The organism is Chryseobacterium sp. Chry.R1 (assembly GCF_039645525.1).
GTDB lineage: Bacteria > Bacteroidota > Bacteroidia > Flavobacteriales > Weeksellaceae > Chryseobacterium > Chryseobacterium proteolyticum.
Genome location: NZ_CP151793.1, coordinates 1441790 through 1499460 on the forward strand (window position 1 = coordinate 1441790; position 57671 = coordinate 1499460).

35 protein-coding genes, 4 tRNA genes and 6 rRNA genes (2 of these 45 running past the window's edge) are annotated in these 57671 nt (G+C 38.4%); 26 read left to right on the forward strand and 19 right to left on the reverse strand.

What is annotated here, in order from left to right:
• The 12 genes from rfbD to rrf (AAEU33_RS06780) all read left to right on the forward strand — a co-directional run.
• On the forward strand, positions 1–528 hold the 3' portion of the coding sequence (gene rfbD, locus AAEU33_RS06725) for a dTDP-4-dehydrorhamnose reductase (RefSeq protein ID WP_345991592.1). 336 nt of this gene lie to the left of the window's left edge; only the last 528 of its 864 coding nucleotides appear in the window; its start codon lies beyond the left edge, outside the window; the stop codon is at positions 526–528.
• A 66-nt stretch (positions 529–594) separates the two neighbouring features.
• Positions 595–1218, forward strand: a complete 624-nt coding sequence (locus tag AAEU33_RS06730) for a hypothetical protein (protein ID WP_345991594.1) — start codon at positions 595–597, stop codon at positions 1216–1218.
• 714 nt (positions 1219–1932) lie between these two features.
• A 16S ribosomal RNA gene (locus AAEU33_RS06735) occupies positions 1933–3448 on the forward strand.
• A gap of 214 nt (positions 3449–3662) precedes the next feature.
• Positions 3663–3736, forward strand: a tRNA-Ile gene (locus AAEU33_RS06740).
• Positions 3737–3821: 85 nt separating this feature from the next.
• Positions 3822–3897: transfer RNA gene (locus AAEU33_RS06745), tRNA-Ala, on the forward strand.
• Positions 3898–4051: 154 nt separating this feature from the next.
• Positions 4052–6802 (forward strand): 23S ribosomal RNA (locus AAEU33_RS06750).
• 216 nt (positions 6803–7018) lie between these two features.
• A 5S ribosomal RNA gene (rrf, locus tag AAEU33_RS06755) occupies positions 7019–7127 on the forward strand.
• Positions 7128–8586: 1459 nt separating this feature from the next.
• Positions 8587–10101, forward strand: a 16S ribosomal RNA gene (locus tag AAEU33_RS06760).
• Between the two features lie 214 nt (positions 10102–10315).
• Positions 10316–10389: transfer RNA gene (locus AAEU33_RS06765), tRNA-Ile, on the forward strand.
• 85 nt (positions 10390–10474) lie between these two features.
• Positions 10475–10551, forward strand: a tRNA-Ala gene (locus tag AAEU33_RS06770).
• A 154-nt stretch (positions 10552–10705) separates the two neighbouring features.
• Positions 10706–13455 (forward strand): 23S ribosomal RNA (locus AAEU33_RS06775).
• Between the two features lie 216 nt (positions 13456–13671).
• Positions 13672–13780 (forward strand): 5S ribosomal RNA (rrf, locus tag AAEU33_RS06780).
• The 16S, 23S and 5S rRNA genes sit together here with 4 tRNA genes alongside, the layout of an rRNA operon.
• 177 nt (positions 13781–13957) lie before the next feature.
• On the opposite strand, the gene AAEU33_RS06785 is transcribed toward rrf (AAEU33_RS06780), so the two are convergent.
• The 5 genes from AAEU33_RS06785 to AAEU33_RS06805 form a co-directional block, all read right to left on the reverse strand.
• Positions 13958–14629: a hypothetical protein gene (locus tag AAEU33_RS06785; RefSeq protein ID WP_345991596.1), complete on the reverse strand. Its 672-nt coding sequence runs from the start codon at positions 14627–14629 to the stop codon at positions 13958–13960.
• A gap of 62 nt (positions 14630–14691) precedes the next feature.
• The gene (locus AAEU33_RS06790; protein WP_345991598.1) at positions 14692–15984 is read right to left on the reverse strand and encodes an MFS transporter; all 1293 of its coding nucleotides are present in this window, start codon (positions 15982–15984) and stop codon (positions 14692–14694) included.
• 35 nt (positions 15985–16019) lie between these two features.
• Positions 16020–16523 (reverse strand): DinB family protein, encoded by a 504-nt coding sequence (locus AAEU33_RS06795; RefSeq protein WP_345991600.1) that lies wholly within the window; start codon positions 16521–16523, stop codon positions 16020–16022.
• 23 nt (positions 16524–16546) lie between these two features.
• Positions 16547–17434 (reverse strand): fumarylacetoacetate hydrolase family protein, encoded by an 888-nt coding sequence (locus tag AAEU33_RS06800; protein ID WP_345991602.1) that lies wholly within the window; start codon positions 17432–17434, stop codon positions 16547–16549.
• Positions 17435–17470: 36 nt separating this feature from the next.
• The gene (locus AAEU33_RS06805; protein ID WP_345991604.1) at positions 17471–18553 is read right to left on the reverse strand and encodes a cupin domain-containing protein; all 1083 of its coding nucleotides are present in this window, start codon (positions 18551–18553) and stop codon (positions 17471–17473) included.
• Between the two features lie 251 nt (positions 18554–18804).
• On the opposite strand from AAEU33_RS06805, the gene AAEU33_RS06810 reads away from it, so the two are divergent.
• The 3 genes from AAEU33_RS06810 to AAEU33_RS06820 all read left to right on the forward strand — a co-directional run bounded on the left by AAEU33_RS06810 (position 18805) and on the right by AAEU33_RS06820 (position 24435).
• Positions 18805–19398: a PadR family transcriptional regulator gene (locus AAEU33_RS06810; RefSeq protein ID WP_345991606.1), complete on the forward strand. Its 594-nt coding sequence runs from the start codon at positions 18805–18807 to the stop codon at positions 19396–19398.
• A gap of 224 nt (positions 19399–19622) precedes the next feature.
• Entirely contained in the window at positions 19623–22523 is a 2901-nt protein-coding gene (locus tag AAEU33_RS06815) for a SusC/RagA family TonB-linked outer membrane protein (RefSeq protein WP_345991608.1), read from the forward strand.
• 10 nt (positions 22524–22533) lie between these two features.
• The gene (locus AAEU33_RS06820; RefSeq protein WP_345991610.1) at positions 22534–24435 is read left to right on the forward strand and encodes a SusD/RagB family nutrient-binding outer membrane lipoprotein; all 1902 of its coding nucleotides are present in this window, start codon (positions 22534–22536) and stop codon (positions 24433–24435) included.
• Between the two features lie 55 nt (positions 24436–24490).
• On the opposite strand, the gene AAEU33_RS06825 is transcribed toward AAEU33_RS06820, so the two are convergent.
• The 10 genes from AAEU33_RS06825 to AAEU33_RS06870 form a co-directional block, all read right to left on the reverse strand.
• A complete protein-coding gene (locus AAEU33_RS06825) occupies positions 24491–25006 on the reverse strand; it encodes a hypothetical protein (RefSeq protein ID WP_228457001.1) in 516 nt (171 codons plus the stop codon).
• Positions 25007–25027: 21 nt separating this feature from the next.
• A complete protein-coding gene (locus tag AAEU33_RS06830) occupies positions 25028–25558 on the reverse strand; it encodes a hypothetical protein (RefSeq protein ID WP_345991612.1) in 531 nt (176 codons plus the stop codon).
• Positions 25555–28311: a hypothetical protein gene (locus AAEU33_RS06835; protein WP_345991614.1), complete on the reverse strand. Its 2757-nt coding sequence runs from the start codon at positions 28309–28311 to the stop codon at positions 25555–25557. The genes AAEU33_RS06830 and AAEU33_RS06835 overlap by 4 nt, the downstream gene beginning before the upstream one ends.
• Positions 28304–29104: a DUF3324 domain-containing protein gene (locus AAEU33_RS06840; protein WP_273649844.1), complete on the reverse strand. Its 801-nt coding sequence runs from the start codon at positions 29102–29104 to the stop codon at positions 28304–28306. Before AAEU33_RS06840 ends, AAEU33_RS06835 begins: the two co-directional genes overlap by 8 nt.
• Before the next feature lie 96 nt (positions 29105–29200).
• Entirely contained in the window at positions 29201–29779 is a 579-nt protein-coding gene (locus AAEU33_RS06845) for a hypothetical protein (RefSeq protein WP_172280963.1), read from the reverse strand.
• 281 nt (positions 29780–30060) lie between these two features.
• Positions 30061–32409 (reverse strand): phospholipase C, phosphocholine-specific, encoded by a 2349-nt coding sequence (locus AAEU33_RS06850; protein WP_345991617.1) that lies wholly within the window; start codon positions 32407–32409, stop codon positions 30061–30063.
• Between the two features lie 81 nt (positions 32410–32490).
• Positions 32491–33966, reverse strand: coding sequence for a SusD/RagB family nutrient-binding outer membrane lipoprotein (locus AAEU33_RS06855; RefSeq protein ID WP_345991619.1), 1476 nt, complete (start codon positions 33964–33966; stop codon positions 32491–32493).
• Between the two features lie 21 nt (positions 33967–33987).
• Positions 33988–37128: a SusC/RagA family TonB-linked outer membrane protein gene (locus AAEU33_RS06860; RefSeq protein WP_306614865.1), complete on the reverse strand. Its 3141-nt coding sequence runs from the start codon at positions 37126–37128 to the stop codon at positions 33988–33990.
• A gap of 185 nt (positions 37129–37313) precedes the next feature.
• Positions 37314–38918 (reverse strand): hypothetical protein, encoded by a 1605-nt coding sequence (locus tag AAEU33_RS06865; protein ID WP_345991621.1) that lies wholly within the window; start codon positions 38916–38918, stop codon positions 37314–37316.
• Positions 38919–39042: 124 nt separating this feature from the next.
• Complete coding sequence (locus tag AAEU33_RS06870; protein WP_345991623.1) at positions 39043–39831, reverse strand: SDR family oxidoreductase; 789 nt, start codon at positions 39829–39831, stop codon at positions 39043–39045.
• A 418-nt stretch (positions 39832–40249) separates the two neighbouring features.
• On the opposite strand from AAEU33_RS06870, the gene AAEU33_RS06875 reads away from it, so the two are divergent.
• The 3 genes from AAEU33_RS06875 to AAEU33_RS06885 all read left to right on the forward strand — a co-directional run bounded on the left by AAEU33_RS06875 (position 40250) and on the right by AAEU33_RS06885 (position 46724).
• Positions 40250–43138, forward strand: coding sequence for a TonB-dependent receptor (locus AAEU33_RS06875; RefSeq protein ID WP_345991625.1), 2889 nt, complete (start codon positions 40250–40252; stop codon positions 43136–43138).
• A gap of 25 nt (positions 43139–43163) precedes the next feature.
• A complete protein-coding gene (locus AAEU33_RS06880) occupies positions 43164–44672 on the forward strand; it encodes a RagB/SusD family nutrient uptake outer membrane protein (RefSeq protein WP_345991626.1) in 1509 nt (502 codons plus the stop codon).
• A gap of 225 nt (positions 44673–44897) precedes the next feature.
• A complete protein-coding gene (locus tag AAEU33_RS06885) occupies positions 44898–46724 on the forward strand; it encodes an alkaline phosphatase (RefSeq protein ID WP_345991628.1) in 1827 nt (608 codons plus the stop codon).
• A 93-nt stretch (positions 46725–46817) separates the two neighbouring features.
• Here AAEU33_RS06885 and AAEU33_RS06890 read toward each other — a convergent pair whose 3' ends face one another.
• The 4 genes from AAEU33_RS06890 to AAEU33_RS06905 form a co-directional block, all read right to left on the reverse strand.
• The gene (locus AAEU33_RS06890; protein WP_345991630.1) at positions 46818–47819 is read right to left on the reverse strand and encodes a phosphatidylinositol-specific phospholipase C; all 1002 of its coding nucleotides are present in this window, start codon (positions 47817–47819) and stop codon (positions 46818–46820) included.
• A gap of 255 nt (positions 47820–48074) precedes the next feature.
• A complete protein-coding gene (locus tag AAEU33_RS06895; RefSeq protein ID WP_345992747.1) occupies positions 48075–49292 on the reverse strand; it encodes a 3-phosphoshikimate 1-carboxyvinyltransferase in 1218 nt (405 codons plus the stop codon).
• Positions 49293–49456: 164 nt separating this feature from the next.
• The gene (locus AAEU33_RS06900) at positions 49457–49783 is read right to left on the reverse strand and encodes a nucleotide pyrophosphohydrolase (protein ID WP_172280945.1); all 327 of its coding nucleotides are present in this window, start codon (positions 49781–49783) and stop codon (positions 49457–49459) included.
• The gene (locus AAEU33_RS06905; protein WP_345991632.1) at positions 49783–51189 is read right to left on the reverse strand and encodes a hypothetical protein; all 1407 of its coding nucleotides are present in this window, start codon (positions 51187–51189) and stop codon (positions 49783–49785) included. Before AAEU33_RS06905 ends, AAEU33_RS06900 begins: the two co-directional genes overlap by 1 nt.
• A gap of 185 nt (positions 51190–51374) precedes the next feature.
• On the opposite strand from AAEU33_RS06905, the gene AAEU33_RS06910 reads away from it, so the two are divergent.
• The 8 genes from AAEU33_RS06910 to guaB all read left to right on the forward strand — a co-directional run.
• Positions 51375–51626 carry a type B 50S ribosomal protein L31 gene (locus AAEU33_RS06910; RefSeq protein ID WP_002976190.1) on the forward strand — a complete coding sequence of 84 codons (252 nt, stop codon included), beginning with the start codon at positions 51375–51377 and terminating at the stop codon, positions 51624–51626.
• A gap of 579 nt (positions 51627–52205) precedes the next feature.
• Positions 52206–53366: a GlmU family protein gene (locus AAEU33_RS06915; RefSeq protein ID WP_345991636.1), complete on the forward strand. Its 1161-nt coding sequence runs from the start codon at positions 52206–52208 to the stop codon at positions 53364–53366.
• A 98-nt stretch (positions 53367–53464) separates the two neighbouring features.
• Entirely contained in the window at positions 53465–53974 is a 510-nt protein-coding gene (locus AAEU33_RS06920; RefSeq protein WP_172280942.1) for a sigma-70 family RNA polymerase sigma factor, read from the forward strand.
• Positions 53949–54617 (forward strand): hypothetical protein, encoded by a 669-nt coding sequence (locus AAEU33_RS06925; RefSeq protein WP_345991638.1) that lies wholly within the window; start codon positions 53949–53951, stop codon positions 54615–54617. The genes AAEU33_RS06920 and AAEU33_RS06925 overlap by 26 nt, the downstream gene beginning before the upstream one ends.
• A 62-nt stretch (positions 54618–54679) precedes the next feature.
• The gene (locus AAEU33_RS06930; protein ID WP_345991640.1) at positions 54680–55963 is read left to right on the forward strand and encodes a DUF4252 domain-containing protein; all 1284 of its coding nucleotides are present in this window, start codon (positions 54680–54682) and stop codon (positions 55961–55963) included.
• 11 nt (positions 55964–55974) lie between these two features.
• Positions 55975–56475, forward strand: coding sequence for a DUF4252 domain-containing protein (locus AAEU33_RS06935; protein WP_172280939.1), 501 nt, complete (start codon positions 55975–55977; stop codon positions 56473–56475).
• 26 nt (positions 56476–56501) lie between these two features.
• Positions 56502–57209 (forward strand): hypothetical protein, encoded by a 708-nt coding sequence (locus AAEU33_RS06940; RefSeq protein ID WP_345991643.1) that lies wholly within the window; start codon positions 56502–56504, stop codon positions 57207–57209.
• A gap of 167 nt (positions 57210–57376) precedes the next feature.
• A protein-coding gene (gene guaB, locus AAEU33_RS06945) for an IMP dehydrogenase (RefSeq protein WP_172280936.1) crosses the window boundary here: on the forward strand, positions 57377–57671 show its 5' portion. Its footprint extends 1166 nt past the window's final position; only the first 295 of its 1461 coding nucleotides appear in the window; it begins with the start codon at positions 57377–57379; its stop codon lies beyond the right edge, outside the window.

Here is a 57671-nt window from a genome sequence, read left to right on the forward strand (position 1 = left end):
AATTTATGCTATTCAGAAGATGACTTTACAAATCCGATTGGGGTATATGGAGCATCTAAATTAAGAGGAGAAGAACTTGCATTGGAAATTAACCCTCAAACAATTATCCTAAGAACCTCCTGGCTGTATTCTGAATTCAATAAGAATTTTGTAAAAACCATGCTGAACTTGTTTTCGCAAAAGGATGAGTTGGGAATTGTAGCAGACCAATTCGGACAACCGACTAACGCAAATGATCTTGCAGAGGCCATTATGGAGATTATTAAAACCTCACGTAAGAACTTTGGTGTTTTCCATTTTTCAAATTATCCTGAAACCACCTGGTATGAGTTTGCAAAAAAAATTGCTGAATTATCAGAATCTTCTGTTAAATTAAATGCACTGACTACTGAACAATATCCTACTCCGGCCAAAAGACCTAAGAGAAGTACAATGTGCTTAGACAAAATTGAAGAAGTTTATAAAATTGAACCCAAACATTGGGAGAATAGTCTTGAAGAATGTGTTAGCATTCTTTCACAACAATAAATATCTATGAAGAACCTTGCAATTGTAATTTTTGTTTTTGCCATTCATTTTTTTAATGCACAAAATGTGTATTTAACAAAAGTTGAGAAAACAAATGATAACTCAGATAAATTTTTATTTAAAATTAAAGAGGAAATAAAAGATGCGCAATATCTGGGAGAAGTTGAAGTGCGTGGTTTTTCGAAAGACGATGCTGCTGTTTTTTCTATGATATTTAAAAAAGCAAAAGAAATCGGAGCAAATGCAATTTCTTTACAGCCTTTTAACAATGTAGATGGATCTCATCAGGCTTTTAATCCTTCAAATTATAAATTGAATTTATATTATTTGCCAAAAGAAAAATTTGTTTCACAAACAGATCATATATTTTTGTTTGCATCCTCGGATAAAGATCAAAAAATTAGTGTTAATAAGAAAGACTATTTGTTATCTCCAAGATCTTTTTTTGTAATAGACGTTGTTCCGGGTGAAGTGTATACCATATCTACAAGGAAATTATTAGGCTCTACGATCAAAGTGCAGCCTAAGACAAATGAAACCAATCAGTATTTCCAGGTGTCAGCTCTCAAAGTAAAATCTGATAATACTGGAGTTGGTGGATTAAACCTTAAATCAGGTGATATTATTGGACTGGAAAAATCTTTTGCTGAATTTTTAAGTTTAATATATACCAAATTAGATTCTAAGTAAGAAGAATCTTCTTGTGTGTATAAAATAACGACCTCAAATTCATAGAGGTCGTTTTTCTTTTATATATACTATATGTAAACTTTATCTAGTATTTACCCGTCTCTTCATCTTTTATACTTTTCTTTTTGATAAAAACCCTTCTTTTCTTAGCTTTTATTTTTTTCCATTTCCCTTGTTATGGCAGTTTTCTCCTATGTTTTCGCCTTTATCATTCTAAATCCAGGAAAAAGCATTGAAATTTTTGGAGTTGCTTATCAGCGAGTTAAGATCAAATATGAACTAAATATGAATTTAAGTATAAAATGATTTGGATTGTTTGATGAATAAGATGTACTTTTGCCCCACTGAAAACGAGAGATAGTAGGTAGCGCAGAAGAGAGTAATTATAAACGAAGATTTAAAAAAATAAATAATAATTTATTTTGAAAATTGAGAAAAGTTTGTATCTTTGCAGTCCCAATTAAGGGAGCGCGGAGTAAAATTGAGATAAGTGTTTGAGAGGGATTAAGGTTACAGAAAAAACTTTAAAATTTTCTTCAAAAACATTTGGTCGGTTCAAAAACATTAATTACTTTTGCACTCGCAAATCTAAAGCAATAACGACAGAAAAAAGCTTTAGAGAAAAGCGGAAGAAAAGAGATCATTGAAATACAATATAACAACCAAGTAAGGAAAAACTAAAGCGTCAAAACTTTGAGTGAGTCAGACAAACATACAATGGAGAGTTTGATCCTGGCTCAGGATGAACGCTAGCGGGAGGCCTAACACATGCAAGCCGAGCGGTATAGATCTTTCGGGGTCTAGAGAGCGGCGCACGGGTGCGGAACACGTGTGCAACCTACCTTTATCAGGGGGATAGCCTTTCGAAAGGAAGATTAATACCCCATAATATATTAGATGGCATCATTTGATATTGAAAACTCCGGTGGATAGAGATGGGCACGCGCAAGATTAGATAGTTGGTGAGGTAACGGCTCACCAAGTCAATGATCTTTAGGGGGCCTGAGAGGGTGATCCCCCACACTGGTACTGAGACACGGACCAGACTCCTACGGGAGGCAGCAGTGAGGAATATTGGACAATGGGTGAGAGCCTGATCCAGCCATCCCGCGTGAAGGATGACGGCCCTATGGGTTGTAAACTTCTTTTGTATAGGGATAAACCTACCCTCGTGAGGGTAGCTGAAGGTACTATACGAATAAGCACCGGCTAACTCCGTGCCAGCAGCCGCGGTAATACGGAGGGTGCAAGCGTTATCCGGATTTATTGGGTTTAAAGGGTCCGTAGGCGGACTCGTAAGTCAGTGGTGAAATCTCATAGCTTAACTATGAAACTGCCATTGATACTGCGGGTCTTGAGTAAGGTAGAGGTAGCTGGAATAAGTAGTGTAGCGGTGAAATGCATAGATATTACTTAGAACACCAATTGCGAAGGCAGGTTACCATGTCTTAACTGACGCTGATGGACGAAAGCGTGGGGAGCGAACAGGATTAGATACCCTGGTAGTCCACGCCGTAAACGATGCTAACTCGTTTTTGGGTTTTCGGATTCAGAGACTAAGCGAAAGTGATAAGTTAGCCACCTGGGGAGTACGAACGCAAGTTTGAAACTCAAAGGAATTGACGGGGGCCCGCACAAGCGGTGGATTATGTGGTTTAATTCGATGATACGCGAGGAACCTTACCAAGGCTTAAATGGGAAATGACAGGCTTAGAAATAGGCTTTTCTTCGGACATTTTTCAAGGTGCTGCATGGTTGTCGTCAGCTCGTGCCGTGAGGTGTTAGGTTAAGTCCTGCAACGAGCGCAACCCTGTCACTAGTTGCCATCATTCAGTTGGGGACTCTAGTGAGACTGCCTACGCAAGTAGAGAGGAAGGTGGGGATGACGTCAAATCATCACGGCCCTTACGCCTTGGGCCACACACGTAATACAATGGCCAGTACAGAGGGCTGCTACCAGGCGACTGGATGCTAATCTCGAAAGCTGGTCTCAGTTCGGATTGGAGTCTGCAACTCGACTCTATGAAGCTGGAATCGCTAGTAATCGCGCATCAGCCATGGCGCGGTGAATACGTTCCCGGGCCTTGTACACACCGCCCGTCAAGCCATGGAAGTCTGGGGTACCTGAAGTCGGTGACCGTAACAGGAGCTGCCTAGGGTAAAACAGGTAACTAGGGCTAAGTCGTAACAAGGTAGCCGTACCGGAAGGTGCGGCTGGAACATCTCATTTTAGAGCGTTGAAGAACGTTAAACAAAATAACGGTACTTAAATGTATCATGTACTTACTTAAAGAGAAGCTTTAGTTTTTTATTTGGTTGATATATAAAAAAAATACAACACCCACTAGAAATTAGTAAAGGGAAGAGATTTAGAAAAGAAGTTAGAAATTAGAAGTTAGAGATTAGTCTAACATCTGATATCTAAAATCTAACATCTAAAACAAAGTCTCGTAGCTCAGCTGGTTAGAGCGCTACACTGATAATGTAGAGGTCGGCAGTTCGAGCCTGCCCGAGACTACTAATTATAAGACGGGAAGACATCAGATATAAGACATGAGACATTAAGTCTGAGATCTAGGATCTGATATCTGAAGTCTACTAGAGGGGAATTAGCTCAGCTGGCTAGAGCGCCTGCCTTGCACGCAGGAGGTCAAGGGTTCGACTCCTTATTCTCCACCATCATAGATGGTTTAATTTTAAAAAAGCAGATAGAGCCAAAAACAATATTTGCGAATTAGATCAGAAGTAGAAATACGATCATTGACATTAACGGTAAAGACATCACAAAGAGAAAACCGAGCACTTATAAGTGCTTGAGTAACCTAAAAATAGGAAAGAAATCGTTAAGGGCGTATGGCGGATGCCTAGGCTTTCAGAGGCGACGAAGGACGTGGTAAGCTGCGAAAAGCTGCGGGGATTGGCACACACGAATTGATCCGCAGATGTCCGAATGGGGCAACCCAATACATTGAAGATGTATTACCTCGTAAGAGGAGCAAACCCGGAGAACTGAAACATCTAAGTACCCGGAGGAAAAGAAATCGAAGAGATTCCGTAAGTAGTGGCGAGCGAAAGCGGATTAGCCCAAAAGTCTTTATATATTTAGAAGAACGTACTGGAAAGTGCGGCCATAGACGGTGATAGCCCGGTATTCGAAAGGTATATATAGATGATAAATGAGTAGGGCGGGACACGTGAAATCCTGTCTGAATATGGGGGGACCATCCTCCAAGGCTAAATACTCCTGAAAGACCGATAGTGAACAAGTACTGTGAAGGAAAGGTGAAAAGCACTTCGAATAGAAGGGTGAAATAGAACCTGAAACCGTACGCCTACAAGCGGTCGGAGCCCACAAGTTGGGTGACGGCGTGCCTTTTGCATAATGAGCCTACGAGTTAATTTTACTAGCGAGGTTAAGGACTTCAGGTCCGGAGCCGGAGCGAAAGCGAGTCTGAATAGGGCGTATAGTTAGTAGGATTAGACGCGAAACCTTGTGATCTACCCATGGGCAGGTTGAAGCTCTGGTAACACAGAGTGGAGGACCGAACCGGTTGACGTTGAAAAGTCTTCGGATGACCTGTGGGTAGGGGTGAAAGGCCAATCAAACTGGGAGATAGCTCGTACTCCCGAAATGCATTTAGGTGCAGCGTTGATTATAAGTTTATTAGAGGTAGAGCTACTGATTGGATGCGGGGTTTCACCGCCTACCAATTCCTGACAAACTCCGAATGCTAATAAATGTTGATCAGCAGTGAGGGCGTGGGTGCTAAGGTCCATGTCCGAGAGGGAAAGAACCCAGACCAACAGCTAAGGTCCCCAAATATATGTTAAGTTGAAGCAACGCGGTTGGACTGCATTGACAGCTAGGATGTTGGCTTGGAAGCAGCCATTCATTTAAAGAGTGCGTAACAGCTCACTAGTCGAGCGGTCCGGCATGGATAATAATCGGGCATAAACATATTACCGAAGCTATGGATTTGTACAATGTACATCTGGTAGGGGAGCATTCTGTTTGCGCCGAAGCAGTATCGTGAGGTATTGTGGAGCGGACAGAAAAGAAAATGTAGGCATAAGTAACGATAAAGGGGGCGAGAAACCCCTCACCGAAAGACTAAGGTTTCCTCAGCCATGCTAATCAGCTGAGGGTTAGTCGGGACCTAACGCGAACCCGAAAGGGGTAGTGGATGGACAATGGGTTAATATTCCCATACTTGCTCACACTAAAAAGGGGACGGAGTGCCGTACCTGCTGGAGACTGACGGAATAGTCAAGGCCTAGCCTTCGGGCGAAGCTGCTGCAGGGAAAGTGCTTCCAAGAAAAGCCGAAGTGAAGCAACCCGTACCAAAACCGACACAGGTAGTCGAGGAGAGAATCCTAAGGTGCTCGAGTGAGTCGTGGCTAAGGAACTAGGCAAAATAGTCTCGTAACTTCGGAAGAAGAGACGCCATCAGCAATGGTGGCCGCAGTGAAGAGGCCCAGGCGACTGTTTATCAAAAACACAGGACTCTGCTAAATCGAAAGATGCTGTATAGGGTCTGACACCTGCCCGGTGCTGGAAGGTTAAGGAAGGGCGTTAGCGTAAGCGAAGCGTTTGACTGAAGCCCCAGTAAACGGCGGCCGTAACTATAACGGTCCTAAGGTAGCGAAATTCCTTGTCGGGTAAGTTCCGACCTGCACGAATGGTGTAACGATCTGGGCACTGTCTCAGCCACGAGCTCGGTGAAATTGTAGTATCGGTGAAGATGCCGATTACCCGCAATGGGACGAAAAGACCCTGTGAACCTTTACTATAACTTCGTATTGACTTTGAGTAAGTAATGTGTAGGATAGGTGGGAGACTATGAAGCAGGCACGCTAGTGTTTGTGGAGTCAACGTTGAAATACCACCCTTTACTTACTTGGAGCCTAACTTCCTTTAGGAAGGACATTGCGTGGTGGGTAGTTTGACTGGGGTGGTCGCCTCCAAAAGAGTAACGGAGGCTTTCAAAGGTACCCTCAGCACGCTTGGTAACCGTGCGTAGAGTGTAATGGCATAAGGGTGCTTGACTGTGAGACCTACAAGTCGATCAGGTGCGAAAGCAGGACATAGTGATCCGGTGGTTCCGTATGGAAGGGCCATCGCTCATAGGATAAAAGGTACTCCGGGGATAACAGGCTAGTCTCCCCAAGAGCTCACATCGACGGGGAGGTTCGGCACCTCGATGTCGGCTCGTCACATCCTGGGGCTGGAGAAGGTCCCAAGGGTTGGGCTGTTCGCCCATTAAAGTGGCACGCGAGCTGGGTTCAGAACGTCGTGAGACAGTTCGGTCTCTATCTATTGCGGGCGTTAGATGTTTGAGAGGGCTTGATTCTAGTACGAGAGGACCGAATTGAACAAACCTCTGGTGTATCAGTTGTACCGCCAGGTGCACCGCTGAGTAGCTATGTTTGGAAGAGATAAGCACTGAAAGCATATAAGTGCGAAACTCGCCTCAAGATGAGACATCTTTTAAGGGTCGTGGGAGATGACCACGTTGATAGGCTACAGGTGTAAAGTTGGTAACAGCATAGCCGAGTAGTACTAATTACCCGTAGATTTATAGCCTATTATTATGAATGATAAGTAATAAGCGATGAATGATTATCAATCATCATTTATCAACCATCAATCATAGCTCAGGCCTTATAAGTGCAATACTGGTTTTGCCTTTGTGATGAAATTTACCGATAAAACAGATGTCAGATACAAGACATCAGATAAGAGACTTTATAATAGGTCTGAAATCTGAAATCTATCCTCTGATATCTTATATACCTTCTTTAGGGTGGTTTTAGCGGTGGGGCTCACCTGTTCCCATTCCGAACACAGAAGTTAAGCCCACCAGCGCCGATGGTACTGCGACAAGCGGGAGAGTAGGTCGCCGCCAGTTTTTATTAAAAGTCTCATACATGAATTTGTATGAGACTTTTTTGTTTTATACCTATACCTATACCTATACATATCTATACCTACCATACCCTACCATAGCAATAAAAGATAAATGATCAGTGATGAATGATAAATGATAAAAGATCATCCATCAATTATCAATCATCAACTATCAATCATCATTTATCATTCATAGTTAGTAGGTCTTTGTATTTTACTCCGCCGCCGCCAACAACAACTACTACTACTACTACTACTACTACTACTACTACTACTTTAGGCTCTTTATTCTTTTACAAGTTTTCATCAATAGAGGTGGCTTTAGCCCCCTCCAATAATAGCCTCCAAAATCATAGTGGGTTTAGCCAACTTAAAAACGTTCCATTTTTAATTTTCAACTTTTAGGTTTTAATCATCAATTATTAATAATCTCTTATCAATTATAATTATTCCACATTGTTATTGCGTACCAGCTTAATGAATATATGCCTGGAAGAATGACCTTATCTGGAATAAAGATATCCCAATAGTATATTGCAATTGATAAAAAAGCTTTCCTTTAGGAACAGGATCTAAATCCTAGGAAATTTGAACTCCCAGATTTTATCCTGCCATCTCGAGCAATACAGATATAATATGATCTATACTTTAATATCGGCATAATGATAAAGAATAAAGAATAAAGAATTAATTGATACTTATTGATCTTATAAAATGCTACATCATATTTTTTGTTGTGTTTAAAGCGAATTTATTGCAGTCTTTTTTTAGTCAGATATTTTTTTCTTTACTTTTCAGCACTTCATTTTCCATTTTTCTCCTTACTTTTCCCTTTCTACTTCCTCTTTTTCCTGTCTCAACCCTCCATTTTTCCATAGGAAACCCTTCATTTTATAGCTTTTATTTTTTTCCTTTTCCTTGTTATAGCAGTTTTCTCCTATGTTTTTGCTTTTATCACTCTAAACCCAGAAAAAAGGACCAAAATTTTTAAGCTTGCTTATCAGCGAGTTAAGATCAAATATGAACTAAATATGAATTTAAGTATAAAATGATTTGGATTATGTGATGAATAAGGTGTACTTTTGCCCCACTGAAAACGAGAGATAATAGGTAGCGCAGAAGAGAGTAATTATAAACGAAGATTTAAAAAAATAAATAATAATTTATTTTGAAAATTGAGAAAAGTTTGTATCTTTGCAGTCCCAATTAAGGGAGCGCGGAGTAAGATTGAGATAAGTGTTAGAGAGGGATTAAGGTTACAGAAAAAACTTTAAAATTTTCTTCAAAAACATTTGGTCAGTTCAAAAACATTAATTACTTTTGCACTCGCAAATCTAAAGCAAAAACGACAGAAAAAAGCTTTAGAGAAAAGCGGAAGAAGAGAGATCATTGAAATACAATATAACAACCAAGTAAGGAAAAACTAAAGCGTCAAAACTTTGAGTGAGTCAGACAAACATACAATGGAGAGTTTGATCCTGGCTCAGGATGAACGCTAGCGGGAGGCCTAACACGCAAGCCGAGCGGTATAGATCTTTCGGGATCTAGAGAGCGGCGCACGGGTGCGGAACACGTGTGCAACCTACCTTTATCAGGGGGATAGCCTTTCGAAAGGAAGATTAATACCCCATAATATATTAGATGGCATCATTTGATATTGAAAACTCCGGTGGATAGAGATGGGCACGCGCAAGATTAGATAGTTGGTGAGGTAACGGCTCACCAAGTCAATGATCTTTAGGGGGCCTGAGAGGGTGATCCCCCACACTGGTACTGAGACACGGACCAGACTCCTACGGGAGGCAGCAGTGAGGAATATTGGACAATGGGTGAGAGCCTGATCCAGCCATCCCGCGTGAAGGATGACGGCCCTATGGGTTGTAAACTTCTTTTGTATAGGGATAAACCTACCCTCGTGAGGGTAGCTGAAGGTACTATACGAATAAGCACCGGCTAACTCCGTGCCAGCAGCCGCGGTAATACGGAGGGTGCAAGCGTTATCCGGATTTATTGGGTTTAAAGGGTCCGTAGGCGGACTCGTAAGTCAGTGGTGAAATCTCATAGCTTAACTATGAAACTGCCATTGATACTGCGGGTCTTGAGTAAGGTAGAGGTAGCTGGAATAAGTAGTGTAGCGGTGAAATGCATAGATATTACTTAGAACACCAATTGCGAAGGCAGGTTACCATGTCTTAACTGACGCTGATGGACGAAAGCGTGGGGAGCGAACAGGATTAGATACCCTGGTAGTCCACGCCGTAAACGATGCTAACTCGTTTTTGGGTTTTCGGATTCAGAGACTAAGCGAAAGTGATAAGTTAGCCACCTGGGGAGTACGAACGCAAGTTTGAAACTCAAAGGAATTGACGGGGGCCCGCACAAGCGGTGGATTATGTGGTTTAATTCGATGATACGCGAGGAACCTTACCAAGGCTTAAATGGGAAATGACAGGCTTAGAAATAGGCTTTTCTTCGGACATTTTTCAAGGTGCTGCGTGGTTGTCGTCAGCTCGTGCCGTGAGGTGTTAGGTTAAGTCCTGCAACGAGCGCAACCCCTGTCACTAGTTGCCATCATTCAGTTGGGGACTCTAGTGAGACTGCCTACGCAAGTAGAGAGGAAGGTGGGGATGACGTCAAATCATCACGGCCCTTACGCCTTGGGCCACACACGTAATACAATGGCCAGTACAGAGGGCTGCTACCAGGCGACTGGATGCTAATCTCGAAAGCTGGTCTCAGTTCGGATTGGAGTCTGCAACTCGACTCTATGAAGCTGGAATCGCTAGTAATCGCGCATCAGCCATGGCGCGGTGAATACGTTCCCGGGCCTTGTACACACCGCCCGTCAAGCCATGGAAGTCTGGGGTACCTGAAGTCGGTGACCGTAACAGGAGCTGCCTAGGGTAAAACAGGTAACTAGGGCTAAGTCGTAACAAGGTAGCCGTACCGGAAGGTGCGGCTGGAACATCTCATTTTAGAGCGTTGAAGAACGTTAAACAAAATAACGGTACTTAAATGTATCATGTACTTACTTAAAGAGAAGCTTTAGTTTTTTATTTGGTTGATATATAAAAAAAATACAACACCCACTAGAAATTAGTAAAGGGAAGAGATTTAGAAAAGAAGTTAGAAATTAGAAGTTAGAGATTAGTCTAACATCTGATATCTAAAATCTAACATCTAAAACAAAGTCTCGTAGCTCAGCTGGTTAGAGCGCTACACTGATAATGTAGAGGTCGGCAGTTCGAGCCTGCCCGAGACTACTAATTATAAGACGGGAAGACATCAGATATAAGACATGAGACATTAAGTCTGAGATCTAGGATCTGATATCTGAAGTCTACTAGAGGGGAATTAGCTCAGCTGGCTAGAGCGCCTGCCTTGCACGCAGGAGGTCAAGGGTTCGACTCCCTTATTCTCCACCATCATAGATGGTTTAATTTTAAAAAAGCAGATAGAGCCAAAAACAATATTTGCGAATTAGATCAGAAGTAGAAATACGATCATTGACATTAACGGTAAAGACATCACAAAGAGAAAACCGAGCACTTATAAGTGCTTGAGTAACCTAAAAATAGGAAAGAAATCGTTAAGGGCGTATGGCGGATGCCTAGGCTTTCAGAGGCGACGAAGGACGTGGTAAGCTGCGAAAAGCTGCGGGGATTGGCACACACGAATTGATCCGCAGATGTCCGAATGGGGCAACCCAATACATTGAAGATGTATTACCTCGTAAGAGGAGCAAACCCGGAGAACTGAAACATCTAAGTACCCGGAGGAAAAGAAATCGAAGAGATTCCGTAAGTAGTGGCGAGCGAAAGCGGATTAGCCCAAAAGTCTTTATATATTTAGAAGAACGTACTGGAAAGTGCGGCCATAGACGGTGATAGCCCGGTATTCGAAAGGTATATATAGATGATAAATGAGTAGGGCGGGACACGTGAAATCCTGTCTGAATATGGGGGGACCATCCTCCAAGGCTAAATACTCCTGAAAGACCGATAGTGAACAAGTACTGTGAAGGAAAGGTGAAAAGCACTTCGAATAGAAGGGTGAAATAGAACCTGAAACCGTACGCCTACAAGCGGTCGGAGCCCACAAGTTGGGTGACGGCGTGCCTTTTGCATAATGAGCCTACGAGTTAATTTTACTAGCGAGGTTAAGGACTTCAGGTCCGGAGCCGGAGCGAAAGCGAGTCTGAATAGGGCGTATAGTTAGTAGGATTAGACGCGAAACCTTGTGATCTACCCATGGGCAGGTTGAAGCTCTGGTAACACAGAGTGGAGGACCGAACCGGTTGACGTTGAAAAGTCTTCGGATGACCTGTGGGTAGGGGTGAAAGGCCAATCAAACTGGGAGATAGCTCGTACTCCCGAAATGCATTTAGGTGCAGCGTTGATTATAAGTTTATTAGAGGTAGAGCTACTGATTGGATGCGGGGGTTTCACCGCCTACCAATTCCTGACAAACTCCGAATGCTAATAAATGTTGATCAGCAGTGAGGGCGTGGGTGCTAAGGTCCATGTCCGAGAGGAAAGAACCCAGACCAACAGCTAAGGTCCCCAAATATATGTTAAGTTGAAGCAACGCGGTTGGACTGCATTGACAGCTAGGATGTTGGCTTGGAAGCAGCCATTCATTTAAAGAGTGCGTAACAGCTCACTAGTCGAGCGGTCCGGCATGGATAATAATCGGGCATAAACATATTACCGAAGCTATGGATTTGTACAATGTACATCTGGTAGGGGAGCATTCTGTTTGCGCCGAAGCAGTATCGTGAGGTATTGTGGAGCGGACAGAAAAGAAAATGTAGGCATAAGTAACGATAAAGGGGCGAGAAACCCCCTCACCGAAAGACTAAGGTTTCCTCAGCCATGCTAATCAGCTGAGGGTTAGTCGGGACCTAACGCGAACCCGAAAGGGGTAGTGGATGGACAATGGGTTAATATTCCCATACTTGCTCACACTAAAAGGGGACGGAGTGCCGTACCTGCTGGAGACTGACGGAATAGTCAAGGCCTAGCCTTCGGGCGAAGCTGCTGCAGGGAAAGTGCTTCCAAGAAAAGCCGAAGTGAAGCAACCCGTACCAAAACCGACACAGGTAGTCGAGGAGAGAATCCTAAGGTGCTCGAGTGAGTCGTGGCTAAGGAACTAGGCAAAATAGTCTCGTAACTTCGGAAGAAGAGACGCCATCAGCAATGGTGGCCGCAGTGAAGAGGCCCAGGCGACTGTTTATCAAAAACACAGGACTCTGCTAAATCGAAAGATGCTGTATAGGGTCTGACACCTGCCCGGTGCTGGAAGGTTAAGGAAGGGCGTTAGCGTAAGCGAAGCGTTTGACTGAAGCCCCAGTAAACGGCGGCCGTAACTATAACGGTCCTAAGGTAGCGAAATTCCTTGTCGGGTAAGTTCCGACCTGCACGAATGGTGTAACGATCTGGGCACTGTCTCAGCCACGAGCTCGGTGAAATTGTAGTATCGGTGAAGATGCCGATTACCCGCAATGGGACGAAAAGACCCTGTGAACCTTTACTATAACTTCGTATTGACTTTGAGTAAGTAATGTGTAGGATAGGTGGGAGACTATGAAGCAGGCACGCTAGTGTTTGTGGAGTCAACGTTGAAATACCACCCTTTACTTACTTGGAGCCTAACTTCCTTTAGGAAGGACATTGCGTGGTGGGTAGTTTGACTGGGGTGGTCGCCTCCAAAAGAGTAACGGAGGCTTTCAAAGGTACCCTCAGCACGCTTGGTAACCGTGCGTAGAGTGTAATGGCATAAGGGTGCTTGACTGTGAGACCTACAAGTCGATCAGGTGCGAAAGCAGGACATAGTGATCCGGTGGTTCCGTATGGAAGGGCCATCGCTCATAGGATAAAAGGTACTCCGGGGATAACAGGCTAGTCTCCCCAAGAGCTCACATCGACGGGGAGGTTCGGCACCTCGATGTCGGCTCGTCACATCCTGGGGCTGGAGAAGGTCCCAAGGGTTGGGCTGTTCGCCCATTAAAGTGGCACGCGAGCTGGGTTCAGAACGTCGTGAGACAGTTCGGTCTCTATCTATTGCGGGCGTTAGATGTTTGAGAGGGCTTGATTCTAGTACGAGAGGACCGAATTGAACAAACCTCTGGTGTATCAGTTGTACCGCCAGGTGCACCGCTGAGTAGCTATGTTTGGAAGAGATAAGCACTGAAAGCATATAAGTGCGAAACTCGCCTCAAGATGAGACATCTTTTAAGGGTCGTGGGAGATGACCACGTTGATAGGCTACAGGTGTAAAGTTGGTAACAGCATAGCCGAGTAGTACTAATTACCCGTAGATTTATAGCCTATTATTATGAATGATAAGTAATAAGCGATGAATGATTATCAATCATCATTTATCAACCATCAATCATAGCTCAGGCCTTATAAGTGCAATACTGGTTTTGCCTTTGTGATGAAATTTACCGATAAAACAGATGTCAGATACAAGACATCAGATAAGAGACTTTATAATAGGTCTGAAATCTGAAATCTATCCTCTGATATCTTATATACCTTCTTTAGGGTGGTTTTAGCGGTGGGGCTCACCTGTTCCCATTCCGAACACAGAAGTTAAGCCCACCAGCGCCGATGGTACTGCGACAAGCGGGAGAGTAGGTCGCCGCCAGTTTTTATTAAAAGTCTCATACATGAATTTGTATGAGACTTTTTTGTTTTATACCTATACCTATACCTATACATATCTATACCTACCATACCCTACCATAGCAATAAAAGATAAATGATCAGTGATGAATGATAAATGATAAAAGATCATTCATCAATCATCATTTATTATTAATGCTAGCTATCTAAACTCTTTTCGAAGAAACAATCCAACATTGGTTTTGGTTACAGGATTTAAGCCATACTGATCAAAATCTATAGCAAGTCCATATTGAAAGGCTTTGTTGTCCAATCCTATCCGAAATTGTTGCTGACTTCTACGGTGTAGTTTAAAATCTAACCAGCTGGTAGTGGCCAGTAGCTGGGTAAAGAGCTGATAATCTCGATTGATTGGATACCGATAATTGATCATTACAATAGCTTCCCGCAAAGGAATATTGATTACCATGTAAGAAAGAAGTATTATAGCGGATAATCTTGGAGTACGTTTGGAATATTGTGCTGTTAGAAAAGGAGTAATTCCGGTAGTATTAACGAATTTCATTCCGGCACCCGCCGCAAAAGGACCTGCGTAATTATAGGTTACAGCCATATTACTAAATACTTCATCAAAACGGCGATCATCTTTAGTATAGAAGCTGTGTACAGCTGTTATGTTAAGAAAATTAAATTTCTTCTGTCTATCAATTTTTTTTGTAACAATTGTGGACAGTAGTATTTTTCTATAACCTGCATCAATCTCTGTTTGAATTATCGGTGGAGATGGGATACTATCATTGGTGATTTGTGCGTGAAATAAGTATGATAAAAGTAAAAGGCAATAGCTGAAATTTTTTTTATACGAATAAAGCATAGAGATATAAGTTTTAAAATAAACAATTAAAATAGGTTGTATCAAAAACAGTAAGAATAAATCTATCTTTGTTCTATTGTATTAATGTCTTTTCTTAGAAGCCCTGAAGCTTTCCAATAAATGATACTTGCTAGCCATGCTACACCTGTTGCAGATAACAATGAATAGCGTATGGCATTAACACTATATGTTTCAGACAAAAGATCATTGAAAAAGCCTGGGACAGAACTGCCAAATCCATGACCGATAAAGTTGCAGGAAATGGTTAATATTGCGGCAGCCAGTGTACGTACTTCAACACGTGTGACTGTCTGAGCTACACCCCACGATACTCCAATATGAAATGCGAGAAAAAATGTTGTCATACCGAGTCCTATAATGGCCATAGCAGCATTTGTGGAAAATAGGAATACAAGAGAAAAGGCGGCACATAAAAATGTTGCTATAGCTGGGATTTGTAAGATATATTTATAATCTTTCTTTCCAAAGGTATTAGAAAGCCATCCTCCAAGAAAGGCACCTGCAAGACCCGTTCCCCCTTTCACCACTCCTACAATCAATCCTATTTGTTTTCCATTAAAGTGATAAATTCTTCTGAGGAAAGTTGCTTCCCATGTACTTAATGCATAAATCACGAAAGCTCCCATCGTGGTTGCGATGAGTACAAGAAGATAACTTTGCCGGCTAAAAATGTCTTTAAGGGCTTCTTTTAAAGGAATTCCAAGCTCTTTTAGTTTGTAATGTTCTTCTGAGCTGCCTCGTAATGGTTCTTTCATTGTTAAACGGATAATGAGAGCAAGTATAAGTCCTGGTGCTCCGGCAAAAAAGAAGGCATAACGCCATCCCAACATTTGGCCTACAAGACCAGCAATGATATAGCCTAACAGTATTCCAATGTGAAGACCTCCGGAATAAATGCTGAAAGCTTTAGGACGCTTTTCTTTCGGGAAAAAATCGGAAAGAAGAGAATGACCAGGAGCAGACCCCATTGACTCTCCAAAGCCAACCATGATCCTGGCAATAGTAAGCTGAAGAGTATTAGCCACAAGTCCGCTAAAAGCAGTCATGGCACTCCATATAGTAAGTCCTGTAACCACAATATTCCTTCTGTTATATCGGTCGGCAAGTCTTGCAACGGGAAAGGTCATGGCAGAATAAAATGCAACGAAAGCGAAGCCTGATAATAAACCCATCACAGTGTCTGATAGGTGGAATTCCTCTCTGATAGGGTCCAAAAGTACATTGAAAATTACCCGGTCCAATAACCCTAGCGCAAATACCAGAGTCAGTAATAGTAGTGCATAATTAGGCTGGGTTTGCCCCAGCCTTTTATGCTCAGAAATTTGAGAGTCCATATAAGTTTTATTTTTTATGTGAATATAGTATATCCCTAGTTGATCTGACTCACGACCCTGTTAATTTGGGCAACGTGGATAGCATCATGCTCAACGATAAAATGATCAATAAAATCCCTAAGCTTCATTAATCCGAATTTAGGATTCATATGCTGAATTTCCTTTTCTAGGTCGGAAGGGGTCAGCTTTTCAAATAAACGAGTAATTTCGGTATAGCTTTTTTCCAACCTGTCCCGGATTTCTGTTGGTGATGGTTGAGTCTTATCCGCTTCTTCTATATTGGCTAAACGAATTGGATTATCCATTTTTCTACCAATAGAAATAGAAGGATCATCCAATACTTTTTGAATTTCGTTTACAAAGAAAATCCGGGCTTCACCAATATGCCAGAATACAATACCACAAGACCACTCTTCGCTCGAAGGCCTTATATATAGCTTTTGTATGGGAACAACTTCGTCTAACAGATTCAGAAATTTTTTTTGGGAATGTTGAAGAGATTCCTTGATCTCCTCAAGAGTTAATGTTGTATTGCTCATGATTTATGTTTTAAGAATCGTATTTATTTAATCGTATTTTGTAGCAAGCCGATATTGGTAATTTCTACTTCCACTACATCTCCTCTTTGCATGAATACTTTTGGAGTTCTCCCAAATCCGACACCAGAGGGAGTGCCAGTGGCGATGATGTCTCCGGGATTCAGGGTCATGATTTCTGATATAGCTTCAATAAGGGTGGGAACATCAAAAATGAGATCACCAATAAAAGACTCCTGCATTACTTCTCCATTGAGTCGAAGGGTAATTCTGGAAGCAGCAAGATCTTCTATTTCGTCGGGGGTTACCAGCATAGGGCCTATAGGTCCATGTCCATCAAAGTTTTTTCCCTGCATCCACTGAATAGTTCTAAATTGATATTCACGTACTGTTACATCATTAAAGCATGAATACCCAGCTACATAGTCCAAGGCGTTCTCTTTTTTTATATTTTTCCCTTTTTTACTGATAATAACAGCCATTTCGGCTTCATAATCTAAAGAATTAGAAAGGTCTATATACGGAACATCTTGTCTATGTCCGTTTAATGTCGTTGCCATTTTAGCAAATAATACAGGTGTGGAAGGCATTTCTCTTTTCATTTCCATAATATGGTGCTTATAATTCAGTCCCACACATACAATTTTTTCGGGAGATCCTACTATAGGAAGCCATTCAATCTGATCTTCTTTCCAAATCGCATTTTCCGGAAGTTGATTCCAGTTTGCCACAGCATATGCGATAACTTTTTCAGCATCTGATAATCCGGAACTGCTTTTTAGAGATTCTTGTATACTGGGAGGCAGGGAAAGCTTTGCCAGGCGGGCAATTTCATTAAGATCAATGATTTTTTCCTGAACAAAAGCCCCGAATTTGGGCTGTGAAGAGCCCACGGTAAACATTAATAATTTCATTGGATGTATTTTAAAATTTTAAATTGATTAGAAGAATTAGAGAGGACTTTTAAAGACTTCGCGAACGGTTTGATAACCATCGTTTTCGAGATAAGGTTCTTCTCTGTATTTATCGAGTGTCTGCATCAGCGGGGTATCATTTACGGAGAATAGGATTGCATCAGAATCCTCTGAAATGTTACAATGTTCATGATAGGCCCAGGTAGGAATCACAAAGAAATCCCCTTCCGACCAGTTAAATTGTACCCCATCTATCACTGAATAGCCATTTCCTTCAAAAACATAGTATACATTGCTGGAAACATGACGATGGGCTTTGGTATGTACTTTAGGACGGATCATTTGTATTGATGCACCAAAGGTTTTCATGACTGCCTTTCCATTGAATGAATTAACGTATTCCAGGGCAACATCATCATAAGGACTCGCTTCATCTGCTTCTTTAAGATCATTAAGTGCTTTTAGGGTGTCTTTCCATTTAAAAACTGATACCGGAGGATATTCATTATTAGAAGGTTCCCATAAAGGACGGTAATTACCATTGCCATGCTTCAGTACAGACGCATTCATTTTTTTGGTTATTTCCTGTTGATCCAAATGGTAGGATTCAAAAAAATTGGCATTGAGATAGTTGGTAAGCGGAATGTCTAAAGCGTCTAACCAGATCGCATGTTTATCATTGGTAGAGCCATGGTCGTGCCACAGCATGGGGGGATTAAGTACATAATCTCCTCTTTCCAAAAAGATTCTATTTCCTTCAACTGTACTATAAGAACCCTCGCTTCGGATAATGAATCTTGAGGCCTGTGAAATATGGCGGTGTGGAGGAGCGATCTCTTTACCATTTAACCATTGTAATGCCATCCATAAAGTTTCAGTGGCATAAGGTTTTCCATTAAGCCCTGGATTGCTTAATCCTAAAGCACGTCGGTCCCCTCCTTCTTCAAGATTTACGAGCTTTCCGGAAGCTGCTGCCAGTTCATAAAGTTGATCCCATTTCCAAAGCCAGGGGATTGCAGCCGGATTAGGCCGTAGCGGTAATACATCTTGCTCGACAAGCCAAAGAGGAACTAGATTTTGTTCTTTTAGTTTGGAGTATAACGCTGCTTTTTCTTTCATAATATAGTATTTATGATATTATTTTACTTTGTTTTTGTAAAATATGGATTATTGCTTTTATGATGTAAATAATATGGTGATGTTAAATTTAGATATAAATAAATGAATTTTCCAAATTAAATTTGAATAAATTTAAATATTTTGATAATGCATTCTTTTTGTATTATTATTTTTAAATAGTATTTAAAGTAATATTTTGAGGTTGATAAAAAAATAGAATTGTAATGAGTATATTTGTATAAAACATCTGTATGTCGACCAAACACATCATTATGTCTATGTTGGAAATAGCCCCTATGACAGGTTACGAAATTGCTCAAAATTTGAGTACTTCAGTAGTTCCGTTTTGGAGTGCTACAGCTAGCCAGATTTATAATGCTCTTAAAAGTATGAAAGAGAGCAACCTGGTAGAAACTGAAAATAGTATCAGGGGAGAAAAAATGAATGTGGAACAGTATACCCTTACCGACAACGGTCGAAAAGAGCTTGATGATTGGATTCAGGATGATATTCAATATATCCCCATTCGGGAGCCTTTTTTACTTTGGTCTTCTTACATGGAAAAGTGTACGTTAGAACAGGCACTTTCTGTGATAGATAAACATATTGAAAAATTTGAAAAAAGAGCACGCCAGCTTGAAGAAGCTACCTATAAAATACAAACCAATGAGTACAAGCTGATGAAAATGAGATCGGAATCTACTCCAAAAGAGAAGTTTAAAAAAATTCAGATGGCGCGTGCTTTTGCTTATGGGGAAATTGCTGCCAAGGCAAGGTTTGAGGTTGAACAGGCAAAACGAATCCGACAATTTGCCTATTCTTTTTTTTCAGAAAATGATTTGTAAAAGCCTGTTAGGTAAATATTCTGATTTTCCTAATTGTTGTAATGCAACAGAAACACGATATTACGGTTAAAATATAGTGGGATATTTTATTTTGCCGTCATTTTTTTGATTTGAATATAAATGTGTTAGATTCAAATTTATACATTAATTCCTCTTTTTAGATTTTGCTACTTTGTTAAATAGTATTAAAATATTATGTTTGTGTCACATCACATTAATATAATATGAATAAAACACTATTTAGGATTGGTCTACTACAATCTGCATTCTTTTGTTTCAATGGACTTTATGCACAATCTACAGATTCAATTAAAACTTCAAAAATTGATGAAGTAGTTGTTACTGCATATGGTGTGAAAAAAGAGAAGAAATCTTTGGGATATTCTTTCCAGGATGTTAAAGGACAGGCTTTAGTAGACGCTAAGGAAAACAATGTCACCAATGCACTAACAGGTAAGGTGGCGGGACTTCAGGTTGTAAAGGGCGGATTTGGACCGGCTTCATCTTCCAGAATCAATATCAGGGGATTCAATTCCTTTGAAGGAGATAGCCAGCCTTTAATTGTCGTGGATGGTATTCCCATTAATAATTCAGCCGGAGTAAAAGGCAGGAGCCAGGACGGGGCAAAGAATAATGATTTGTGGAACCCGGATACTGATATGGGAAATGGTTTAAGTGATATTAACCCTGACGATATCGAAACTATTTCTGTTCTTAAAGGAGGAGCTGCATCGGCATTATACGGAGCAAGAGCTGGAAACGGGGTTATTCTCATCACAACGAAATCCGGCAAAAAGAAAGGAGGAGTAGGCATCACGTACTCCACAAGTTTAGGTTTTGAAAAGATATTTATGAAGCCCGACTTGCAAAATAACTTTGCTCAGGGAAGCAACGGACTTCCAAATCTGCCAAGTAATCTTGATAATACAAACAGCTGGGGACCTCAGATCGATGGAACAGATATGAAAGTCTATGATAACCTCAAAGGTTTTTTCAGGACAGGTACGAGTGTCCAACATACAATAAGTTTTCAGGAAAACCTGGGCGAGGGAACAAACTTATATACTTCCGGAAATTATTTATACGACAATAGCCAGGTTCCCAACTCGAAGTATGAAAGGTGGAATTTTATGGCTAAAATGAATTCTAATTTCGGGGCACAAAAGAGATGGACCGCTGATGTGAAAATCCAGTATATAAGTACTAAAGCAAATAATCGTCCTAACGGAGGTTTGGATAATAATACTTATGGTAGTGTCTTATTAATGCCGAGAAATATTGATATAAGAGATTACAAAGAAGGAATGACCGAGAATAACGTTACGCAGAGATGGATAACAAATAACGGAGTTAATCCTTATTGGGCTTCTTACAATAGGTTGAACGAAGATAAAAAAGACCGCTTCTTGCTAAGTGGTTATCTTAAATATCAATTCAATGACTGGCTGAGTGCGGATGTTCGCTTAGGAACGGACTTTTATTCCTTGGATGCCAATGCGAAAACATGGACGGGATCCAGGCTGAATAATTCTTATAATACAAGCCAGGAAAAGTTTTATGAGAATAATTATATAACGAGTTTGAATGCCAAAAAGGACAATATTATTGGAAAATGGGGTGGTTCCTTATCGATATATGGACAAATGATGGAAACAAGGACAAATGCGATCTATCTTTCAGCTCCCAATCTGACTTCTCCCAACTTTTTTAATATCAATAATTCTGTAGGTAATCCTGACATACGGGAAGTTATTTTAAATAAAAAAATCAACTCAGCTTTTGCAGCGGCAGAGATAAATTATGATGGATATTGGTTTATTAATGCTACAGCAAGGAATGATTGGTCATCAACGCTTACGGTAGAAAACCGGTCTTATTTTTATCCTTCTATAAGTACTTCATTGGTTATTACCGATATGCTTGCAAAAATAAACGGGACTAAGCTCAAATTTTTATCTTTTGCTAAAGTAAGAGCTTCTTATGCTGTAACTGGGAACTCGCTGGAAGCCTATGAACTTTACAATACTTTTGAAGTTAAAAAAGATCCTAACGGAAACGTAACAGCAGATCGGAAAAAGATTTTATATGATCCGAACTTAAGGAATGAAAAACTTAAAACATTTGAAGTTGGTCTGGATCTGCGATTATTTAACCGGATTTCACTGGATGTCAGTTATTACAATACCAAAGCAACTGATCAGCTGATCAACCTGCCAATGAATCCTCTTTCAGGGTATGAGAAAAAAAAGATCAATGCAGGAGGTCTGCAGAATCAGGGAATTGAAGTAGTATTCAATACGGATATTGTTAAAAAACAGGATTTTACGTGGAATACGAATGTCAATTTTTCCCAAATGACAAGCAGAATTGATAAGATCGATGGAGAGGTTACTAAATATTCGCTTGGCGGATTTGATGATGTAAGCATATTCGCAGAGGTTGGAAGAAGATATGGTGCTATATACGGCTCCAAATTTAAGAGGGTTGAAGATGCGAGCAGTCCTTATTTTGGTAAACTGATCGTAGATGGAAATGGTGCGCCTCAAAAGGAAACCGGTCTTTTCTATTTGGGAAATCAGTCTCCTAAAGCATTATTTGGTTTTACCAATAGTTTTGTTTACAAAAATTTTGGTCTTTCCTTTCAGATTGACGGGCGTATCGGTGGAGAATTTTTCTCAGGAACCCAATTAGCATTGCAAAAATCAGGTTTAGCGAAAGATACTGCACCTGGCGGAAAACGCGATAATTTTGTAGTGGACGGAGTCGTTGCCGGAAATAATGGAGGCTTTACAGCCAACACTAAAGAGATTACACAGCAGAATTACTGGGAAGCGGTTACCACAGGAAATTTAGGTATTACAGAACAGAATATTTATGATGCAACGAACATACGACTAAGAAATATTCAGGTTTCTTATAACTTTCCAAAGACAATGTTTGAAAAGTTTGTGATAAAAAGCGCTAAAGTGGCATTCACAGCAAATAATGTTTGGATGATCTATAGTAAGGCAAAGGGAATTGACCCCGAATCAGTGTTTGCTATAAGTTCAAATGCGGTAGGTTTTGAAAACCTTGCCTTTCCGACCATGAGATCATATTTATTTACCATAACCTTAGGATTTTAATACAATACCCATGAAAAAATATATAATTACACTTCTCGTATTAATTTTTGTAGCATTTTCAGGATGTAAAGATTTTGAAGAAATTAATACAGATCCGTTATCTGCCAATATTGATCAGGTGCAGCCTGAATATTTTTTAAACAGTTCAATCTTAGGAGCACAGCAAGATCCCAATATTGCAGAAAGAGTTTTTGTGTTATACTGGAAAACAGCAGCAAGGCAGCATCTCAGTACGGGTATAGCCGGCGGTACGGATAATGATGCATGGAGTGTGGAATATTGGAAGTATATCTCACAATGGCTGAATAATGCCAATGCTACGATTCAAATTGCCAATGAAAAGAAAGCTAAGGGTCAGGGGCTGCCTCATTATGACAATTTGATTCAGGTTGCCCGTATATGGAGAGCCTATCTAATGAGTGAGTTTTCGGATAATTTCGGACCTCAGCCGATCCAGGCATTTCAGGCAGTTAATCCTGATTTTAATTCTGAAAAAGAAGTATATTACTATATCCTGGAGGAATTAAAAGATGCTGTGGGCAAAATCGATCTTAATCAGCCGGTGCCTGCGGACAATATCTCAAAATATGATCTTGCCTATAAATTAAAATGGAATTTATGGGTTAAATATGCCAATTCGCTTCGCATGAGAATAGCAATGAGAATTTCTGAAGTAGATCCGGTTAAGGCAAAATCAGAATTTGAGGCGGCTGTGGCAACTAATAATTTTATAAGCGTAAGTACCGAAAATTTTAGTGTCGCGGAAAAACCGGGATGGGATGCTCTTACCGGTGTGATGTCGCGTGAATGGAATTCACAGTTATTATCTGCTACTCTTAACAATCTATATGTTGGATTAGGAGGTATAAATTCTGCAGATCAACTTAGCGCTGATAAGCATAGTGCAATACGGGACGAAGATTATATTGGAATAAGATATGATGAGCAGTTCACAAAACTTACTAATGATCCATCCGCAGGATATTGGCTGGATGGAATTCCGAACAAAATGGATCCTAGGGCATACAAAACATTTTACATTCCCGGTGATTTCAACAATCCTATTTATTCTCTTTATCCTACTTATACCAACGATGCGAAAACCAATTATGGAGAACTGAAATTTTCAGATAATACGACCATTACTGTAAATGCAGTCAATACCTGGAATGCATTTACTATTGGAAACTGGGCCGAAAAAGGACAAAGGAATGGATTACGAGGATTAATTGGCCGTGCACCGGCGTTGGGTAAGCAATACAGGGAAAGCGCTAATTCCAGGATGTTTTTTGCGAGCTGGGAATCTTATTTCCTGATTGCAGAAGCTGCTTTGAAAGGATGGTCAACTCCAATGAGCGATGAAGCCGCCTATAACAAAGGGATCCAGGATAGCTTTACTTATAATGGGGTTTCTCAATTTTACGGTCAGTATATTGCTTCTACCCATTATAACCGTGACGGAACTTCTGTTGCATACAATCATATTTCGGAACCTGGAGCAACACACACAATGAAGTACAAAGATCCGGCGACCAATAATTTGGTCTCAGTCTCTGTTAACTATCCAGTCAATACGATCTACAGAAATGGAGCATTTAAAAATGATAAATTAACTAAAATCATTACGCAAAAGTATTTGGCTAACATGCCGTGGCTTCCGCTTGAATCATGGAATGACCACCGAAGGCTGGGATTGCCGTTTTTTGAAAATCCGGCTGTGGAAACTCCCTTAGTTAACTTACCAGCTATTACAACAGGTAATTATATGACGAATTCAATTAAGAATTTTCCTCAGAGACTAAGGTATCCAAGCAGCTTCCGTAATTCGGATCCCGATGGCTATCAGAAAGCTGTACAGCTTTTAGGGGCAGAAGATGCTATACTGACTCCGCTATGGTGGGCAAAACACTAATAAAAATAATTCTTTTTATCCCTGTTCAGACCTTGAGCAGGGATTTTTATTTGAATTATATCGGTCCTATTGTAAAAACTATCCTTGCGTTATAAGTTGCAGCCGGAATTGTTACAGATACTCCCGTTAATTCCAATTGAAGAGGAATATTGCTATATGAGGCAAGAGCTAATACAGCAGTAATTCTGAATAATTCAAGATCAGCTTGGGTAATAGCCTGGTAAGTTGTACCTCCGGTGATGGAGCATAATACGCAAACTGTGGTTCCGTTACCTGTTCTCCTTATATTTAAAACCAGAGAATTATTCCATGTGGGATCCGGTATATAGCGTACCGTTACCTTAGCCGTACCAAGTAATAAAGGGACACTTGCAGCCAGAAGAATTTGATTGGTTGCACTTTCATACGTTCCGGCATAATTTGTTCCTGCTTCAGTGATAGGAGGGATGCTTACGGTCCAGTTGCTGCCACCTACCGTTAAAGATTGTGCATGAGCAGAGCCCGTCAATATGATTAATAAAAAAACACACAGACTACTTATAGCGTGCTTTCCTTTCTTTAAAAAATTCATATTGTATTCCATTTCTTTTTTTTATTCGGTGATGGTATAGGTAATGACTACCGGAGTATTGGTACTCGTTATGTTTCCATAAGTACTGGGAACTAAGCTAATGCTTAGTCTGTGTCCATTGTTAGCTCCGTTTCCGGTAAATGCACCTCCTATGCCTGTAATGATATTAACTGCTGTTGTGGTTAAGGTTACCTGTGCAGCTGGAGTACCCAATGTGCCTCCACCCGAGCCGGATGCAGTAGCAGCTTGTAACCTTATATTGATTCCGGGAATTACCTGGTTAACAGATGCAGTGACTCTCCTTGTGAGGCCACCAGCAGCGATGGCCGAAGTATAGTTGATCCATTTTGTTGTATTTACTGCTGGATTTACCAAAGGCAGGCCTGCTTCAGTAGGGGCTGCAAAACTTAATGTGATGTTTCCTGCAGGTTCGATATCCAATAATGTTACAATAGGTAACGTCGCAGCAACTGAGATCTGCGAAAAAGCTTTGCCAGATATTGAAATTATTGAAATAAATATCACATAAAATAAGGTTGATAGTGATCTCATTTTTGTTTTTTTATGGTATTATATCCTACTTTTATGCTTTCTTTTTGATACTTAATTTCGGTTTGCTGCTTTACGACATCAATAACAAGGGATTTTGTTTCAGAAGGATGTAAGGTAAAATGAAAGGCATCCATTGATATTTTGTAGCGTTTGTCAAGGCCATTTCTATACAACTTAATATCCCAATCTCCCGGGCGTAAATAGGTGAAATCGAAATTTTCTCCTATATAAGCTATTTTACGATAGGTCTGGTCTCCATTGGAAGCTTCAATAATGATGCTTTCTTTTCTTTTTTTCTCTTTCTTAAGCTGGAACTGAGCAAAACTGAGCTGATTGGGATCCGTAGTTTCCTTAAATTGAATAACTCCCTGAATAGCGGCAGCAGTGGTTAAACCAAAATTAAATATATTCTCTTTATTTGTTAACAATACGGTAGCAGGAAGGCTGATATCCGGAATATCATTAATGTCAGTGGTTGAACGGTCGATTTCTAAAATATAGTCTCCCGGATTTATATTTTTAAAAATGAAATTTCCGTTTTTATCTGTAATGGATAAATGATTTCCCATAGTAAGTCTTATGCCCTCCACTTTTTTAACTCCCAGATTTCCGATATTTCCAGATAGTGTTGTGTACTCTGCAGTTTTTTGTACCGGCATATTCAGACGCCAGGTGTATCGTAATGAAAAAATAAAATCTTTGTTTCCTAATTGTCCTCTCTGCAAAGCATATCTACCTGATACATCAAATTCATGGCCCGGAAAAATCTGCTGATGAAATAAGACCTCAAAAAGGTTGCGGTCATTAAAATATTCTTCAGGGATATAGTTATTCTGATAGAAAATACTAAGATTTGTTTTCGGTGAAAATCTACTTATGACACGGGCACCATAGTATATCTGTTCCTGGTCTTGTAACTGATACCGGGAAGTTATTGCGTAACTTCCAAATACATTGAAGGAGGTTTTCACCTTTTCAAAAGCCAGATTTACAGTGTAAAAGCTGGAATTTCCCGTAAATCCACTCAGGTAATTATCTGTCTTTCCAAATTGCCCCTGAAGATTGACCTGAAAAATACCAATCTGCTGATCAATACTTACCCTTACGAATCTTTCATAATAGTCAAACTGTCTCGGTTCAAGACGATCTTTATATTTCTGATATCCGTTGTATAGCATGATAGAACCATTTTTGAGATACCTGTAGCTTATTCCATATTGAAAATAATTTCTGTAAGGAGCTGCTAAAAACAAAGTATCTCTTTGAAAATTTCGGGCATCCTGAACATAATTGGCAAATGCATTGAGCCTGGAGGAGATCTTATACTGGATGTTACCGTTAAATGTGCTTGTATTGCTGAAATATCCTGCAAAATCAGGACTTGATTTCATATACATCAGATTTCCATTGATTTTCGTGTAGCTGGCAAGAAGCTGAACCATGTAGGCATTTCCTTCCATTCGATCTGTTTTGCTATAGGCTACTTCACCGGAAACATCAAGATTTTTATTCAGTTTGAATTTTCCGGTAGCATAGGGAAGGTGAGCGTTAGAATCTAATCTCAGACCACTGAAACTTAAACTTGTTTCACCGGGTCTTGGAATCTTGTACAAATAACCTGCTGTAATTTCAGATTCTTTATGAAGCCTGAATGTGGAATATACATTGAATTCATCTTTGATATCCCGGAAAAATCTAGGGTGATTGTAAAATCCTCCGATACTGACCTTTTTGAAATTATAACGAATTTCAGCTCCACGGCCATATCGTGCATACTCGGTAAGATAAGAGGAAGAATAGGTCTTGTCTCCCAGATGAACGAAAAATTCATCCCGTCTGTAGTTAATAAAATACTCCTCATATTGGGTGAAGGAATTGAATTCAACCGGGTTGGAAGTTACAGCGTGAAATTCCAATGTCCCTTTATTTTCTTTATCCAGCGTTCCTTTACCATACAATTCACCCTGGAAGCCATCGTGGTATTCTCCTCTGTTTTTCATTCCAATAAAAGCCATCGAGGCGGAAACCGGTAAACGATGGTATATATCATCTTCATCAGGTTTAACAGAAATAATTTTCGTACTGCTGTAAGCCGTTTGGGTTTCTGCCGGATGATCCACTGAATACACGGACAGGTTAAGATTTTGATATTCATTTTTACCCAGATCTGGATTTGTGACCTTACTGATGTTGATTACTTTTGCTTCGCCTGGAGGTAAAAGGAGAGTTGCATCGTGATTTACCACGGCATTTTTACTTTCCAGGATCAGTTTTTCAGTAACATTTCCACTGTTTTTAAGTAGAAAAGAAGAGGTGATGGTTTCACCTGCTTTTACGAATTCCGGAGAATTGATTGCCGTTACTGAAAGCTTTCTGACCGGGAGAACATTTATTTCTGCCGTTTTAATAAATTGATCGGTTTTATCACTTCCCAAACCTCGTAATGTTATGGTATATTTTCCCTGCGGTGTTTCTGTGGCTATACGCAATGGAACCAAATATAGGTAAGTTTCGTCGCCTGCAATTGAAACTTGATTCTTCTTTAAAATGGGAATAATGTATTGATTTGAAGTTTCAATGACAATATCATAAACCTTATTCTGAGAAGTCGTATTTTCCAGGGAAAAAGAAATAGAAGAAGCCGTTCCCGGTAGTATACTATCTTTTTTATTGACAATTTCTCTGGATTGTTTTTGTGAAAAAATAAGTACTGGGAATAGTATGAAAAGATATAAGGCCCAATTTCTAGTCATTTTTTACTTCTAGTTCCACATTGATAGCAAATGCGTTTTCATCTTCATCTGTTGCAATGATGACTGCAGTATATTTATCGGGAGGCATTTTACTGATATCAATAGGAAAGGATTTGGAGGTTTGCGGTAATAGTCCCATTGCCTGTGATGAAAATGTACCTATTTTCTCACCATTCTTTCGGTTGTATATCTCAACGGAAGCCGTTGATCTGCAATAGATTGCTCCTTGGTTTGCGATGGCAATTTTTAATATTTGTCTGCCCTCTTCTTTTTCAACTTTAATATTTTCAAACTTTAGATCTGGTTTTACCTTTTCGGAATCAAAATCAGTTATGATCTGGATGGCATACCTTACAACAGAAGTAATATTAATTCCCTGCTTACTATCACTCGGTTTTATTTCATCTACAGGTTCAACGATGACAACACTCCAGTAACTACCGGGAGAATTTAATTGATTAGGAACGGTAATTTCATAAAAGACCTCTGTTTTTTCCTTAGCCTTTAAAGTAAGAAAGGTTGTATTAAGCCTTATCCAATCCGTATTGGTCCTTTCATTCGTATGCGGAGTTGTATAGTAGATAGAACCATTTGACTGGTAACTGAAGTCCTGTAAAAATATTTTCACATTTTGAGGTTTGTCACCGGTGTTTTGCAAGGCTATTTTTCCTTTGTAAATCTGTCCGTTTTCTACCTTGTAATTATGCGAAAGCCCATTAAGCACAACGATACCGGCATGCAAAAATAGGTAAGGTAAGATCAGGAAAGTAAGAAGAAAGATTCGCTTTGTCATTCTTATTAAAAATTTTAAGTTGAAGATCATGCAATAGATGAACAAGAAGAAACTGACAAAGCGATTTCTTCTTATTCAAATATGTATTTTCAGATATTAATTGTCCGAAATAGTATAAGTTACAGTAGCAACAGTTGTCGCTGTAGCTTGTAGATCAGCGTAAGCTGCAACTCCGCCAGGTCCACTGCCTGCTGCAAGGGCATACGTAAGATTATGGCCGTTATTAGCTCCATTTCCGGTATAAGCACTTCCGATCCCAGAGATAATTGTCTGGTCTGCTGCACTTAATGTAATCAGAGCTGATGGCGTTCCTAATGTTCCCGCACCAGCACCTGTTGCCGCTGCTGCGGTAACATGAATGTCTATCCCGGGAACTAAAGCATTTAATCGAACGGTAACATTACGGGATGGATCTGCAACTGATTTTATTGAAGAGTAGTTAAGCCAAAGTGTTGTATTGGCAGGGCTTGCAACAATAGGTTGTCCAGCTTCTGTAGGAGCTGTAAATCCTAAAGTAATATTTTTGGTAGCCGCAGGTTCAATATCAACAAGCGCAACTTCCGGAACGGAAATCGTAATGGTGTGATTGTCGGTGTTGGTATCTTGTGCGTTTACATGGGCTGAAATGGCCAACGCAACTAAAGATAATGATAATGGAAGTGTGAATTTTTTCATGGTAGTTAGTTATTATTAATTTTCAAGTGAAGTTAATAAAATAAAGAGAAAGTATAAAAGATTTTATCTTTTTTATGACTCCTTACCTCCTCATTTCTAATGCGAAACATAATGAATTTTTATCACAAAATAGAGAACTATTTGATTGTTGTTATTAATAATAATGCCTAATTTTTTTATATCCGATTAAAAAATAATTCAATATTTGAGAAAATGAAAAAGAAAAAAAGTCTCACAATGCTGTAAGACTTTTGTATATTTTTTTGAAATTTCAATTGAAATTATGCCCAATGTGGATCAGAAATAGAAACTTTTCCTGTCTCTACTCTTCCTGAAAAGTGCCAGATGTGATCGGATGAACTTATTTTTATGTCATACCAGCCTTTGTTCTTTTTCAGGTTAAGGGTTCTTTTTTCTTCATCTTTACTAAGCGCAATTTTTTTACGGGTCTTTTCATACAGGTCTTCTATATCCATCATGATATTTCCATTTTTCTTCTTTTTAAATATCAATTGAGCTTCATTATTTTTCGTATCATTAAGCATTTGTATCTCTACTTCCGGTTTCTGCTGACCTTTAAATTTCCTGAAGAAACCATTGGGTCCAAAAACTTCATAATCATAATTATCCAGATAAACAGCGTGTGACAATGTTTGTTTTGAGTATAAAGCATAGGAAAAATAATAATTACCATGATCATCTAGCTTTGTTCTGTCGTAGATTAATAATGGAACTCCTGCCTCCTTCAGGTTCTCCATTTTAATACTGTTATCTGCGAGATTAACATGGTAATTGTAAGGGAGTGCATTGGATGGCTTTATCCCTCTCTCCTGAATTTCCAGTAATGCATGAGATAGCTCATGTTCAGAATGCCATTTCAGATCAGGAACAGGCTTATTCTTGGCTGCATTAATGGTTTTGGTATATTCTTTTTGATTCAGATAATCCATTTTTGGGACCGTCACATTTGAATCATTAAAAGCAGAAGTCAAATCTCCACAAATGGCTCGTCTCCAGTCACTGATATTGTCTATGGTGACATCTTTACTGAATTTTTTCCTGATGAATTTCTCAAGAAACTGTAATACAGAAGTATGATCCGAAACCTCGGAATTTACAAAACCTCCTTTTGTCCATGGGGAAGCAATGATCATCGGAACCCTGTAACCAAGTCCAACTGTTCCTTCAATACGTTCATAATCTCTCAATTGAGATGACAGCATATATTCCTGATCTTTATTAACATATTCTACCCCTTCTTTTCCATTCATGTCTACCGGCTGACTTGGATTTAGTGGCGGAGAAAACGGTAAAACATGATCAAAATAACCGTCATTTTCATCATAATTGATTATAAAAATGGTTTTTTTCCAGGTTTCAGGATCCTTCGTCAAGATATTTAGAACTTCAGAAATATACCACGCTCCATACCATGGTGATCCCGGATGGTCCGAAAAGTGCTCCGGAGCAACCAGCCAAGAAACCAAAGGAAGCTTTTTCTCTTCAACGTCCTTACGGAACTGAAATAATACATCTCCTTTAGGAACTACCAGTTTTTCTCCATGCTCATCATTTCCTGCTTCCAGATTCCAGAAATCAGGGTCTCCCGAATTATTGGTAAATGCTTTTTCGTGAAGATCTTTTTGCTTTTGGGACAATTTTGCATAGTTATCAGGATGATATGTTACCTGATCTTCTTTCAGTTCAGCAATAAGCTTTTCCAATCTTTCTTTCTGATTAGGATTTCTTTCTATTTCCTTCTGTAAGTAGCTGATAATAGAAGGAATATGCGTGTAATATCCTTTAGAGAATTTTACGTTGAACGCTGAAAACCATTCGATGGGATTATCTGTAAAATTGCTCAGCCATGCTTCCTGTTCTCCGGACATTCCTTTAGGAAGGCTGATTTCATTCTGATATATTTTCCATGAAACATTTTGTTCTTCTAATATTTCCGGAAAACTTTTCCATCTTGCCTGACGGTTACTATCATAATCAATATTTTCATTGTAAACATTTGCTTTCACTTTGCCGTTTTGCTGCTCTCTAAGAGTTCCTGACCAATGAAAAAGTCGGTTCGGAGTGGTGCCGGTAAGCGATGAACAAAAATATTGATCGAATACCGTAAATGCATCCGCAAGCTGGTAGTAGAAGGGGAGGTCTTCACGATTATAATATCCCAATGTCAGTGGGATATTTTTATAATCTTTATTTCCAGAAGCCTTAAATTGTAACCATTGATCATATTTTCCTTTGTTAAAAGCTTTCTGTTGGTCTGACCACGAATGAGGCAATGAGCTCATCCATGTTGATTTTGTATTTCTTAAATCTAAACGTGCAGGTGCAGCATACTTTCCATCATTTCCTTTCTGGAAAAAGACAGAATGTCCGTCTTGTTTTACAAATGCTTTTTTATCAAGGAATCCTCTTACCCCTTTCAATGATCCAAAGGCGTGATCAAATGAGCGGTTTTCCTGCATCAGAATAACCACATGTTCGGCGTCATAAAATGTAGACAAGGCAGCGGGTTCTATTGTGAGCGCTTTTAAAATGGAAGGGTGCAAAACACTTGAAGTTCCTAGACCTGCCAGTAACAAACCTGATTTCTGTAAAAATTCTTTTCTGTTCATGCTGAAATAAAATAAGAAAGAAACCGCAAGATAAAAGTATTTCCCGCGATTTCTTTCAAGTAAATTAAAAATGTTAGCGTTTTATTGTAACCACCAAGGTTTGGAATTGATATTATCTGTTCCTCCATATTGAGCTGCTAATGCGGCTTTCAGGTTTACACTGTTGTAGTTATACTCACTTTGAGGATATCGGAACCGTAAAGGTGCAGCAACCCCAGTTTGTAAAGGATAATTGGGATAGCCGGTTCTCAGATAATCATAATAAGATGTCCATTGTGACTGGTGGAACATCGTCATGTACTTCTGGGTCATAATTTTTTCCAGTTGGCTGGATAACGATGCGGAATTATCATATGCCACTAAGGGAGTAGCTAAATAATTATTCACATTAAATCCTGAAAAATAAAGATTTGGATTTTTTACATATGTCTGATAAAAACTGAAACTTGCTTTAATCCCATTATCATAATGTGTTTTTGCAGATCCTGAAATCCACCCTCTCGCAGTGGCCTCTGCCAGAATAAATTCCAGCTCGGAATAACTCAATACCGAAGAAGGTTCATTCGTCGGATCTTTATAAAACCGATCATTGATTTTGGAGATATTTTTTGCAGCTACTAATGCAGCATTATCAGAATATGGGGAAACCGGATTTCCTCCATTATATCCCGTAAAATCAGTAATAGGTTTTCCTGCCTCTTTTGCTGCGGTAGTTTGGGCAGCAAATGTGAATAGTCTTGGATCCTGTCTGTTTTTAAAGAAATTAATAAAATAATCGGCCATATACAAACTTGAACCATAACCACTGTTATTAAACATTGTGTATCTGCTGTCAGCGGCATCTGCAAATTTAAGCTCTCCATTATCCGTAATAGAAGACATCAAAGGCTGGCTTCCTGCAATAGAGGCAAATTCTGTGGCAATATTATAATTCCCTACAGTAGTTTTTTTAGAAAGGGTAATTAAAATCTTAAGACGAAAAGAGTTAATCAGTTTTTTCCACTTCGTTGCATCTCCCTGATAAATAATATCACCTTCTATCTTATCGTTGCTGTTAATAAGGTCATTGGCCTCTTTTAATTCTGTTAATATTCCGGACATTACGGCTTCCTGGCTATCATATTTAGGCTGGGTAATTCCCGACTCTCCTTTTACTGCTTCAGAATAAGGGATGCTTCCGGACTTTAAACTTAAGTTGAAAAAATAATAAGCCCTGAAAAATTTACCGATCGCGATATAATTTTTATTATTGATTCTCTCAGCCTCCTGCATCATTTTAACCGTATTAAGAAGACCATTGGAATAGACCTCAAAAGATGAGTCGTTCCATTTCATGTATTGATAAACATTTTCTCCGTCTATTCCGATCATCATCCTTGAAGCATACATATTATCACCATTTACCTGGAAAGCAGACTGTGAAACGTAAGTTAAAAGAGATTTAGGATCAATAGTAGCCTGGTCATTTGGATTTTCATTGATTTTATCAAGGTTACTTTCGCATGATGTAAGGGCGAATGCTCCTATAACAATTAATGATTTTATAATATTTTTCATTTTGACTGAAATGTTATTTAATTAAAATTTAAGGTTGAATCCAACTCCAAACCATCTGCTCGATGGATCCTGGATATCATTTCCTGTTTTTATCTGGAAATCAGGGTCAGAGTATAGATTTTTGGATTTTTTCCACATCGCAAGATTATATCCGGATATATTTACCGTGAAGTTTTTTACAAATCCTTTTGGATTAAGCAAATAAGAGAAGTCATATTCCAGAACTACAGATCTCAGCTTTATAAAGGTCCTGTCAAAGACATTGGCGAATTCTTCACTTTCATCCTGTGTCACCCTTGCCTGATAAGGATAGTTTTGTGCCCAGTCCTGAAAACTGATAGGCTTTGTGTGCGGAGTATAAGTGCCGGTAGCTGCATTATAATTGACACCGTCAGGAATAAAATAATAAGTTCCCGGATTTGCATATTCCTGATCTCTGTAGGCCACAGAATTCGGATGTTTTCCTCCCCACCACATTTTCTCAACCACCTGAGATCTCATTACTCCGCCTATACTTCCGTCAATACCGATATTTAAACTCAGTTTTTTGTATTTGAATGTATTATTAAAGCCGAACGTCCAGTCCGGATTGAAATGTCCTAAATTCGTAGGAGTGGTTGCTTTAGTTGGCATTCCTGTTTCTGCATTCAGGATTACTTTTCCATCCGGAGACTTTTGCCATGTATAGTCATAATAAGAATCCATTCTTTCACCTAGCTTAATGTTGTTATAGTTAGGCATGTTGTCATAAATAGATGTTAGTTTTTGTTCATACTTACTCCAGTTGATCAAAGATTTCCACATAAAATCTTTTGTCTTTACAGGTATCAGCCCTAAAGAGATTTCAACTCCTTTTGTAGTATATTCATTACCATTTACATATTGAGATTTGAAACCTGAAGATTCGGCACTCGGAAACTGTAGGATATTATTGTAATCCAAAGTTCTGAAATATGTTGCATCCAGTGTTATTCTATTTTTAAATAATCCGGCACTAAGACCTAGTTCATAAGATTTAGTCTGCTCAGGCTTTAGTGAGTTTTCATAATTTAAAGTTGTAGGATAATAATTGGTTGGATTACCATTAAAAGTAATTCCATTGTTATTCATATAATAGTTTCTGATCGAGTAGGGCTGGAAATCGTAAGCCACTTTCGCCCAGGAAGCAGATAATTTCAGAAGGTTAATGGCTTCAGGCATTTTTACAAGATTCGAAATCACAGCGCTTAATGATGCAGAAGGATAAAAATAAGACCTGTTCGCTTTTGGTAATGTAGAAGACCAGTCATTACGTCCGGAAACGTTGATGAAAAAAGCATTATACAATCCAATATCTACAGTTGCATATGTACTGTAAATCAATTTTTCTTTAAGGTAGTCATAATACTTTATAGCTCCGATGGAATTTGATAATTCGTACAGTTCAGGAATCTTTAAACCGTCTGTTGAGGCATTATCTACATTATTTTTATAATAGAATGTGGATGCCCCGGCATTGATGGCAAAATCGAAATTTTCAGAGATCTTTTTCTTATAAGTTGCTAAAACATCAGAGTTGAGGTTCCAGGTTTTGGTGTCGTTCAGAATGTATCCGCCACTTCGTGGAGCACTGTAATTGAAATATGAATAAGGACTTAATATTTCCTGTTTATTATGGTTTTCAACAATAGATATCTTACCTTTAATTGAGAAATCTTCCGTTGCCTTATACTCTAAACCTGTCTGTGCGTTAATAACATTGGTCCTGTTTCTGTTCTTGTAATAGTTGGCTCCAAACCACGGGTTATTATACCATGCGTAATTCCAGTTGGCTTGTAAAGTCCCTTCCTTTCCGGGCACCCACATGTGGTTTTTCAGATCCCTTCCGTCTACGTCACCTCCCATCCAGATAAGAATAGTGTACATATGGCCACTTGGGTTATAATCGTAATTGGGAATGTTTGGGGTAAAAGTCTGGGTGAAATTGAATTTTGTATCAAAGATTAATTTGTCCGTCAGGTGGTTTTCTGAAGAGAAGTTGATCCCATAACGCTGTAAATAAGCTTCGGGAATTCTGTCGTCATAGTTCATGAAGTTCCCGGAAAGCCTGTAAATATCTTTATTATTTTTATAGCTTACGGAAAAGCTGTTGTTGTTTATGACAGCTGGCTTTAGAAATGTTTTTAAATTATCATGATATTCCCAATCAATAGGAACCCTTTCATATCTTGATTTATCATTGTACTGACTTCCTGCAACGGTTCCATACCACGGAATGACCTGCCCTGTAACTTTGTCCCTGATCGGACTGTTCCATTGCGCTATTTTTAGTCCGGGAACAAATTTCGGACCCCAGATCATGTCTCCGTCATTCACTCCTCCGTCTGCTCCATCCCAGAATTCATACTTTCCGTGAGAACCATTTCCATATTGAGTCTGGGTCTTCGGAAGATTGGTAAACCCGGAAGTAATCATTGTGTTTTGGGAAAACTCTACTGTAAATCCTTTCTTTTTAGCGCTTTTGGTAGTGATAAGAACGGCTCCGTATCTACCTCTGGAACCATATAATGCAGAAGCTGTTGCCCCTTTTAATACATTAATATTATCAATGTTGTTAGGATCCAGATTCTGAAAGACTTCCTTTTCAACAATAACCCCATCTATGACAAATACCAGATTGGAATTTCCTCTTAATGTAAATTGAGGTGCCTGCTGCATTCCCGTAGGATTAGAAACATTCAATCCTGCAACCTGGCCGGAGAATAAATTTCCGATACTCGGAGTGGTGATGGACTCAAATTGTTTTGTCCCCACTTCCTGTGTGGAATAGCCGATTTTTTCTTTCTTTTTGGCAATCCCTAAGGCAGTGATTACAACGCCTTCGATTTGTTTTTCATTTACTTTTTTTAGAACAATGGAATATTGTCTTCTCGAAGAAACTTCTATAGTGTAGGATGAATAATCAGGTGAGAAAAACTCCAGAATATCTTTTGGATTTGCTGAAATGGTGAAATTTCCATTTTCATCTGTAATAGCTGTTTTCCCAGTGTTTTTGTCGGTGATGTTAACACCGGATACTGTATTGCCGTTTTCGGATTTTACATTTCCGGAAATGTTGACTTCTTGAGCAGTTAGGTATAGGGGGAGCAAAAAAATTGCAAAAGTAGCTAAAGTCTTCTTCATTTTTTTGAGGACAAATTTAGCGCTGCATTGTTACCTATATCTTAATGATATATTAAGATAAAAATATCATTTGGTGATCTGTATCAAGAAAAGTTAATATAATTATAAAACAGAAAAGCCAGATATATCACTTTTTTACTTTACTATAAATGGTTGTTTTTTTTAAGTAAAAAAAGCATTTTTCATTAGAATCTGCTTAAGATCCCCCAGTGAATTTTAATGTCATTAAACTTGAATGGATTTCCGAACTCATTACCGTTTGAAATCTGGAAGCTCATGAGCCCTATCGGAATAAAGAAATTAAATCCTAATCCAACACTGTATAGCTTGGGTTTTACATTTAAGGATTTATTGTTAAGCTGCCCATATTGTCCAAAGAAATCAAAGAATGCCTGGCTTCCGATCAGATAGCGGTATTCTAACCCGGCATAATAGTAAAAATCAGCGGCAAGGGATTTTTCATTAAACCCACGCATGGAATTCCATCCTCCAAAGCGGTACAATTCGTTAGCTGAAAATTCTATTTTTGAATCCATCATCGCACCCTCTGCCTTTATGTTGAGGAAGTGATTGCCTGAAATATGATAATTATGTTCCCCGAAAAAGTAGAACTGATTTTGATTGGCTTTAATATTATCTTTAGTATATGTTGTCGTAAGGAAATCGTAACCGGCGTTTATTTTTGTTTTGTAGAGGAAAAGATCGATGTCAGTAGGCTCCGTCATATCAAGCCATACTCCGATCCCTTTTTTGTTGTAATCTTTTCCCTGAACATATAAAGTGTCGATAATACTTGATGTTTCAAAAGTTCCTCTGAGACCTACTTTATACCTGTTGTTGATGTGATAGTATAATGCAGGGAGTAACTTTACATTCGCAAATGTTGAATCCTGCCGGAAGATATTGACCTTCATATTGAGGCCGACATTCGATTTAAAGAGATACGGAATATCTGTTTGTAAGTCAAAAGTTTGTCCTTTGTCAGGATTTCGCTGCCAATATAAATTGATCGTTTCAAAACCATTGAACATATTCCTGAAGTTCACATTCAATGTTCCGTTCAATGTGAACTTGTCCGTTTTATCATTCCCGAAACCAATAACCCCATCGAACGTATTGGTTTTTTTCTTTTCCATGAACAAGTAGATCTGCGTGGAATCTTTTGTAAAGAGCGTTTGAGGAGGGCGTTCCAGTGAAACAAACGGATGACTCTGGAAATTTTTATTAATTGCAATCAGATTCTTATCATCATAGGTTTTTCCTTTAAAATCTTTTTCAAGGTTTTTGATAAATCGCTTAGGAACTCTTTCATATCCTTTTACAACAAAACCATCGATCGTTCTTTTATCATTCTTGTTGATTTCAAGTTCAACCATTGGATAGCCGTTCTTCTGGCCTTTGTATTTGGACTTGATCCGGCTGAATGAATACCCGTCATCAACGTACCTTTTATTAATGCTCTTTTTGGTTGAATCTAAATTTTTAGTAAAAAAATCTTTTTTGATCTTCAGTTTACCTACAATTGAATCTGAGATACTGACATATGTTTCATTGAAGTTTTTTCCTTTATCATAAATGATCTCCGTACTATCCCCTTTTACTTTCACCTCCTTAAGCTGGGTGAAAAAATAGTTGTTCTGAGCCAGAGAGTCAAGGAATTTTACTGCCGAAGCGGAATCTTTTACTTTTTTTGTTTGTTTGGTTTGGGTATCTGTAAGCCAATAGACTTTTTTTTGCGCCTGAACAAAAACGCAAAACAATACAAAAAATATTTTCAGAAATAACTTCAATACTCCATTTATTTAAACCATTCAGAAATCCGGTGAAGTGAAAATTGCCGCTCAATCACAATTTTGCAATTATAGATTTAACGATTTTATTATTTTTCCTTTCCTCACTCAATACTAACCGGAATTAATCCAGTTTATTGTATTTTTTCATTAAATTTTCATAAGTTCCCTGTGGAAGAATCCATTTCAAAGGAACTCCTATTTTCTGACCGAATTTTCCAAAATAATAATGGGCTTTCCACTTATTTTTTGTCAGAAGGTTTTCAATATATTCTGCGACTTCTGATGGTTCTGTTCCGTCACCGACATGAGAATTCATCAATGCATACACTTTATCAAAGACACTTTTATAAGGTTCGGAAACTTTAGTTCTCACCCTGTTTTCTGCAATATTGGTTTTGATGTCTCCTAAATGGAGAGAGCATACATCGATGTTCCAGGGATATACCTCATAACGTATTGCCTCAGTAACCTTATCCAAAGCCGATTTCGAAGCCGAGTAAAATCCTCTGAATGGCAGTCCCATTTCACTTCCGATACTCGATATATTAATGATTTTTCCGAATTTGTGTTTACGCATTACAGGCATTACTGCACTCATCATCTGAACAGAGCCTACCAGGTTAAGGTTGAACAGCTTCAGGATATCTTCTTTCGAAGAATCTTCTACAGCTCCTACCATTCCCATCCCGGCATTATTGATCAGCACATCAATTCTTGTTTCTGTTTTTAAGATTTCAGTTATGGCATTGCCCACTGCTGTGTTATCTGTAATATCGGTAGGAATAGACTTGAAATATTGACTTTCAGTATGTTTTCTGCTCAATCCATATACATGATGTCCTTTCTTTCCCAAATATTCTGCTAAAACGAAACCAATTCCTGATGAAGTTCCGGTGATGATAATGGTCATTTCTTTTTATTGCTTTTAGAATTGTTGTTATTCATATTTTCCGGCTACTGATTATTGACAAGTTTTTTATATTCCTCATCAGACAGCACCGGACTCGTATTTTCAGCAAATGTAAAAAAAAGAATAATGAACTCTGTAACTTATTCTTCCTGAAAATACAGACTAAAGATAAATACCAATAGGTGGATAGATTGATACACACTTTTGTTACAGGGATAAAACTTAAAATAAACTTAACCTTAATGATGTAGGGAATACGTAATTAATGTTTATTTTATCAATATTTATTTGATATGTAGTATTTTATGTACGGGTTTTAACCGATTGAAAAACTATTTCTTAATAGAAATATAAAAAAATGTTAATAACCCTAAGGAGTATGCTGTTCTAATTTTGCATCCGAAATCAAAAGCATGAAATGACTGTACTGAAAACTCCTGTCTCGGTGGCCTATTTAACAGGCCGCGGACTACTAATCGGCGCACTGTGTATGTCTCCGGTGTTGCTATCTCAGAAAAAAGACAGCTTAAAAGAAAAATCAATCGATGAGGTCGTCGTCGTAGGATACGGAACACAGAAAAAGAGTAAAGTATCCGGTGCTGTTTCCGAAGCTTCATTAGATAAGCTCACTTCAAGATCACTATCCGGCATCGGTGAGGTCCTTCAGGGAAAAGCTCCGGGAGTAACCGTTGTTAACGAGGGTGGAGATCCAAACGGCTCCCCGAAGGTAAATATCCGTGGTTTAGGAGGAATCAACGGTGAAACCCCACTTTATGTGGTGGATGGTGTGGTGTTTAACGGAACTCCGGCTATTAACCCTAATGACATTCAGGATATATCTGTACTTAAAGATGCTTCTGCAGCTATTTACGGAGCAAGATCTTCCGGAGGAGTAATTCTTATAACCACAAAAAGGGGGAAGAAAGGATTGCTGACCGTAGATTTTGATGTGAAGTATGGTGTTAATAAAGCGTGGAGGTTGAAAGAATCATTAAATGCTGCTGAATTTCAGGATGTGATGCGTCAGGCCTTTGAGAATGCAGGTAAACTAAGCAGTTTACCTTTGGCATTTAATGCGGATAAATATCCGGATGGAAGAGTAACAAGGACCGACTGGATGAAAGAAATTTTTCGTACGGGAACGATCCAGGAATATAATCTTAACGTAAGTGGGGGAAGTGAAAAATCCCGTTTTTTTGTTGGGATGAACCATAGGAATCTGGAAGGAATATTATTGAATACCCAGGCAAAACGATATAATTTCAGAGTTAATTCTGAGCATAAGATCAAGGATTGGTTAACCATCGGAGAAAATATGTATTATAATTACTCAGATGGAAATACCGCGGATACCAAAAGTGGATATACAGGGGCATTGGTAGCCGCGATGTATTATCCGCCAAATGTTCCTGTATATACTCCGACGGGAGCCTTTTCAGGATTACCAATTGATGTGGCTGGAGGTTATGGAGATATGATCAATCCGGTAGCCTATCTGCAAAGAATCAGCATAAGAAATCCTACCCATGAAATTCTCATCAATCCTTATGCTGAGGTTACTTTAGCTAAAGATCTTAAGTTCCGGTCGAATTTTTCTCAGACATTTAAAATAGGGACTATTAAGAATTTTATATACAGAGTTTTGGAAGTGGGAAAGATTTTCGATACCAACAATCTCGAGTATCAGTCCAACAACTCTTCGACAGCCCTTGCAGAACAGCTTCTTACGTATAAAATAGCTCTTGACAAGCATAATTTTGATTTTCTGGGTGGTTTTACATTTCAGAAAACAATTGATGAAGGTTTCCTGGCGAAAGCCTATGATTTCCGAAGCGAAGTAGAAGTTTTTCAACACCTTCAGAATGCTGCGGATACCAATAAAGATGTTTCCAGTTATAAATACCAGCAATCCCTGGTATCCTATCTTGCCAGGATCAATTATGACTATGCCGGTAAATATGTGATCAGTGTATTGGGAAGAAGGGATGGATCATCCTTAGTTGCGAAGCAAAACCGATTTGCCAATTATTATGCTCTTTCAGGAGCCTGGATAATGTCCAGGGAAAATTTTCTACAAGACATTTCCTGGCTTTCAAGCTTAAAATTAAGAGGCAGCTACGGGATACTGGGAAATCTAGGAGGGATTTCACCTCAGGCTGTTAATCCTTTAATGATCAGGGATAATAATGTGATTTTCGGGCAGGACCCTTCTCAAAACATTGCATATTATGCTACTACCAGACCCAATCCGAATTTGAAGTGGGGAAAATCGGAACAGACGAATTTTGGATTGGATGCTTCTTTTCTTAAAAACAGCCTTTCTTTACAGTTTGATTATTTTACCAAAAATTCCAAAGGCCAGATATTCAATGTAAGTTTACCAAGTACTGCTACCTATAATAATCAATATGTAAATGCTGGTTTATTTCAGGATAAAGGCTATGAGTTGGGAATTAATTATAACAGCAGAAGTACAGGAGACTTTTCCTATTCAATAGGAGCAACATTTAGTCAACTAAAAAATACGGTGAAGCAGCTGGCCGATGTTAATGAGATTTTTATTAACAGCAATGGAGTGCGTGGAGTATTGAAACCCACCCGTATAAGGGTAGGAGAGTCTTTGTATTCCTACTACGGATACAAAACCGGAGGCATTTTCCAAACACAGGAAGAGATCAATAATTATAAGGATGCGAACGGAAATCTCATCCAGCCCAATGCTAAGCCGGGAGACATCAAGTTCCTGAAAAAAGAAGGAAATACAGGAGTGCTGAATAATGATGATTTTGTAAATCTCGGAAATCCCTATCCCAAGTTTTCGTACGGACTTTCCTGTAATATGACCTGGAAAAATTTTGACCTCAATGTATTTTTTCAGGGAGTGTACGGGAATAAAATTTTCAACGGACTGAAGTTTATTTCATTAAATCCGGGAGGAACAGGACAGAACTACAATATGGACAGGGAAATTCTTAACGCATGGACACCACAAAATACCAATACGGATATACCTAGACTCGTTCAGGGAGATCCAAGCGGGAATTACTCTAAAGTATCGGATTTCTACGTAGAAAATGGGTCCTACTTAAGACTGAAAAACCTTACCATCGGTTATTCTTTGCCTAAAGAATTGTATGGAAAGCTTGATGTGACAAAGCTGAGAATTTATATAACAACAAATAATTTGTTTACCATCACCAAATATACAGGCTTTGATCCAGAAGTGGGAATGGATACGTATGGAGTGGATACCGGAAGATATCCTCAGGCTCGCTCATTTATTTTCGGGGTGGAAATAGGATTGTAATTTTTTAACACTAAAAAAAGAAAAGATGAAATTTTTAAAAAATATATTTTGGATATCAGGGATTGCAGTCGTGCTTTCATCCTGTACAAACGAGTTAGATGTTCAGCCGGAAGGTACACCTACCGAGGCAAGTTTTTGGAAAACAGAGAATGATCTGATCACCGGAGCTAATGCTATGTATAAGCCTTTGTCCGATAGTGAGTTTTATGGGAGAGGTTTATTCTGGTTCATTAATGCCAGCGATGATATGGTTACAGGACGATCAAAAAGTGAAGCCGATAATGCAAAGAATTTCAGCAGTAATTATATTGCTGCAGGTGATCTAGAAACTCAGTGGAATAAAAGATACAATGTAATAGGTGTTGCAAACCGTGTCATTCGGAACATCGATAATATTCAGACTACAGCTGCGGTAAAAAATAAATATCTGGGAGAGGCTTTATTTATGAGCAGCCGGATGTATTTTGAATTGGCATATAACTATGGAAATGACAAAGCTGGAGTTCCTATTATCGATAGAAATAAAGAAGCCGATCCTAATCCGATCCCGAGAGCGGCCAATGTAATGGAGAACTACAATTATATTGTAACCGATCTTAAGAGGGCCGCAGAATTATTGCCTGCACAGGAAGAACTGCTGGCAAAAGACTTCGGAAGACCTCACAAGGTGGCTGCGTGGGCACTTCTGGCGAAAGTGTATTTATTTATGAAAGACTGGCAAAATGCTGCATTTTGGGCGAATGAAGTAATGACAAAAGGAAACAGAAATCTACTGAATAATTACGCTGATGTTTTCAAAGCTGAAAATAATTACAGCTCTGAATATATATGGTCTATACCGAGTACCCCTAAATTTAATTCGGTAGGTAGTATTCTTCCTGGCGTTATGCTTGAAAATAAAGGATGGGGATTGTATAATGGTTGGGGATATTTTCAACCTACCAAAGAATTATATGATGAATATGAAGCCGGAGATCTAAGAAGAAGTGCAACAATTCTGAAATTGGGAGATCAGTTCACGTTTAACGGAAGTGTAAGAACATATGCTTCTATCAATTCTCTTACAGGATATCAGTTTAATAAATATATGGATGCATTTAAGTACGCATTAAACAGTGGGCATGTAAGCGCTAATGGAGATTATCCGTGTACCGACCTTGCTGTTCCGATTATGCGTTATGCTGAAGTTATTCTGATCAAAGCAGAAGCAAAAATTATGATGGGACAGAATGCGGACCAGGAAATTAATATGATCCGTAACCGTGCAGGATTAGCCTCGAAAAACGGATGCACATTGGCTGACCTGAAGCACGAAAGACGTTGCGAATTGGCAGGTGAATGGGCTGACAGGCACCGGGATCTTGTGCGTTGGGGGGATGCTCAAAGTACTTATGCACAGCCTTTACATGGAATTAATGGACAGGTAGTATGGGCTGCCAGAAATTTCAATCCTTCGGTTCATAATGTGTGGGCAGTGCCACAGGTTGAAATCGTTAACAGTCACGGGATCATCAAACAAAACCAAGGCTGGTAAAACTTTAGCTAATAATGATAAACTATACCATTGCTGAAACTATGCAGTGGTATAGTTTAAACTTTTATTTTTTATGGTCATCATTGGTTTCAGATTGAAACGAAGGGATATTGAATTTTTTTATCTTGATAAAGATGAACAATGCAAAAATAGAAATCACAATTGAACAGATTGCCTTTTTGCTTTCAGTCTCTAAACCCTTTAAACAGGTCTTTTTAAAATATTATGAAACAAATAAAAATATGGGCTTTGTTAGCCACCGCCATTTTTTCACAAAATCAGGCGCAGAATTATCTGAACTATACTGTAAGCAATGCGCACTCACATAATGATTATGAACAGAAAGTACCATTCTGGGAGGCATATTATGCAAACTTCGGTTCTGTTGAAGCAGATGTTTTTCTTGTTAATGGCAAGCTGTGGGTAGCCCATACAGAAAAAGAATTATCTCCTGACAGGACATTGGAAAGCCTCTACCTGGACAATATTTCAAAACAAATCAAACTCAATAAAGGAAAGATTTATCCGGATTCTTCTAAAAAACTACAATTGCTTATTGATATTAAGCAAGATTATAAAACAAGTCTCAATGCTTTGTTAGCAACGTTGAAAAAATATCCTGAGATTACGGGTAATTCCGGAGTCAAAATTGTAATAACCGGTAACAGACCTCAGCCTTCTGATTTCAAAAATTATCCGGATTATCTTTTTTTTGATGGGGATCTTGATAAAAAATATACTTCTGACGAGCTTGGAAGAGTAGGACTATTCAGTGCAGATTTGCAGGGGCTGGTAAAGTGGAATGGAAAGGGAATCCCCAGAGATGAAGAAACCGAAAATATAAAAAAGGCAGTGGAGGCTGCTCATGGCCGGCAAAAGCCAGTACGTTTTTACGGAGCTCCGGATTTCCCTAATGCATGGGTGAATTTTATAGATTTGGGAGTGGATTATATCAATACCGATCACATTCCCGATCTGAAAAAATTTCTCAATACCATTCCTAGGAATTTTTATAAAAATACCAAAGAATACACTACATATGCACCTACCTACAAAACGGATGGAGTGGTTAAGAATGTTAAAAATGTGATTCTTTTAATTCCGGATGGTACCTCTTTGCCCCAGTATTATGCTGCCTTTACAGCAAATAAAGGAAAGTTAAATGTATTTAATATCAAGGCTACCGGATTGTCTAAGACCAATTCGTCCAATGCTTATATTACGGATTCTGCTCCGGGGTCAACAGCTTTTGCTACGGGAGTGAAGACGAAGAATACCTTCGTTGGAGTTGATGAAAGAGGCAATTCTATTGCACAAATTCCGGATATCATTGCCGGCCAGGGAAAGGTTTCAGGATTAATTTCTACCGGAGACGTCACAGATGCTACACCCGCGGATTTTTATGCACATTCAGATAACAGAAATAGCTCGGAGCCAATCCTGAAAGGCTTTGTGAATTCCAAAACCAAGATTCTGATTGGCGGTCCTACCAGTGGATTGACGCCGGATAATGTTTTGAAAATTAAAGAAGCAAAAATAGATACTTACCAGGATCTAAAATCTGTGAAGAAAATCAATAACCGAACATTGATCATTGATCCTCTGGCTTCAAAAAGAATAACCGAAGGAAGAGGAAATTGGTTAGCCGATGCCTTTGACCTTACCCTCAATGATCTAAAAGAAAATAAAAATGGATTCTTCATGATGGTTGAGGCATCCCAAACAGATGGCGGTGGACATAGTAATAATATTGAGCAGCTTGTTACAGAATTATTAGACTTCGATCATGTGGTAGGAAAAGCCATGAAGTTTGCGGATGAAAATAAAGAAACATTGGTGATTGTTGTAGGGGATCATGAAACCGGAGGACTCTCACTTCTTGACGGAAGTCTTAAAGAAGGATGGATTTTCGGAAATTTCAGCACCAATGACCATACTTCCATTCCATCTACTGTATTTGCTTATGGCCCCAATTCTAAAGAATTTACAGGATTGTTTGAAAATACTGAGATCTTTAGTAAAATACTCAGCGCGTACGGAATAAAAAAGTAAAGCTTTTATTGGAATAATGTAATAATCATTAAAAAAGTCGCAGCCTTTAATCAATAAAGGCTGCGATTTTATTTTTCAGTTTTTTTAAGAAATCTAGTTGAAGTTAGTTTTAATAATCAATTCTGAGAGTTCTGCACTGACAAAATCTATTGGCATTATTCCGTAAGTTCCCTGTGGGCTGTTCTGAAATAAAGTTTTAAGTTTAGGATTAATAGTATTGGAAACTGTAGGAATACTGGGAATTCCAAATATTAAGGGTTTGTAACCACTTGTAAAATTAATAAAAAGTTTACTGCTGATATCATTTTTAGCCTCATTGTAAAGAGCAGAAATCTTATTCCATTTATCATCATTATTACTTACCTGATAATAATCCTGAACTTTTAATGAAGCATTGGAATTATTGATTTCAAAGGTTGTATTATCTGCCCATGATGTAGCATCAATTCCTTTAGCTGTTTCTGCTGAAAACCTTCTTAGTAATTTTATTTTTCCTCTCACAGATCCTAAAGTAGGAATATGAGTTCCAAGATCCCATCTTGAAGGGTTTTTCTCGATGTAAGAATCAAATGTTTTCTCAAAGGTTCTTGTTGTATTCGAAGCATTATATTCTTCTTTTACAGACATGATGATGGTCTCTGTAGGATGACTGTCTAAAAATGAGTAGCATGCATTAAGAACATCATCAAAATTTAAATTCTGATAAATAGCACCATGGTGGATAGCAAAAGAATTATCAATATGTCTGCAACGGACATCCAGAAAACGAACTCCTGCATTGAGTTGCTCGCTGATGGTAAGGTTTTGGGTCTTTGCCGTACCACTGTTTGAAGGAACCTCTCTCATTGCTCCTGAATCGTGAGTGCCGGGGATAGAAATTTTAGAAAGGGAAGTATTATCCTCTAATCCGGACATCCAGTTGCTTATACCAATAGTGGCCAGAGTAACTTTACCGGTATTCTTTGCCTGAATACTGAAGTTCTTATCATCAGAGTTCATAGCGGTTAGATTTTCTGAACATGAAGAAAGCATTGTTGAGGTAGCTGTAATACCGAGAAGGAGAATCGCAAGATGTCTCACATTAAATTTGGACATAGTTTAAATATTTTTATTTAAACCTAAAATAAGCATATATCTATTATAAGGGAGTTAAATGAATTTTAATAGATAATTAAGTTATGATGTTTAAATGTAGAAATTCTCCTAAAAGGCAAAAATTACAGAATTGCTGAAATTGCAAAAATCGTCTGTTTTCTAAATTAACTTGAGTAGCGTATTGTCCATATAAACACAAAACGACGATCTGATGAAAGGACCGTCGTTTTGTTGCCGTTTGAAATATTCTTTACATTACGATATAAGAATTGTGGAAAGATCTTTCCAGAACATAGGATACGATTTTTCAACCACATTTTCTTCCTCTATAGTAAGCTCTTTGATCAGGCAGAATGGAGCAAAACTCATGGCCATCCTATGATCCTGATAAGTTTTGATCGAGATATTTTCTTCTGGTTCTCCAAAACTCACTGATTTGATTGTGAAATCTGTAATTTCAGTGTCGGTTCCTATTTTTTTTAGTTCGTTATATAAAGCCTGTAGTCTGTCTGTTTCCTTAACCCTTAAGGTGCCCAGACCTGAAATGTCGAAAGGAATTTTTAATGCAGCTGCCGTTACACAAAGAGTTTGCGCAATATCGGGGCAGTCGTTCATGTCCAGTTCAATTTTTTCCGGAAAAGAAAAGTAAGGATCAGCCTTTAAAGTAATTTTATGTTCTTCTTCCGAAAAAGTCGTTGTAATTCCAAAGAACTTCTCATAGATGTTTGCTATTGCAGAATCTCCCTGAGTGGATTGTTTATAGAAGCTTTTCAGATGAATAGTTTTCCTTCCCAATGCACAGATAGAGTAAAAGTATGAAGCAGAGCTCCAGTCACTTTCTACTTCATAATGGATAACAGAAGATGGGTTTGCAAAAGGTTCTACGTTAATCACATTCCCCGTAAAAGTAGCATTGATACCAAATCTGGTAATAATATCAAGCGTCATTTCTATATAAGACCTCGATGTGATATCGCCGACAAGATTGATCTCCAAGCCATTTTCCAGCTTCCCTGCAATAAGAAGTAAAGAAGTAATAAACTGGCTGGAAATATTGGCAGGAACATTCACCACAGATTGTGTGATCCTCTTACCCTTAATTCTTAAAGGAGGAAAACCTTCGTTCTCCATATATTCAATATCTGCTCCCAGATCACGCAAAGCGTTGACCAGGTTTTTGATAGGCCTTTCTTTCATTCTTCCGGATCCGGTAAGGATAGTATCCCTGCCCTCGAGGATAGAAAAATATGAAGTAAGAAAGCGCATGGCGGTTCCGGCATGATGAATGTCCACCACTTCAGAATTTTCTGATAAGGCTTTCGTAAGCATTTCTGTGTCCTGGGAATTGGAAAGATTTCCGATTTGTATGTTATTAAACAGGCTTTCCAAAATCAACAAACGATTCGAAATACTTTTCGAACCGCTGATTTGTATGGTTTGATCTCCTTCTAATTTTGATTTCTCTAACTTCATTATTTCTATAGGTTTCAGATTTAAGTCATCAGATTTCAGACGGTTATTGTCTGTTATCATTAACGTAGTCTCTGTTTCAATTTTATTATTCTGATAAGACTCAGTCTTTTAAAAGCAGATGATAAGCTAAGTAAAGTCCTTTGTATATATTATATCTGAAATCTTTACTTCAGTTTTTCATTATTCTGATGTCGGTCTTTATCGCGATCCGTTTTTAGCTTCATTTTTTTGTCGAAAGCTTCCTGTAGATTTACCCCTGTTTGATTGGCAAGGCATAAGGTTACAAAAAGGACATCCGCCAATTCTTCACCCAAATCTTTACTTTTGTCACTTTCTTTTTCACTTTGCTCACCATATCGCCTCGCGATAATTCTGGCCACTTCACCTACCTCCTCTGTCAACATTGCCATATTGGTAAGTTCATTAAAATAACGGACACCAATTGTTTTTATCCATTCATCAACCTGCTGTTGTAAATTCGTTATTTCCATTACTGATAAGCTCCAAGAGTTGGTTGGGTAGTTCTCGATACATTGGCTATATCTGTTGGAACCGTTGCTGCTACTGCAACATTTCCTTTATTTTTAGCCGGGGAGGTAGTCTTAACTCTTAAATTCTGATGAGCAATAAAATAATTGACAAATTGCGGGTCTTCATTTTTTAAACTCTGAATGACATTAGTATTGCTGTCAAAGTTAAAGCCGGCTTCCGAAGTGTTTGAATACTTTAGCAGGCAGTTTTGGAACTGAAAATTAAATAACTGTCCTGGAGTTTGTTCAAAATTAATTGAATTATCCCTGTCGGAATACACAATAGTGTTTCTCACATTAAGCTGTAATGCGCCTTGTTCTGTTTGCCCAGCATCATTTTTCCACTCATTGGTAGCAAAAATTCCGTTACGGTTGGAAGAAGAAAGCGTTTTCGAATAATTGGCTATGGTAGCATGTGTATAGTTATGGTTTCCTCCTTTAAAAATACCTATTGCAGATTCCCCGCAGTTATTCATAACAAGATTTTTACCATTCACTGTTGAATTTACAGCATATATACCATATTCCTGAAATGTATGAATAAATGAATTGCTGATTGTGGCATTCGTCTGCTTCATCTCCAGTCCTCTTGTTCCTCCGAAAAGTCTTCCGTAATTCATATTGAGGGTAGATCCTGCTTCCATACGGATTGAATTCCAGTTTTTAGGAATAGTATCATAGTACGGATCATTCCTGTCACCCCGAAGAACAACCTCATTGTTCAAGGTTCCGTTTATATTTAATGTAGCACCTGTGCCTACTTTCATTCCGCTGTTTTTATGGAAATATACTTTGGTGCCGGGTTGAATATCCAAGGTAACATTCGGATTTATCGTAAGGTCACCATAAATAATCTTCGCTTTTGTGTTACTCCAGGTTGTATGATTACTGATCACATTAGGGTTGGTTGGAGTCTGGATAAAGAATTCAGCATCCTGAACCACAGAAAATAAAGTGACATGCTGTTGTCCCGCTGGACTTGTAAATATCACACGGTCTTCAGCAATAGCCTCCGGACCGGTAGCTTGTGGGGCAATTTCAACAAAAATATAAAGACTGTCTTTTTTTCTCAGGGGAACATCTTTAAAATCGTATCCTGCCTTTCCGTCTACATTGATTTTATATAAAGAAGCTGCTCCTTTTTCAAGATTAATTCTGGGAATAGAAATATCTTTGTCTTCATTATTATATACTTTTACAACATAAGTTTCAGAGCGGACCTGGTGATAAACCGTATCACAAAACACAGTGTCCCTGGAAAATCTTAATTGCTGTGAAGGAGCATCAAAGCTGATATCATCTTTATTACATGATACCGCCATCAGAAGCATCCAGAAAGAAAAAGCCAGTAATAATTTGAATTTCATCGAAATTAAAGTTTAATATAGATTCCAAATTTAACGAAAATACTTTAAATTTCTTATCAAGAAAAAAATATTGGACTAGCTATTTGGATATTAGAAAAAATATTGTATTTTTGCAGCCTAAAATTAGCAGAGAAATATCCATTACTATTTCGAAAGCAAACTTTAATTTTTTTAAAAATTGTATTATGAAAAACGGAATTCACCCAGAAAATTATAGACTTGTTGTTTTCAAAGATATGAGTAACGACGAGGTGTTTCTTTGCAAGTCTACTGCAGAAACAAAAGACACTATCGAGTATGAAGGACAAGAGTACCCTTTGATCAAAATGGAAATCTCTTCTACTTCTCACCCTTTCTACACTGGTAAAGTAAAGTTAGTAGATACTGCTGGTAGAGTAGATAAATTTATGAATAAATACAAAAAATTCGCTAAGTAATTTTTTGACATTTAAAGATATTAAGGTCTTCCAAAATTTTGGAAGACTTTTTTTATGAGGTGAGATTCTTTTTAGGAGCTTTTTCCCGCTATCCACTCTTACTCCTCACGCCAGGGCAAATCCAATACTTGTTGCGGGGTATCCGTTTCTATCGGGGCTAGGTTTATTAATGATAAATGATAGACAGTTGTCAATATTATAAATTCACAATCATATTTTTACAAAAGTCTACAAGGGTTCATGAAACAAATGCAAAAATCTGTATGAATCTGAGAAGATCAGAGGTCTAAAATATAATATATAGTAAGTAACTAACAATGCTCACTTTGATCATTAAAAAACAGATTTCTACCGAAATTGCAGCGGGCATTTATTAAAAGATAAGATCAGCATTTACGCTCGCACTTCATACTTTGGTCCGCATCCCCGAAATACCTTTTCTGATTTCTCATATGTTTTTGTATTTTTGTTCTGAGTAGAAATAAGGAGCTCATATCCGGAAAATAACACCACCAAGTACGGTATTACTTCCAGTTTCAAGCCTTTAATTTCTAACTTCTAACCTCTAACTTCTTAAAAATGCAATTAGTATTTTCAGATGCACAATATTGGGAAGACTTTCTTCCCCTTACTTTTACCCGCCCCATTGCAGAAATGCGTTGCGGAATCCTGACATTTTCAGAGAGATGGCAGAAATTATTGGAAAACTCTGAAATTTCCTATTTCACAGAAAATTACCTTCAGGAAAAATTTAAAAACCCGGAAGAAAAAGAAAGTCTTTTTCTCGTTACTAATTTTCTACCTACTGAGCAGGTCCTGCAACAAATAAAAGACCTTAAGCAAGGTGAAGCTTTAGTATACGAAGACGAATTGATTGCGGCAAAAATCAATATGAAAGGGTTTTCCCTGAATCAGATTGAAAAAATGACTGATATCAAAGAAGAACTTGTTTTCTTTAAAAAACCTAAAGACCTGTTTACCTATAATCATAAAGCGATTGATTTTGACTTTGATCTCCTTACCAAAGGAAGAACCTCTCAGGAACTTTCTTCCACCAATGGATTCTTAGGAGATAAAAAAGATTTATTTATTGAAGAAGGGGCACAGATAGAATTCTCAACACTCAATACAAAAACCGGAAAGATTTATATCGGAAAGAATACGGAAATAATGGAAGGCTGCCATCTTCGTGGTCCTATTGTCCTTTGTGATGATTCTAAATTTAATCTGGGGGCAAAAATTTATGGTGCAACCACCATTGGACCTCAGTGTAAAATAGGAGGAGAGGTTAATAATATTATTGTATTCGGGTATTCCAGTAAAGGTCATGAAGGATTTGTCGGAAATTCGGTAATCGGGGAGTGGTGTAATTTTGGAGCGGATACCAATTCGTCAAATATGAAAAATAACTACGGAACAGTAAAATTCTGGAGCTACAGGACGAAGGCATTTGAAGATACAGGATTACAGTTTGCCGGGCTGATCATGGGAGATCATTCCAAGACAGCAATCAATACCCAGCTGAATACAGGAACTGTAATTGGTGTTGCTTCCAATATTTTTAAAGAAGGTTTTCCTCCTAATCTCATAGAGAATTTTTCCTGGGGTGGATTTAAGGGAGATGAACGATTTAAATTGGATAAAGCTTACGAAGTGGCAGAAAGAGCAATGGCCAGAAGAAAAGTGACTCTCACAGACGAAGATAAGAGGATTTTAAAATATATTTTTGACAGCTATTAACCCTGATTATAAAAAAACTTCATTTTTTTTGAAGTTTTTTTATTTTGTGATGTAATAGAATTTAATTTTTGATTGTCTTACTCATAGAAACAAAACTTATGACCCAAGAGACCTTTAAGAATACGGTGTTTATTCTCAAAAACGAGATGTATCGTTTTGCGAAGAGGTTTGTCATGAGCAGTGATGAAGCAGAAGATGTGGTGCAGGATCTTATGGTAAAGTTTTGGCAGAAAAGAGAAGAACTGGAGCAATTCGGAAATTTAAAATCCTATGCATTAAAATCCGTTCGGAATGAATGCCTTAACAGATTGAAGCATCATGATGTGAAGGCTGGTTTTGCAGATATGCAGATTCATCGGTCGGAACTTTACAGTATGGATATTAATAACCTTAAAGAACATATTATAGGATTTATTAATGAACTTCCTGAAAAACAAAAGATGGTTATCCATTTGAAAGATGTAGAGGAATATGAAGTATCTGAAATTTCAGAGATGCTGGAAATGGAGGAAAATGCAGTAAGAGTCAATCTTATGCGTGCAAGACAAAAAGTAAAAGAACAAATCTCACAACTGATGAATTATGAACAACGATCAATTTCAAGATAAGTACGACGAAATCTTCCGTGGTATGAAGGAAGAAAAGATGAATTGGGATTTTGAAGATTTTCTTCAAAAAGCAGAAGGTATAGATAATGATGATCATAAGATCATTCCTCTGGAAAAGAAAAAAACTTCTTTCCCCAAATGGTTCTGGATGGCTGCAAGTGTAGTATTGCTTGTAAGTGCAGGATTGATCTTCAATTACTACCAAAATGTTCCGGTAACAGACCAGTCAAAATTGGTAGAAAACCAGATCAAGCAACAAAAGCAGGATTTCATTGAAGAAAATCATGAACCAGAACGACAGGTCGCTGTAAACAGTGCAGACAGTATTGCAGCAATAAAAAGTGATTCTGTCTTTCAGAGAAACACAGTTGCGGAAAAAGATGTTCTGGATGAGATTCTTCCTAAAAGAGGAAGACTGAAAAAAGAAGTAAGACCAAAATTTACAGATAATTCTTCTTATAGAAAATTGAATGTTGCTTCGAAAGATTCTACAGGCTACAATAACAATTATGTTATTGTAAACGGAAAAAGGATCGATAATGTTGAAGAGGCTATTAATGTGACTAAATATTCATTTCAAATATTTGCAAATAATGTTAGCGAAAAGTTAGTACAGCCAAAAGTAATGGATGATAACTATTAACAAAAAAAGAGACTACTCCCTGATCAGGTATTAATTATCAGCTTAAAATTAAAAATTGACTCATGAAAAAAATATTGATAATATTCGCACTTGCCTTCTCCCACTTCTTTACAGTATATGGGCAGGATGACAAATTCGATAAACTTTTTGAAAAATACCAGCAGGTAGAAGGTGTAACTTCTATTAAAATTGCAAAACCCATGTTTGGGATGCTTAGCAGTCTGAATATCGATGATTCTCAGCTGGATCAGATCAAACCATTATTGACAAAGATTAATGGATTAAAGATTCTGATTACAGAGAGCCCTGAAAACGTAAACTCTCCGGGAGGTAAAAAAATACAAAGTAATATCTCCCAGATCAATAAAGATATTTCTACCTATTTAAATAACCTGAACTATAGCGAAGTAATGAGCGTGAATAGTAAGGAAAACAAAATAAAATTTCTATCTTCAGGAGCAAAAGAAGGAATATTGGATGATGTCCTGTTGAGTATTGATAGTGGTGATGGCGGGAATGTTTTAGTAATGCTGGATGGGAAACTATCAATGGATGATCTCAGTAAGATTATAAAATCCAGTGAAACAAAAGTAAGCTCGAGTACCAATACTACACGAAGCAGCTTTACTTCAGAGAGTAGTACTTCATACCTGAATGGTGAAGCAAGAAATGTGGGTGAGTTCTCAGGAATTCAGGTGAGCACGGGAGTAAATCTCGTTTATAAGCAGGAAAGCCCGACAAGTGTAAAGGTTATTGCAGATGCGGATAAGCTTCAATATGTAATCACCAAAGTAGAGAATGGTATTTTAAAAGTTTATGTTGACAATAAGGGCGAACGAAATGTCAGATTTAAAAACTTAAGTGTAAATGTTTCTTCTCCAAGAATGAGTAGTGTGAAAGCATCTTCCGGAGCAAACTTTACAGCAGTAAATCCGGTAAAGGAGAACCGTATGGATATTGATGCTTCATCAGGATCTACAATCAAAGGAAAATTTAATGTTTCTGGTACCACAGACGTGAGTTCTACTTCAGGAGCCAGTATAAAAGTAAGTCTTAATACTTCGTCCGTCGTTGTTAAAGCTTCAAGTGGGTCAGATACCATACTTGAAGGGCAGGCAACTTCCGGAGTTATTGATATAAGCAGTGGTGCATCTTGTAAAGCAGAAAACTTAAGATTAAGTGAACTGGAAGTGGAATCTACATCCGGATCCAGTCTTACCATCAATGTAACGGATAAGCTTAAGGCTAAAGCATCTTCCGGAGGATCCATTAAATATAAAGGAAACCCGAGAATTGACTCCAATATCAGTAAGGTTTCCGGTGGAAGTCTGAGATCCATAAACTAAATCTGATGACCATGAAAAACTTACGAACCATTTTGCTTGCAGCTTGCACGGTATTTTTGCTTCAGTCTTGTGTAGTGTCACACAAACCTAATATGGAATTCTTTTCGGACTCAGGCTATGATTTTAAAGGAGCAAAGTTTGAAAGCGTCAATGTACCCATGTTCCTGGCAAAACCTTTTATCAGAAAAGCATTAAAAGAAGAAGAGGATGGTGAGGCTACCGCTCAGTTGGTAAAGAAAATATCAAAAATAAAAGTATTGACGGTAGAAAACGGAGATCAGGAGATGTTAGCAGATTATGCAAGATATCTTAATAATAACAATTATGAAGACTGGGCGACCATAAAACATAATGGAGATAATGTAAATGTTCGTGTAAAGCAATCCGGGGAAACCATAAAAAATATGCTGATCACGGTAAATTCAGATAGAGAATTGGTATTCGTGGATGTAAAGGGGAATTTTACTCCGGATGATATTTCAAAATTCATTAATTCAGCTTCAGATAAATAATTTATTTTTAACAATAAATTATTTACATGGAAAAATTAATCAGAGAAGTGCGCATGCTGAAGATATATGCAGCATCGCTTACAGTAGCTTTTGTTCTTTTGTTTTTATTGGCTTTTAAAAGCAGCAATGATCACCAGAGGTTCGAAGAAATTGATGTTGAAAGAATTAATATTGTCGAAAAAGACGGAACACTAAAAATGGTGATCAGTAATAAAAAACGACAGCATCCGGGTTTACTGAATAATAAATCCCTTAAGGCAAGAGAAAGGGAAGCCGGACTGATTTTCTTTAATTCTTTAGGTGATGAATGTGGAGGATTGGTATATGATGCCGATGAAAAAGGTTCAGGAATGGTATACTCTGTAGACCAGAGGAAAACGGATCAGATCATGCAACTTCAATATAGTGAAGGTACTGGGGCGGATAAAAAAAGATCATACGGACTCAAACTTTGGGACAGACCGGATGATTTCCCGCTCGAAAAAGTAATAAGGTTTGATGATTCTTTACAAAAGCTTAATGACCCAATAGCGCTGAAGAAAGCTTTTGCCAAATTGAAAGAAGAAGGAAAATTGGGGAGTGAGCGTTTTTTCGCCGGGAAAACAGCGAATGGCGATGTAGGACTTTTTATACGGGATGATAAAGGACGCATACGTCTTAAGATCTATGTAGATAAAAACAACCAGACCCATATAGAGAGTGTCGACGAAAAGGGACAGCTCACGGCTAAATAAAAAATATATCATATTCAGTTCATATAACTCATTTTATTTTGTACAAACCGCTTTTTATATAAGGGCGGTTTTTTGATTTAACTTATTGATTATTAATTTTTATTTAAACTATTAAAAAGGATTTTCATATCTCACTAAAATAGCATAATTTTGCAAAGAAAGTAAAGATGTCTATTCATAACAAAATTGTAGAGACAGCCATCACTTTCGATGACGTTCTTCTAGTCCCTTCTTATTCAGAAGTTTTACCTAACCAGGTATCATTAAAATCAAGACTTACCGATAAAATTACCCTGAATGTTCCGATAGTATCTGCTGCGATGGACACAGTTACTGAAGGCGATCTGGCTATTGCACTAGCAAGAGTTGGTGGACTTGGTTTCATTCACAAAAATATGACGATCGCAGAACAGGCGGCACAGGTAAACCGTGTGAAACGTTCTGAAAATGGAATGATCTCTG

Coding starts and splice junctions, on each gene's coding strand:
- AAEU33_RS06785 (WP_345991596.1), bottom strand. CDS start 14,629: ATGCTTTATTCGTATAAAAAAAATTTCAGCTATTGCCTTTTACTTTTA.
- AAEU33_RS06790 (WP_345991598.1), bottom strand. CDS start 15,984: ATGGACTCTCAAATTTCTGAGCATAAAAGGCTGGGGCAAACCCAGCCT.
- AAEU33_RS06795 (WP_345991600.1), bottom strand. CDS start 16,523: ATGAGCAATACAACATTAACTCTTGAGGAGATCAAGGAATCTCTTCAA.
- AAEU33_RS06800 (WP_345991602.1), bottom strand. CDS start 17,434: ATGAAATTATTAATGTTTACCGTGGGCTCTTCACAGCCCAAATTCGGG.
- AAEU33_RS06805 (WP_345991604.1), bottom strand. CDS start 18,553: ATGAAAGAAAAAGCAGCGTTATACTCCAAACTAAAAGAACAAAATCTA.
- AAEU33_RS06810 (WP_345991606.1), top strand. CDS start 18,805: ATGTCGACCAAACACATCATTATGTCTATGTTGGAAATAGCCCCTATG.
- AAEU33_RS06815 (WP_345991608.1), top strand. CDS start 19,623: ATGAATAAAACACTATTTAGGATTGGTCTACTACAATCTGCATTCTTT.
- AAEU33_RS06820 (WP_345991610.1), top strand. CDS start 22,534: ATGAAAAAATATATAATTACACTTCTCGTATTAATTTTTGTAGCATTT.
- AAEU33_RS06825 (WP_228457001.1), bottom strand. CDS start 25,006: ATGAATTTTTTAAAGAAAGGAAAGCACGCTATAAGTAGTCTGTGTGTT.
- AAEU33_RS06830 (WP_345991612.1), bottom strand. CDS start 25,558: ATGAGATCACTATCAACCTTATTTTATGTGATATTTATTTCAATAATT.
- AAEU33_RS06835 (WP_345991614.1), bottom strand. CDS start 28,311: ATGACTAGAAATTGGGCCTTATATCTTTTCATACTATTCCCAGTACTT.
- AAEU33_RS06840 (WP_273649844.1), bottom strand. CDS start 29,104: ATGACAAAGCGAATCTTTCTTCTTACTTTCCTGATCTTACCTTACCTA.
- AAEU33_RS06845 (WP_172280963.1), bottom strand. CDS start 29,779: ATGAAAAAATTCACACTTCCATTATCATTATCTTTAGTTGCGTTGGCC.
- AAEU33_RS06850 (WP_345991617.1), bottom strand. CDS start 32,409: ATGAACAGAAAAGAATTTTTACAGAAATCAGGTTTGTTACTGGCAGGT.
- AAEU33_RS06855 (WP_345991619.1), bottom strand. CDS start 33,966: ATGAAAAATATTATAAAATCATTAATTGTTATAGGAGCATTCGCCCTT.
- AAEU33_RS06860 (WP_306614865.1), bottom strand. CDS start 37,128: ATGAAGAAGACTTTAGCTACTTTTGCAATTTTTTTGCTCCCCCTATAC.
- AAEU33_RS06870 (WP_345991623.1), bottom strand. CDS start 39,831: ATGACCATTATCATCACCGGAACTTCATCAGGAATTGGTTTCGTTTTA.
- AAEU33_RS06875 (WP_345991625.1), top strand. CDS start 40,250: ATGACTGTACTGAAAACTCCTGTCTCGGTGGCCTATTTAACAGGCCGC.
- AAEU33_RS06880 (WP_345991626.1), top strand. CDS start 43,164: ATGAAATTTTTAAAAAATATATTTTGGATATCAGGGATTGCAGTCGTG.
- AAEU33_RS06885 (WP_345991628.1), top strand. CDS start 44,898: ATGAAACAAATAAAAATATGGGCTTTGTTAGCCACCGCCATTTTTTCA.
- AAEU33_RS06890 (WP_345991630.1), bottom strand. CDS start 47,819: ATGTCCAAATTTAATGTGAGACATCTTGCGATTCTCCTTCTCGGTATT.
- AAEU33_RS06895 (WP_345992747.1), bottom strand. CDS start 49,292: ATGAAGTTAGAGAAATCAAAATTAGAAGGAGATCAAACCATACAAATC.
- AAEU33_RS06900 (WP_172280945.1), bottom strand. CDS start 49,783: ATGGAAATAACGAATTTACAACAGCAGGTTGATGAATGGATAAAAACA.
- AAEU33_RS06905 (WP_345991632.1), bottom strand. CDS start 51,189: ATGAAATTCAAATTATTACTGGCTTTTTCTTTCTGGATGCTTCTGATG.
- AAEU33_RS06910 (WP_002976190.1), top strand. CDS start 51,375: ATGAAAAACGGAATTCACCCAGAAAATTATAGACTTGTTGTTTTCAAA.
- AAEU33_RS06915 (WP_345991636.1), top strand. CDS start 52,206: ATGCAATTAGTATTTTCAGATGCACAATATTGGGAAGACTTTCTTCCC.
- AAEU33_RS06920 (WP_172280942.1), top strand. CDS start 53,465: ATGACCCAAGAGACCTTTAAGAATACGGTGTTTATTCTCAAAAACGAG.
- AAEU33_RS06925 (WP_345991638.1), top strand. CDS start 53,949: ATGAACAACGATCAATTTCAAGATAAGTACGACGAAATCTTCCGTGGT.
- AAEU33_RS06930 (WP_345991640.1), top strand. CDS start 54,680: ATGAAAAAAATATTGATAATATTCGCACTTGCCTTCTCCCACTTCTTT.
- AAEU33_RS06935 (WP_172280939.1), top strand. CDS start 55,975: ATGAAAAACTTACGAACCATTTTGCTTGCAGCTTGCACGGTATTTTTG.
- AAEU33_RS06940 (WP_345991643.1), top strand. CDS start 56,502: ATGGAAAAATTAATCAGAGAAGTGCGCATGCTGAAGATATATGCAGCA.